Origin of the sequence: Escherichia sp. E4385, assembly GCF_963883145.1 — a bacterium.
GTDB lineage: Bacteria > Pseudomonadota > Gammaproteobacteria > Enterobacterales > Enterobacteriaceae > Escherichia.
Map to the genome: position 1 here is coordinate 1 of NZ_CAWOOJ010000015.1, position 54,871 is coordinate 54,871.

The 54,871-nt window shown below is 51.6% G+C and carries 63 protein-coding genes and 1 other RNA gene (2 of these 64 running past the window's edge); 13 read left to right on the plus strand and 51 right to left on the minus strand.

What is annotated here, in order from left to right; translation table 11 throughout:
- The 15 genes from AACS80_RS16145 to AACS80_RS16215 all read right to left on the minus strand — a co-directional run.
- Positions 1–1,403, minus strand: a 1,403-nt coding sequence (locus tag AACS80_RS16145; protein WP_138183873.1) for an autotransporter outer membrane beta-barrel domain-containing protein, incomplete at its 3' end; no start/stop codon positions are given.
- Between the two features lie 622 nt (positions 1,404–2,025).
- A complete protein-coding gene (emrB, locus tag AACS80_RS16150) occupies positions 2,026–3,564 on the minus strand; it encodes a multidrug efflux MFS transporter permease subunit EmrB (RefSeq protein ID WP_130210892.1) in 1,539 nt (512 codons plus the stop codon).
- A 16-nt stretch (positions 3,565–3,580) separates the two neighbouring features.
- The gene (emrA, locus tag AACS80_RS16155; RefSeq protein WP_135410309.1) at positions 3,581–4,753 is read right to left on the minus strand and encodes a multidrug efflux MFS transporter periplasmic adaptor subunit EmrA; all 1,173 of its coding nucleotides are present in this window, start codon (positions 4,751–4,753) and stop codon (positions 3,581–3,583) included.
- Positions 4,754–4,879: 126 nt separating this feature from the next.
- On the minus strand, positions 4,880–5,410 hold the full coding sequence (gene emrR, locus AACS80_RS16160; RefSeq protein WP_138183874.1) for a multidrug efflux transporter EmrAB transcriptional repressor EmrR: 531 nt from the start codon (positions 5,408–5,410) through the stop codon (positions 4,880–4,882).
- A 90-nt stretch (positions 5,411–5,500) separates the two neighbouring features.
- Positions 5,501–5,836, minus strand: a complete 336-nt coding sequence (gene ygaH / locus AACS80_RS16165; RefSeq protein WP_130210894.1) for an L-valine transporter subunit YgaH — start codon at positions 5,834–5,836, stop codon at positions 5,501–5,503.
- The gene (gene ygaZ, locus AACS80_RS16170) at positions 5,826–6,563 is read right to left on the minus strand and encodes an L-valine exporter subunit YgaZ (RefSeq protein WP_130210896.1); all 738 of its coding nucleotides are present in this window, start codon (positions 6,561–6,563) and stop codon (positions 5,826–5,828) included. The genes ygaH and ygaZ overlap by 11 nt, the downstream gene beginning before the upstream one ends.
- 123 nt (positions 6,564–6,686) lie before the next feature.
- Positions 6,687–7,871 (minus strand): MFS transporter, encoded by a 1,185-nt coding sequence (locus AACS80_RS16175; RefSeq protein ID WP_135410308.1) that lies wholly within the window; start codon positions 7,869–7,871, stop codon positions 6,687–6,689.
- Between the two features lie 452 nt (positions 7,872–8,323).
- Complete coding sequence (gene proX, locus AACS80_RS16180) at positions 8,324–9,316, minus strand: glycine betaine/L-proline ABC transporter substrate-binding protein ProX (RefSeq protein WP_001216525.1); 993 nt, start codon at positions 9,314–9,316, stop codon at positions 8,324–8,326.
- Between the two features lie 56 nt (positions 9,317–9,372).
- Entirely contained in the window at positions 9,373–10,437 is a 1,065-nt protein-coding gene (gene proW, locus AACS80_RS16185; RefSeq protein ID WP_130208067.1) for a glycine betaine/L-proline ABC transporter permease ProW, read from the minus strand.
- Positions 10,430–11,632: a glycine betaine/L-proline ABC transporter ATP-binding protein ProV gene (gene proV, locus AACS80_RS16190; protein ID WP_000985481.1), complete on the minus strand. Its 1,203-nt coding sequence runs from the start codon at positions 11,630–11,632 to the stop codon at positions 10,430–10,432. Before proV ends, proW begins: the two co-directional genes overlap by 8 nt.
- A 481-nt stretch (positions 11,633–12,113) precedes the next feature.
- A complete protein-coding gene (gene nrdF, locus AACS80_RS16195) occupies positions 12,114–13,073 on the minus strand; it encodes a class 1b ribonucleoside-diphosphate reductase subunit beta (RefSeq protein WP_135410307.1) in 960 nt (319 codons plus the stop codon).
- Between the two features lie 138 nt (positions 13,074–13,211).
- Positions 13,212–15,356, minus strand: a complete 2,145-nt coding sequence (nrdE, locus tag AACS80_RS16200) for a class 1b ribonucleoside-diphosphate reductase subunit alpha (protein ID WP_135410306.1) — start codon at positions 15,354–15,356, stop codon at positions 13,212–13,214.
- Positions 15,329–15,739, minus strand: a complete 411-nt coding sequence (nrdI, locus tag AACS80_RS16205) for a class Ib ribonucleoside-diphosphate reductase assembly flavoprotein NrdI (RefSeq protein WP_000080944.1) — start codon at positions 15,737–15,739, stop codon at positions 15,329–15,331. The genes nrdE and nrdI overlap by 28 nt, the downstream gene beginning before the upstream one ends.
- On the minus strand, positions 15,736–15,981 hold the full coding sequence (nrdH, locus tag AACS80_RS16210) for a glutaredoxin-like protein NrdH (RefSeq protein WP_001223233.1): 246 nt from the start codon (positions 15,979–15,981) through the stop codon (positions 15,736–15,738). The genes nrdI and nrdH overlap by 4 nt, the downstream gene beginning before the upstream one ends.
- Before the next feature lie 207 nt (positions 15,982–16,188).
- Positions 16,189–16,620: a carboxymuconolactone decarboxylase family protein gene (locus AACS80_RS16215; protein ID WP_130208077.1), complete on the minus strand. Its 432-nt coding sequence runs from the start codon at positions 16,618–16,620 to the stop codon at positions 16,189–16,191.
- An 87-nt stretch (positions 16,621–16,707) separates the two neighbouring features.
- Here AACS80_RS16215 and pdxR point away from each other — a divergent pair, with 87 nt between their 5' ends.
- Positions 16,708–18,042 carry a MocR-like pyridoxine biosynthesis transcription factor PdxR gene (gene pdxR, locus AACS80_RS16220; protein ID WP_135410305.1) on the plus strand — a complete coding sequence of 445 codons (1,335 nt, stop codon included), beginning with the start codon at positions 16,708–16,710 and terminating at the stop codon, positions 18,040–18,042.
- A 55-nt stretch (positions 18,043–18,097) separates the two neighbouring features.
- On the opposite strand, the gene AACS80_RS16225 is transcribed toward pdxR, so the two are convergent.
- Entirely contained in the window at positions 18,098–18,427 is a 330-nt protein-coding gene (locus AACS80_RS16225) for a DUF883 domain-containing protein (RefSeq protein ID WP_001295174.1), read from the minus strand.
- A 151-nt stretch (positions 18,428–18,578) separates the two neighbouring features.
- Between AACS80_RS16225 and AACS80_RS16230 the strand changes: the two genes are divergently transcribed.
- A complete protein-coding gene (locus AACS80_RS16230) occupies positions 18,579–18,923 on the plus strand; it encodes a DUF2002 family protein (protein WP_130208081.1) in 345 nt (114 codons plus the stop codon).
- A 37-nt stretch (positions 18,924–18,960) separates the two neighbouring features.
- Here AACS80_RS16230 and alaE read toward each other — a convergent pair whose 3' ends face one another.
- Positions 18,961–19,410, minus strand: a complete 450-nt coding sequence (alaE, locus tag AACS80_RS16235) for an L-alanine exporter AlaE (protein WP_130208083.1) — start codon at positions 19,408–19,410, stop codon at positions 18,961–18,963.
- A gap of 662 nt (positions 19,411–20,072) precedes the next feature.
- On the opposite strand from alaE, the gene stpA reads away from it, so the two are divergent.
- Positions 20,073–20,474 (plus strand): DNA-binding protein StpA, encoded by a 402-nt coding sequence (gene stpA, locus AACS80_RS16240; protein WP_064529914.1) that lies wholly within the window; start codon positions 20,073–20,075, stop codon positions 20,472–20,474.
- A gap of 46 nt (positions 20,475–20,520) precedes the next feature.
- Here the strand turns inward: stpA and AACS80_RS16245 are convergent, their stop codons facing one another.
- Entirely contained in the window at positions 20,521–21,045 is a 525-nt protein-coding gene (locus tag AACS80_RS16245) for a rhodanese family protein (RefSeq protein WP_130260073.1), read from the minus strand.
- Between the two features lie 9 nt (positions 21,046–21,054).
- A complete protein-coding gene (locus AACS80_RS16250) occupies positions 21,055–21,354 on the minus strand; it encodes an ArsR/SmtB family transcription factor (RefSeq protein ID WP_130208087.1) in 300 nt (99 codons plus the stop codon).
- A 173-nt stretch (positions 21,355–21,527) separates the two neighbouring features.
- Here AACS80_RS16250 and AACS80_RS16255 point away from each other — a divergent pair, with 173 nt between their 5' ends.
- Both AACS80_RS16255 and kbp read left to right on the plus strand, forming a co-directional pair.
- Entirely contained in the window at positions 21,528–21,686 is a 159-nt protein-coding gene (locus AACS80_RS16255; RefSeq protein ID WP_000508177.1) for a YqaE/Pmp3 family membrane protein, read from the plus strand.
- Between the two features lie 82 nt (positions 21,687–21,768).
- The gene (gene kbp / locus AACS80_RS16260) at positions 21,769–22,215 is read left to right on the plus strand and encodes a potassium binding protein Kbp (RefSeq protein ID WP_064529911.1); all 447 of its coding nucleotides are present in this window, start codon (positions 21,769–21,771) and stop codon (positions 22,213–22,215) included.
- Positions 22,216–22,221: 6 nt separating this feature from the next.
- Here the strand turns inward: kbp and csiR are convergent, their stop codons facing one another.
- The 8 genes from csiR to smpB form a co-directional block, all read right to left on the minus strand.
- On the minus strand, positions 22,222–22,881 hold the full coding sequence (csiR, locus tag AACS80_RS16265) for a DNA-binding transcriptional regulator CsiR (RefSeq protein WP_130260075.1): 660 nt from the start codon (positions 22,879–22,881) through the stop codon (positions 22,222–22,224).
- 20 nt (positions 22,882–22,901) lie between these two features.
- Positions 22,902–24,302 carry a GABA permease gene (gene gabP, locus AACS80_RS16270; protein WP_130260076.1) on the minus strand — a complete coding sequence of 467 codons (1,401 nt, stop codon included), beginning with the start codon at positions 24,300–24,302 and terminating at the stop codon, positions 22,902–22,904.
- A 326-nt stretch (positions 24,303–24,628) separates the two neighbouring features.
- Positions 24,629–25,909, minus strand: a complete 1,281-nt coding sequence (gene gabT, locus AACS80_RS16275; protein ID WP_138183875.1) for a 4-aminobutyrate--2-oxoglutarate transaminase — start codon at positions 25,907–25,909, stop codon at positions 24,629–24,631.
- Between the two features lie 13 nt (positions 25,910–25,922).
- Complete coding sequence (gabD, locus tag AACS80_RS16280) at positions 25,923–27,371, minus strand: NADP-dependent succinate-semialdehyde dehydrogenase (RefSeq protein WP_135410304.1); 1,449 nt, start codon at positions 27,369–27,371, stop codon at positions 25,923–25,925.
- Positions 27,372–27,393: 22 nt separating this feature from the next.
- Complete coding sequence (gene lhgO, locus AACS80_RS16285) at positions 27,394–28,662, minus strand: L-2-hydroxyglutarate oxidase (protein WP_135410321.1); 1,269 nt, start codon at positions 28,660–28,662, stop codon at positions 27,394–27,396.
- Between the two features lie 19 nt (positions 28,663–28,681).
- Positions 28,682–29,659 carry a glutarate dioxygenase GlaH gene (gene glaH / locus AACS80_RS16290; RefSeq protein ID WP_135410303.1) on the minus strand — a complete coding sequence of 326 codons (978 nt, stop codon included), beginning with the start codon at positions 29,657–29,659 and terminating at the stop codon, positions 28,682–28,684.
- A gap of 693 nt (positions 29,660–30,352) precedes the next feature.
- Positions 30,353–30,715, minus strand: a transfer-messenger RNA (tmRNA) gene (ssrA, locus tag AACS80_RS16295).
- Positions 30,716–30,929: 214 nt separating this feature from the next.
- On the minus strand, positions 30,930–31,412 hold the full coding sequence (gene smpB / locus AACS80_RS16300) for an SsrA-binding protein SmpB (protein WP_000162574.1): 483 nt from the start codon (positions 31,410–31,412) through the stop codon (positions 30,930–30,932).
- A 170-nt stretch (positions 31,413–31,582) separates the two neighbouring features.
- Between smpB and ratA the strand changes: the two genes are divergently transcribed.
- Together ratA and AACS80_RS16310 are read left to right on the plus strand one after the other, a co-directional pair.
- Positions 31,583–32,020, plus strand: coding sequence for a type II toxin-antitoxin system toxin RatA (gene ratA / locus AACS80_RS16305; protein ID WP_001339419.1), 438 nt, complete (start codon positions 31,583–31,585; stop codon positions 32,018–32,020).
- Positions 32,010–32,300, plus strand: coding sequence for an RnfH family protein (locus AACS80_RS16310; RefSeq protein WP_135410302.1), 291 nt, complete (start codon positions 32,010–32,012; stop codon positions 32,298–32,300). Before ratA ends, AACS80_RS16310 begins: the two co-directional genes overlap by 11 nt.
- A 61-nt stretch (positions 32,301–32,361) precedes the next feature.
- On the opposite strand, the gene bamE is transcribed toward AACS80_RS16310, so the two are convergent.
- From bamE to nadK, 3 genes are all read right to left on the minus strand, one after another.
- The gene (gene bamE / locus AACS80_RS16315; RefSeq protein WP_135410301.1) at positions 32,362–32,703 is read right to left on the minus strand and encodes an outer membrane protein assembly factor BamE; all 342 of its coding nucleotides are present in this window, start codon (positions 32,701–32,703) and stop codon (positions 32,362–32,364) included.
- Positions 32,704–32,851: 148 nt separating this feature from the next.
- Positions 32,852–34,513: a DNA repair protein RecN gene (gene recN / locus AACS80_RS16320; protein WP_135410300.1), complete on the minus strand. Its 1,662-nt coding sequence runs from the start codon at positions 34,511–34,513 to the stop codon at positions 32,852–32,854.
- Positions 34,514–34,598: 85 nt separating this feature from the next.
- Positions 34,599–35,477, minus strand: a complete 879-nt coding sequence (gene nadK / locus AACS80_RS16325; RefSeq protein WP_001059169.1) for an NAD(+) kinase — start codon at positions 35,475–35,477, stop codon at positions 34,599–34,601.
- A 122-nt stretch (positions 35,478–35,599) separates the two neighbouring features.
- Here nadK and grpE point away from each other — a divergent pair, with 122 nt between their 5' ends.
- The gene (gene grpE / locus AACS80_RS16330; protein ID WP_001300112.1) at positions 35,600–36,190 is read left to right on the plus strand and encodes a nucleotide exchange factor GrpE; all 591 of its coding nucleotides are present in this window, start codon (positions 35,600–35,602) and stop codon (positions 36,188–36,190) included.
- Between the two features lie 34 nt (positions 36,191–36,224).
- On the opposite strand, the gene AACS80_RS16335 is transcribed toward grpE, so the two are convergent.
- From AACS80_RS16335 to AACS80_RS16345, 3 genes are all read right to left on the minus strand, one after another.
- On the minus strand, positions 36,225–36,830 hold the full coding sequence (locus AACS80_RS16335) for a DUF6630 family protein (protein WP_138183877.1): 606 nt from the start codon (positions 36,828–36,830) through the stop codon (positions 36,225–36,227).
- 121 nt (positions 36,831–36,951) lie between these two features.
- Positions 36,952–38,238, minus strand: coding sequence for an HlyC/CorC family transporter (locus AACS80_RS16340; RefSeq protein ID WP_010723175.1), 1,287 nt, complete (start codon positions 38,236–38,238; stop codon positions 36,952–36,954).
- Positions 38,239–38,258: 20 nt separating this feature from the next.
- A complete protein-coding gene (locus tag AACS80_RS16345) occupies positions 38,259–39,050 on the minus strand; it encodes a cytochrome C assembly family protein (RefSeq protein ID WP_024165303.1) in 792 nt (263 codons plus the stop codon).
- A 166-nt stretch (positions 39,051–39,216) separates the two neighbouring features.
- Between AACS80_RS16345 and ffh the strand changes: the two genes are divergently transcribed.
- The 5 genes from ffh (at position 39,217) to rplS (ending at position 42,717) form a co-directional block, all read left to right on the plus strand.
- Positions 39,217–40,578 (plus strand): signal recognition particle protein, encoded by a 1,362-nt coding sequence (gene ffh / locus AACS80_RS16350; RefSeq protein ID WP_000460035.1) that lies wholly within the window; start codon positions 39,217–39,219, stop codon positions 40,576–40,578.
- A 136-nt stretch (positions 40,579–40,714) separates the two neighbouring features.
- Positions 40,715–40,963, plus strand: a complete 249-nt coding sequence (gene rpsP, locus AACS80_RS16355) for a 30S ribosomal protein S16 (protein WP_000256450.1) — start codon at positions 40,715–40,717, stop codon at positions 40,961–40,963.
- Positions 40,964–40,981: 18 nt separating this feature from the next.
- The gene (rimM, locus tag AACS80_RS16360; protein ID WP_000043330.1) at positions 40,982–41,530 is read left to right on the plus strand and encodes a ribosome maturation factor RimM; all 549 of its coding nucleotides are present in this window, start codon (positions 40,982–40,984) and stop codon (positions 41,528–41,530) included.
- Between the two features lie 30 nt (positions 41,531–41,560).
- Positions 41,561–42,328, plus strand: a complete 768-nt coding sequence (gene trmD / locus AACS80_RS16365; protein ID WP_000264781.1) for a tRNA (guanosine(37)-N1)-methyltransferase TrmD — start codon at positions 41,561–41,563, stop codon at positions 42,326–42,328.
- 41 nt (positions 42,329–42,369) lie between these two features.
- The gene (gene rplS / locus AACS80_RS16370; RefSeq protein ID WP_000065253.1) at positions 42,370–42,717 is read left to right on the plus strand and encodes a 50S ribosomal protein L19; all 348 of its coding nucleotides are present in this window, start codon (positions 42,370–42,372) and stop codon (positions 42,715–42,717) included.
- A gap of 144 nt (positions 42,718–42,861) precedes the next feature.
- Here the strand turns inward: rplS and AACS80_RS16375 are convergent, their stop codons facing one another.
- Positions 42,862–43,080: a DNA-binding transcriptional regulator gene (locus AACS80_RS16375; RefSeq protein WP_000972010.1), complete on the minus strand. Its 219-nt coding sequence runs from the start codon at positions 43,078–43,080 to the stop codon at positions 42,862–42,864.
- A 75-nt stretch (positions 43,081–43,155) separates the two neighbouring features.
- Positions 43,156–44,325 carry a phage late control D family protein gene (locus AACS80_RS16380; protein WP_135410299.1) on the minus strand — a complete coding sequence of 390 codons (1,170 nt, stop codon included), beginning with the start codon at positions 44,323–44,325 and terminating at the stop codon, positions 43,156–43,158.
- The gene (locus AACS80_RS16385; protein WP_135410298.1) at positions 44,322–44,807 is read right to left on the minus strand and encodes a phage tail protein; all 486 of its coding nucleotides are present in this window, start codon (positions 44,805–44,807) and stop codon (positions 44,322–44,324) included. The genes AACS80_RS16380 and AACS80_RS16385 overlap by 4 nt, the downstream gene beginning before the upstream one ends.
- Positions 44,808–44,820: 13 nt before the next feature.
- Positions 44,821–47,265 (minus strand): phage tail tape measure protein, encoded by a 2,445-nt coding sequence (locus AACS80_RS16390; protein WP_135410297.1) that lies wholly within the window; start codon positions 47,263–47,265, stop codon positions 44,821–44,823.
- Entirely contained in the window at positions 47,258–47,395 is a 138-nt protein-coding gene (locus tag AACS80_RS16395) for a GpE family phage tail protein (RefSeq protein ID WP_308303393.1), read from the minus strand. The genes AACS80_RS16390 and AACS80_RS16395 overlap by 8 nt, the downstream gene beginning before the upstream one ends.
- 14 nt (positions 47,396–47,409) lie before the next feature.
- Positions 47,410–47,745, minus strand: coding sequence for a phage tail assembly protein (locus AACS80_RS16400; RefSeq protein WP_097295596.1), 336 nt, complete (start codon positions 47,743–47,745; stop codon positions 47,410–47,412).
- 63 nt (positions 47,746–47,808) lie between these two features.
- Positions 47,809–48,327: a phage major tail tube protein gene (locus AACS80_RS16405; protein WP_001207675.1), complete on the minus strand. Its 519-nt coding sequence runs from the start codon at positions 48,325–48,327 to the stop codon at positions 47,809–47,811.
- 15 nt (positions 48,328–48,342) lie between these two features.
- Positions 48,343–49,521 carry a phage tail sheath protein gene (locus tag AACS80_RS16410; RefSeq protein ID WP_135410296.1) on the minus strand — a complete coding sequence of 393 codons (1,179 nt, stop codon included), beginning with the start codon at positions 49,519–49,521 and terminating at the stop codon, positions 48,343–48,345.
- Positions 49,522–49,661: 140 nt separating this feature from the next.
- Entirely contained in the window at positions 49,662–50,090 is a 429-nt protein-coding gene (locus AACS80_RS16415; RefSeq protein ID WP_135410320.1) for a tail fiber assembly protein, read from the minus strand.
- Positions 50,091–50,094: 4 nt separating this feature from the next.
- A complete protein-coding gene (locus AACS80_RS16420; RefSeq protein ID WP_135410295.1) occupies positions 50,095–51,285 on the minus strand; it encodes a phage tail protein in 1,191 nt (396 codons plus the stop codon).
- A complete protein-coding gene (locus AACS80_RS16425; protein WP_135410294.1) occupies positions 51,282–51,890 on the minus strand; it encodes a phage tail protein I in 609 nt (202 codons plus the stop codon). The genes AACS80_RS16420 and AACS80_RS16425 overlap by 4 nt, the downstream gene beginning before the upstream one ends.
- Positions 51,883–52,791 carry a baseplate assembly protein gene (locus AACS80_RS16430; protein WP_135410293.1) on the minus strand — a complete coding sequence of 303 codons (909 nt, stop codon included), beginning with the start codon at positions 52,789–52,791 and terminating at the stop codon, positions 51,883–51,885. Before AACS80_RS16430 ends, AACS80_RS16425 begins: the two co-directional genes overlap by 8 nt.
- A 6-nt stretch (positions 52,792–52,797) precedes the next feature.
- Entirely contained in the window at positions 52,798–53,145 is a 348-nt protein-coding gene (locus tag AACS80_RS16435) for a GPW/gp25 family protein (protein WP_021532443.1), read from the minus strand.
- Entirely contained in the window at positions 53,142–53,777 is a 636-nt protein-coding gene (locus tag AACS80_RS16440; RefSeq protein WP_021532442.1) for a phage baseplate assembly protein V, read from the minus strand. Before AACS80_RS16440 ends, AACS80_RS16435 begins: the two co-directional genes overlap by 4 nt.
- A 68-nt stretch (positions 53,778–53,845) precedes the next feature.
- Positions 53,846–54,295 (minus strand): phage virion morphogenesis protein, encoded by a 450-nt coding sequence (locus tag AACS80_RS16445; RefSeq protein WP_135410292.1) that lies wholly within the window; start codon positions 54,293–54,295, stop codon positions 53,846–53,848.
- Complete coding sequence (locus AACS80_RS16450; RefSeq protein WP_135410291.1) at positions 54,288–54,755, minus strand: phage tail protein; 468 nt, start codon at positions 54,753–54,755, stop codon at positions 54,288–54,290. Before AACS80_RS16450 ends, AACS80_RS16445 begins: the two co-directional genes overlap by 8 nt.
- Positions 54,718–54,871: the 3' portion of an Rz1-like lysis system protein LysC gene (lysC, locus tag AACS80_RS16455; protein ID WP_240727141.1), read on the minus strand. Its footprint extends 92 nt past the window's final position; the window shows 154 of its 246 coding nt (coding positions 93–246); the start codon falls outside the window, past its right edge — the gene reads right to left on this strand; the stop codon is at positions 54,718–54,720. The genes AACS80_RS16450 and lysC overlap by 38 nt, the downstream gene beginning before the upstream one ends.
- Positions 54,863–54,871 carry the 3' end of an Rz-like lysis system protein LysB gene (gene lysB, locus AACS80_RS16460; protein WP_135410289.1) on the minus strand. It continues 405 nt past the right edge of the window, so the window shows 9 of its 414 coding nt (coding positions 406–414); the start codon falls outside the window, past its right edge; its stop codon occupies positions 54,863–54,865. The genes lysC and lysB overlap by 101 nt, the downstream gene beginning before the upstream one ends.

The following is a 54,871-nucleotide window of genomic DNA, read 5'->3' on the forward strand; positions in this document are numbered from 1 at the left end:
TCAACCTCGACAATTTTTATCCCTTCCAGAGTATCCGCGCCCAGACCGCCCGCATTGTTGACCATGACGCGGGTACTACCGGAAGTATCCCCTTTTACGATGAGTTTATCAGTCGCGGAATTATCATCGCCGAGTTCGGTACGCATAACTAACAAACCATTATTAGCAGTGTAATTACCATTAATGGTGAGTGTGGCAGGCGTGAATTTGTCGCCATTTTTTGTGGAAGACAGTGTTGCTGTACCCGCCAAATCCAGTGTATTTAAGGTTTGTGAAAAACCGTCTAAATCGATATTCCCTTCACTGTCGACAACATAATCGGAGTTTGGGCTGAAGGTATCGTTGATACCGGCGCGCAAGGTGCCTTTATTAATATTTGTTTGGCCAGAGTAGGTATTTGCGCCAGTCAACGTCGTGACTCCGGAACCTTCCTGGTTAACTTCGCCTTTGCCAACTATATCTGCAGCCAGGATAAAATCTTCGCTGGAGTGGTTAAAATTAATTTGGGCAGTACTATCCCCTACATCGCTTCCCATATGGATAATCGGTGTCTTGATGATCCCCGCTTTCTGTTCTGCTTCTCCCTGCGCTCCACCAATGTTTAGAATACCGGTGCTGGTTTCTGCTATCCCAAGCCAGATAAATTGATTAGCACTGACCGTGGCATTATTACTAACGGTAAGTATCCCCTTGGCCTCGTTCTGCAATGAACTCAATCCCCCGAGGTTGATATATTCATTCACTGTTAATGAAGAATTGTCGCCATCAACCAGCGTTTCACCGTATCCAGTCCCGTGAAAATCACCTGAACTTCCAGTAAAACCAATGAGCACATCCTTTGATGCTGTAAGACGACCGCCATGCGTGATTTCGAGTTTACCTGTTCCCTGATCGCCGACCATCACATACGTTGCAGAAACGGAAGAACCCGCACCGTCAATAATGACTTGTCCTTGTGCCTGGTAATCATATTCACCGATTCTGAATTCATTTAAATCGGTGATAGTACTGCCGCTAAGCACCATTAAGGTTCCTGAACCACCATTCTTACCTAAATAAACATCGCGTTCATTAGGCGATGCATGACTAAGCGTTAGATGAGTATTATTTTCTAATTTCATTACCCCGGAGGTAGCATTGCCGATTACGATTTTAGCCGTAGACAGATCCCGCCCATCTATATTCAATGTTCCTTCACTTTTTGAACCAACATTAAGATAATGAAATTGATCCCAGGCGGATGAATTATTTTCGGATGAGGATAGCGTTACAACATCATTATTGTCGATGGTAACATCACTGTTGATGGTCGTGGGTGGTGTCCATGCCAGTGAAACGGGTATTGATAACACGGTTGAAATAGCTATTGCCAGCGTTGACAAGGGATGCTTTTTGATGTTCATAAAGTTCCTTCTCATCCTTATGATTTATTTTTAGATAAATAATGAGCTCACAGTAACTACATAAGAAAATTAGATTTTAATGTCTTGGGAACAGGTTACTGTTTCTTCAAATGAAGAGTAGTGCGTGAAACCAATGTTTATAAATCAGTTTAATTTATGGTTAATTTAATATTAATTTATTTTGATGGTTTAGGCGTTGTGCTAAAAAATAAGTTGCATAGTTTTCTGTGGCAAAAATCTTTAAATATCTTAAGCGGTAAAAAATGATAAAAAGAAAAATGAGGAAAATCATTAAGATGTATGATGTAGATATTATTTTGAATTTAATAAAAATGACGAATTAATTGCGTGTTTATTGTTTGCACATCTTCTTAGAAGGGGGTAAACACCAGGATTTTTATCAAAAAAATAATATAAATGTGATTTCTGTGTATCGATAAAACGCATAAAAATATGAGATAAAACACACGATTCTTAAGAAGAATATAAATACATTGTCTATTTTTTTGATTGCAGAACTGTTTATTAAGCAACTCTCAATAATGGCATCATTTGGCGTTGATTAAACAACCGTTTACAGAATGAGCAAGCAAAAAGGGAGCCGCAGCTCCCTTGAACAACCTTAGTGCGCACCGCCTCCGCCGCCGCCTGCGCCAAATGGCGGTTTAGCAAACCACACCAGCCCCAGCAGGATGAGGAATATCCCGGCTGACATCCAGAAGATCTCATTGGCGGAAATAATCAGCCCCTGATTGGTGATCTGCTGAGCAATCCAGCCCGATGCCTGCTGTTGCGTCATCCCCAGACCTTCCAGTTGACTGTACATCGCCTGGGCGTTCGGGTTATACGGGTTCACCGATTCGGTCAACTGAGCATGGTGCATCGACTCGCGGTTAGTCCACATCGTCGTCGTTATGGACGTACCGATAGACCCCGCCAGCGTTCGCGTAAAGTTGGAGAGGCTCGACGCCGCCGCCAGTCGTTCCGGTGGCAGACCAGACAGCGTAATGGTGGTCAGCGGCATAAAGAAGCAGGCCACTGCGAAGCCCTGGATAAACTGCGGCCAGGCCGACGCGCCAAAATCCATACCCGGTTCAAAGGTATAGGCACGCCAGTAGAAGCAGACGGCATACATAATAAAGCTGAACGTCACCAGCCGCCGCATATCCAGTTTATGCGCAAATCGACCGATAATCGGCGACAGGATCACCGGAATAATCCCTACCGGCGCAGAGGCCAGCCCTGCCCATGTTGCCGTGTAGCCGTAGACTTCCTGCAACAGCTGCGGCAGCAGAACAATAGCGCCGAAGTAGAGCATATACGCGAGGCTGATACATAAGCAGCCGATGGTGAAGTTGCGCGACTTAAACAACGACAGATCGACTATCGGGTTATCATCCGTTAGCTCCCAGACAATCAGGAAGCAGATAGCCACCACCGCTACCACGGTGAGGATGATAATTTCCTGTGATGAGAACCAGTCCAGCTCTTTACCCCGGTCGAGCATAATCTGCAGGCTGCCGATACCAATCACCAGCAGCGCCAGCCCCACGGCATCAATCCGCCGCCGTTCGGTGCGGGTTTCGCGTCCGCGCAGGGTTTGTAGTGTCATCAACACCACCGCCACGCCAATCGGCACGTTGATGAAGAATATCCAGCCCCAGTGGTAATTATCACTGATATAACCGCCGAGGATCGGGCCGCAAATTGGCGCGACAATCACCGTCATCGACCACAACGCCAGCGCGATAGAACGTTTGGCCGGTGGGTAGTTATTCAGTAACAGACTTTGCGAAAGCGGGATCAATGGCCCGGCGACAATCCCCTGAATCACGCGGAAGAAGATCAGCATATTCAGACTGCTGGAGACACCACATGCCCACGAAGCAATGGCGAAGGCGATGGTCGACCAGAGGAACAGTTTCACTTCCCCGAAGCGCTTTGCCAGCCAGCCGGTAAGAGGGATCGAGATGGCATTCGCCACCCCGAAGGAGGTGATTACCCACGTTCCCTGACTGAGTGATGAACCCAGGTTCCCGGCGATAGTGGGGATCGCCACGTTAGCAATGGTGGAGTCCAGCACCTGCATGAATGTCGCCAGCGACAGCGCAATCGTCATAATGACCAGTTGCGCGCCTTCCAGCGGTTTTTGCTGTTGCATCACACGCACCTCTGGATTAGCCAGCGTTAGCTTTTACGATGTCGTCGATCAGTTTATTGACAGGTGCCAGGCTGATTTCACGCGCGGTGCTTACCGCGACCGGTGTGGAGCGTACTTTGTTTGCCAGTACCTGGCCGTCACGGTTAGTGGTATTGACGCTCACCAGCGTGGATAAACCGATACGCAGCGGGTATTGCTCCAACTGTTTCTGGTCCAGTTCGATACGAACAGGCAGACGCTGAACGACTTTGATCCAGTTACCGGTGGCGTTTTGCGCCGGAAGCAGCGAGAACGCGCTACCCGTACCCATATCCAGACCAACCACTTTACCGGTGTATTTCACATCATCGCCGTAAATATCGGTGGTGATGGTAACCGGCTGACCGATGCGCATATTGGCAATCTGCGTCTCTTTAAAGTTAGCATCCACCCACATATTCGTGGCTGGAACGACCGCCATCAGCGGCGTCGTTGGGCTAATTTGTGCACCAGGCTGTACTGCGCGACGGGAGACATAACCAGTCATCGGGCTGACAATACGGGTACGCTCCAGCGCCAGCCAGGCATTACGCACTTCAGTGGCAGCCTGTTGCACGGCAGGCTGATCTTCAAGTTTAGTACCCAAAATCATCGCCTGATTGGCATTGTATTGTTGAATGGCGACATCCAGCTGCGCCTGGGCGCTGGTGACGGCGTCGCGGGCGTGTTGCAGCTCTTCTCGGCCAATCAGGTTGGCATTGCCCAGCGGCACGCGGCGGTTGTAGTCACTCTGAGCTTTGGCGAGGGCGATTTTCTGCACCTCAATATTTGCCTGCAACTGTTTGCTGTTAATCATCAGCTGGTGGGTTTGACGTACGCTGGAAGCCAGCGCAGTTTTGGCTTTTTCAAACGCCTGGCGAGCATCCGTCGGGTCGAGAGTGACCAGCACATCGCCTTCTTTTACAAAATCGGTGTTATCGGCCCAGACTTTCGTCACACTGCCTGACACCTGAGACATAATTTGAATCTGATTTCCTGCCACGTATGCGTCATCCGTTTCTTCGAAATGACGCAGTACCAAAAACCAATAAATCCCTATCGCTACGGTAATAATAATAAAGAGCAAGGTGAGAAGGAGGAGCAGACGCTTACGTTTGCCGCTCTTCTTTACCGGTTGCTGCGGGGTTTGTGTCTCCGCATTTGCGCTCATAGTATTCTCCACGATCTTCTTAACTCATCGGCTGAGCCGACCTGCTTGCCAAAAAGGCCAGCACGTTGCGATGCTGGCCGGTCAGTTTTTCTTTTATAAGTCTGGATTTTTGAGCGAGATGACGCGTTAGCTCATCGCTTCGAGAACAGCACCGTCTTGTTCCATCTGATCGAGACGGGAGAGCAATTTGCGGGTGATTTGCTCGAGCTGATCTTTTTCTGTTGTGCTGAGCGCGGACCAGAGTTGATGCAGGCAGTTATGCTGCGGCGGTAAAACCTCGCGCAAAAACTCGTGACCTTTTTCCGTTAATTGCAGATGCAGGCAGCGGCGATCGTTATTGCTTTCACGACGTTCGATCCAGCCACGTTTTTCCAGTTCATCGGCAATACGCGTCGCATTGGTACGGGATGATCCAAGAGCACAACTTAATTCAGAAGGCTGAATACTGTGGTTTTCCTGAGACTCCAGCGTAATCAACGCCATAAACAACGTCTCGTTAATCCCCTGAGCCTTCAGCATTTTATTGCGGTTCTCCAGCAGCTTGCTTTGCATATGCATACAAAGACGGGTCAGAAGGATCTCCTGATAAGGAAAATCTTCGTGGCGGCTGGCGCGAAATTTTAGCATTTGTTCAATGGGCGTAAACGAACTATCCATTTGGGTATGACCTCATTAATTTCAGCCGATATAGTAACGACAGTGACAAATAAAGTAAATGTATTGTTTTAGAAAAATGATTCTTGTGGTCTATAGAAACGTCATCACTTTCCACGTCAGCCCGTAGGCCAGCGCACTCAATAAAGTGGGAATAATGATGCTGCGTGTTTTATAGAAACTGGCTCCCAGTACCGCAAAACCGACCAGCGTGGGTACGAAACGGCGTGAATCGTGTATCACTTCTGGTGCGGTAGAGACAACCAGCAGAGCGCAAATCGAGGCGATGCCAATGGTGTCGAGCAAAATACCCACTGCGCCACGCTTGGTTGGGCGGGCATTGCCCACTCTCAGGCGTAGGGGTAAATAGCGGAAGCAGTAATTCGCCGCGCCAACCAGTAATCCAAGCAGCAGAACCTCATAGCTCATCAGGTGCTCCTTGCCAGAATGACTGGATTAACGCAGTGAGGCAGCCAAAGACAATGCCTGCCAGAATGGCGACGGGAATAGAAAATAGCGTTACGCCAGCAAGGGCACCAACTAACGCTGCGGTAACGCAAAGGGATTGTTTGCGCTGGAAAGAGGCGAGCAGAAAACTCATAAAGAGTGCCGGCAGCATAAAGCCTAATGCTGCTTCGACGGCTGGATAACCTTGCAGCAAACCGCTGCCCGAAAATGCCCCTATTACCGTACCAAATACCCACGATGACCATGAACTGAAGGCAATGCCGATCATCCAGTTTTCGCTCCAGCGGCGATTATTACGTACCAGTTTTGCCGTTGCTGCGGCAAAAACTTCGTCCGTCAGGCCAAATGCCCACAGTGCGGTTTTCGATTTTTGCAGGCGTTGAACAATGCGGCTACGCAACGATGGACCATACAGTACATGGCGAACATCCATTGCCATAACGGTCAATGCGGCTACCCACAAGCTACTACCAGCTGCCAGCATTGCGGTGATGACAAACTGGCTCGCTCCTGCATAAATAATGCAGGAGAAAAAAACGCTTTCCAGGGGAGAGAATCCCAGACGGGTCGCATTCAGACCAAATGCAAAGGCCACCGGAATATAACTAATAACAATCGGTAAACTGTCTTTGCAGCCTTCCATGAAGGTCGCCGAACCAGAAGCAGGCAGTGGAGTAGGGCTTACCATAGAGTGTACGCTTAACGATTGTAAATATTATTAATAGTCTGAATGAATATCTTAACCTTATCAGACTGATGGGCTTCTTAACACCCTTATAAGTGTAAAGCCACGAAAACGGTTGCTGATTGCTTAATTTGCGACTTCCTGACGATGAAAACCTCGCCACCAGACCAGTAAGTTAACCAGGGCAATCGTCGCGCCAGCCAGACAAACGCCAGCCCAACCGCCATGTTGCCAGGCGGATGCCGAGATCAGCGAACCAGCAGCACCGCCAATAAAGTAGCTGGTCATGTAACCTGCGGTCAGGCGATTACGCGCATCAGGGTGAATACGATAAATCACAGTTTGATTGGTGATATGCACGCCCTGCACGGTGAGATCCAGTATCAGAATGCCGATAATTAGCGCCAGTACGGAAGCGTGGCCAAACCAGATCGCCAACCATGAAAGTAACAACAGCAGCAGACCAAACGTTGTTGTGAGATGCGATTTGCCCTTATCGGCAAAACCGCCCGCCGGGCGAGCGCCCAACGCCCCGGCAGCTCCTGCAAGGCCAAACAGACCAATTACGCCATCGCTGTAATTAAAAGGCGGCGCGGCGAGCAAAAAAGCCATTGATGTCCAGAGAATGCTGAAGTTAGCAAAGGTCAGGCAGCCCAGCAACGCGCGGGTGCGCAGGATCTTATCGCTGATAAACATGCTGAAAACGGAACCAAGCAACTGTGGGTAGTTGAGGTGGGTTTCAGATTTCATTTGTGGCAGGCCGCGCCATAACGCCAGTGCCATCAGTGCCATTAACACCGATGCGACCCAAAAGACGGTGCGCCAGCCGCCGAGATTCGCCAGCAGCCCGGCAATGGTCCGTGCGAGTAAAATCCCCAGTAGCAGGCCACTCATAATGGTGCCAACCACCTTGCCGCGTTTGTCCGGTGAAGCCAGCGTCGCCGCCAGTGGAACCAGAATTTGTGCCACGACCGAGAATAAACCGGTTAATGCCGTACCGAGGATCATCATCGCCAGCGACTGACTGCTGGCAGTGATTAACATGCCACCGGCTGCCAGTAAGGTCATGGTGACAATCAGGCGGCGGCGTTCAAACATATCACCCAATGGAACAAGAAACAGCAGACCTGCGGCATAGCCCAACTGCGCGGCTGTAACAATAAAGCCTGCCGAACTGGCGGAAAGGGAAAAGTTACGCGCGATGGTGTCGAGTAATGGCTGTGCGTAATAATTGCTGGCGACCGCCAGACCGGTGGCGATCGACATTAGCACGATCAGCGCCGGGCTAAGCTCATGATTGGGTTTAGTCATTATTTTTGTTCATCAGGTGATGATTAAGCTGGAAATCAATAATAGCGGATGTTGATGAATATGGGATGAAAGATAGATTGTTGAAATGTGCGGGTAATGGGGAGAGGGTATTTGAAGGTGAAATATGTCACTAAGGCAAATGTTACGTTCACTTCCAGACTATAGCTACTTTGTCACTATTTTGCTGGTGAACGTGCCAGGGTGGCTCAGTCGCCACCACCCTGGCGACCCAGGCTTTTGGCACAAAATCGCCGCTACGCGGTACATTCGACTTATTTCTTACGGCTATCGGGTACGGGCGCGAGGTAACATCCCTGTAAGACGCGCCCTCGCCGCGCATCCCTGCGCGTCGCCCCGGCCTTCAGAAAACGTCTCATCGATTTTCAGCCGGATTAAAACCATCGCTGCAATTGTTTTACTCACATGAGCATTATCTGCGCGGTTATCAATATTTACTTCTGCGCTGCCAGCGCCTCATTCACCCAGCCATCGAACTGCTGCTGGTGGGCTTTGATCCAGCCATCAACGTGGCCCTGAATATCGCCTTCTGAGGCTTTGCCGTCATGCATAATGGCGTTCTGGGCGTTAATATCTGCCACTGGCAACTGCATAATGGCAAACAGTTTGGCTGCCGCCGGATTTTTCTCGGCCCAGGCTTTGTTGGCAACGATATGCATGGTGCTGACCGGGAAGCCGTAATTCGCGCCATTCGGCAACTTGGTGTCGGCATTTTTATCGCCCGGCAGTGCGGAGAACGGCACCTGCAACCAGACCACATCTTTCCCCGGCTTCAGTTCGTTACTCACCCAGTACGGCGTCCAGGTGTAGTAAAACACCGGCTTACCCTCTTTGTAACGACTGATGGTGTCGGCCATCATCGCCGCATAGTTCCCCTGATTATGCGTCACGGTGTTGGTCAGTTCATACGCAGCAAGCTGGTGGTTGATGGCTCCTTCGCAGCCCCAGCCAGGATTACAGCCGGTTAAATCCGCTTTGCCATCGCCGTTGGTATCGAACAGTTTAGCGATCTTCGGATCTTTCAGTTGCGCGATGTTGGTGATTTTGTACTGGTCGGCAGTTTTCTTATCGATCAGGTAACCCTGCGCCGCGCCGTTAACAAATACCCCTTCGCGATAAAATTTCTTATCGCCACCGGCCGCTTCGTACATGTTGTCATGCAGCGGCGTCCAGTTCACGGCGGTGAAGGTTGCATCGCCGGAAGCAAGCGAGGTGTAGCCAACGTTGTAATCCACTTCGCTGGGTTTATTGACGGTATAACCTAATTTCTCCAGCGCACGACTCACCAGCAGCGTCTGGAAGGTTTCTTCGGTGATGGTGCTCTGAACTGGATTAACAGTAATGCCTTTGCCCGGCAGATCGGCAGCAAAAGTTTGTGTAGAGATAAGCGTGGCAAACGCTGTCGCAAAAAGTACGCTATGTCGCATTGTTATTCCTTTTTTTGGCAGGGTGATATGCCCGGCGTCACCGGGCAAGTGCAGAGTTACTTAATGAATGGACGGGTCAGCAGACCGACAGGGCCAGTGGTGTACCAGCGACGGTTGCCGCGACTGCGTGAGTCACGCCCAACGGCCTGTGTCAGGCGATCGAGGATAATGGCTAGGATCACAATCCCGACGCCGCCAACGGTGGCAAGCCCCATATCCAGACGACCAATACCGCGAAGTACCATCTGACCCAGCCCGCCGACGGCAATCATCGAGGCGATGACCACCATAGAAAGAGCCAGCATCAGTGTCTGGTTAACGCCCGCCATAATGGTCGGCATCGCCAGCGGTAACTGAACTTTGAACAGCATCTGGCGCGGGCTGGCACCGAATGAGCGCGAGGCTTCAATCAGATCCGCCGGAACCTGGTTAATCCCCAGAATAGTCAGACGGATAATCGGCGGCAGCGCAAAGATGATCGTCACCACTACGCCCGGTACGTTGCCGATACCAAACAGCATGACGATTGGCACCAGATAAACAAACGCCGGCGTTGTCTGCATGGCATCAAGCAGTGGACGAATAATTTTCGCCGCTCGCGGACTTCTCGCCAGCCAGATCCCCAACGGCAAACCGATGACGATACAGAACAGCAGGGCGGTTAACACCAGCGCCAGGGTAACCATGGCCTGCGACCAGGCACCGATTGCGCCGATGGCAATCAGCGAAACCAGCGTCGCGACGCCCATTCCGACACCGGAAATTTGCCAGGCGATGAGAGCGAATACGATAATCGCCACCGGCGCGGGCATACCCAGCAGCAGTTGCTGGAAACCGTTGAGGATATAATCGACCGGAACGCGCACGCCCTGGAAGACGGGACGGAAATGGGTAACGACCCAGTCGATCCCTTCAGTGACCCAACTGTCGAGTGGGATCAGCGTCTTATGGAACGGATCGAGAATATTAAAATGCTCGGCGTTTGGCGCAGGCGTGCTGGTCAGCCAGTCGGCGCCACCACCGTCAGTCGGTGTAGCAGCCGGTGTACCCCAGGCATCTGCGGATTGTGCGGCACTGTCCGCCGCTGGTGTGGTATCCCACGGATTATTTTGATCAGCCATTATTTACCCCCTCACGATCTAAAGCGCGCAGCAGCATTCCTTTCGAAATGATGCCGACATACTGTTGGTCCTCGTCGACCACGGGCACCGCACAGGGCGCCTGTCCGACATGAGAGAGCAACTCGCTAAGAGGCGTTTGCGCATCGACCGCTAACGGCGCATCAATCAGTGCTGCATCAAGACCTTGCTGCTGCGTTAATGCGGCCTTAAGCGAATCGATAGACACTGCGCCGACAAACTTATTACCGCGTTCGATAACGTAGCCATATTCGCGATCTTCATCCTGCAATAATTTCAGTGCCGAACGTGGGCCGAAGCCAGGGGTTTTACGAATTAAGCCATTAGGGCTGCGGCGGGCAATATCTTTCGCACTGAATACTTGACTAATATCGACGCCACGGAAGAAGGTGCGGACATAATCATTCGCTGGATTATTGAGAATTTCATCCGGTGTGCCGACCTGTACCACTTCACCATTTTGCATAATGGCAATTCGGTCGCCAATACGCATGGCTTCATCGAGATCGTGGGAAATAAAGACAATGGTACGCTGATGTTTCGCCTGTAATTTTACCAGCTCATCCTGCATCTCGGTGCGAATTAATGGATCGAGCGCCGAGAAGGCTTCGTCCATTAATAATATATCCGGATTAATCGCTAACGCGCGGGCTAATCCCACACGTTGACGCATCCCGCCAGAGAGTTCGTCCGGGTAGCTGTGGGCATAATTTTCCAGCCCGACCTGACGCAGTGCATCAATGGCTTTTTCCCGGCGTTCTTCGGCATTAATTCCGGCCAATTCCATACCAAACGCAGTATTGTCCAGCACGGTCATATGCGGCATTAAGGCAAAGGACTGGAAGACCATCGCAATCTTTTTTCTGCGCACCTCACGGAGTTCGGCGTCGGATATTTTGGCAATATCCACACCATCAATCAGCACTTGCCCGCGGGTGGGTTCAATCAGGCGATTGAGAAGGCGTACCATTGTGGATTTACCCGAACCGGATAATCCCATGATGACAAATATCTCGCCTTCTTCAATGGCCAGACTGGCGTCTTTTACGCCAAGCGATAGCCCAGTTTTTTCCAGAATTTGTTCTTTTGAAAGTCCTTGTTCGATATATTTGAAAGCTCGCTGTGGATGCTCGCCAAATATTTTATAAAGATTTTTAATTTCTAATTTAATTGCCATGCAATAGAAAGATTCCTGTTATTTGTTTATGTCGATATATTACCCAATGGAAATAGTCACTTTTTTCTACCCTAACATACTGAGAATCTGAGGCAACCCCTGATGACAAATGTGGCATGAATATTGATACGAGCAAATTGCCGGAATTTCCCGTGATATAAGGGCTGAGAGCAAATCGAGAAAAATTGATATTTTTTGTTATAGATAGCGAAAAAATGCCTGAATATTGTAGTTTCAGGCGAATAATGCAACAGAGAGTCAGTGTAGATCACCACAAATTATTTGCGTGATATAAAGCTATACTCTAAATAATTCGAGTTGCAGGAAGGCGACAAGCGAGTGAATCCCCATGAGCTTACATAAGTAAGTGACTGGGGTGAGCGAACGCAGACGCAGCACATGCAACTTGAAGTATGACGAGTATATTTGGCGGGAATTATTTCCCTGCTGCGGGTAGTGATATTTTTGGAAAATAACCCCGTCAGAAATTCCAGTCTTCATCTTCTGTTTCAACCGCTTTCCCCATCACATAAGAGGAGCCTGAACCGGAAAAGAAATCGTGATTTTCATCGGCATTCGGCGAAAGTGCGGCGAGGATTGCCGGATTCACTTCCGCCATTTCTGCGGGAAATAACGGTTCGTAGCCCAGATTCATCAACGCCTTATTGGCGTTGTAGCAGAGAAACGCTTTCACATCGTCAGCCCATGTGGTTTCGGCGTACAGCTCATCGGTGTATTGCAACTCGTTGTCGTAGAGTTCCAGCAACAAATCGAAGGCGAAATTCTTCAACTCTTCACGTTGTGCCTGGGAGATCTTTTCCAGGCTTTTCTGATATTTATAGCCGATGTAGTAACCGTGGACCGCTTCATCACGGATAATCAGACGGATCAGGTCTGCGGTATTGGTCAGCTTTCCGCGACTGGAAAAATACATCGGCAGCCAGAAGCCAGAATAGAACAAAAATGATTCAAGAAAGACACTGGCGATTTTCTTTTTCAGCGGATTATCGCCGTGATAATGTTGCTGAATAATCTGCGCTTTTCGCTGCAACGGCGCGTTTTCTTCACTCCAGGCGTAGGCGACATCGACATCTTTTGTCTGGCACAGCGTCGAGAAAATCGAACTGTAAGAGCGGGCATGAACCGCTTCCATAAAGCTTATATTCGATAATACCGCCTCTTCATGAGGCGTGAGCGCATCGGGCATCAGCGAAGGCGCGCCGATAACATTTTGCAGCGTGTCGAGCAGCGTCAGGCCAGTAAAAACGCGCATCGTCAGTTGTTGTTCTACGACACTTAATGTCTGCCATGCAGGAATATCGTTCGATAGTGGCACCTTTTCCGGGAGCCAGAAATTGCTGGTCAGGCGATTCCACACCTCCAGATCTTTATCGTCTGCTATCTTGTTCCAGTTGATGGCGCTGATACGTGAGAGTTTCATAGATATTCCTTAAAGCCGGACTCATCAGACTCCGATTTTTGGCAATGTGCGCTTTGTTCCTGCCGGATGCGGCGTGAACGCCTTATCCGACCTACAAAATCATGCAAATTCAATATATTGCAATTATTTTTCAGTCTCTTAGAGCGAGCAGGAGACGCAGCCTTCAATTTCAGTGCCTTCCAGCGCCATCTGACGCAGGCGAATGTAATAGAGCGTTTTGATACCCTTGCGCCAGGCGTAAATCTGCGCTTTGTTGATATCGCGAGTGGTGGCGGTATCGGGGAAAAATAGCGTCAGCGACAGCCCCTGATCGACATGGCGGGTCGCTTCGGCGTAGGTGTCGATGATCTTTTCTGCGCCAATTTCGTAAGCATCCTGATATAGCGCCAGATTTTCGTTAGTCATAAACGGGGCAGGGTAGTAAACGCGTCCTGTTTTGCCCTCTTTGCGTATCTCTACTTTCGCCACAATCGGATGAATACTCGACGTGGCATGGTTGATGTAAGAGATGGAACCGGTTGGCGGCACCGCCTGGAGATTCTGGTTGTATATGCCATAGCGCATCACGTCGTCGCGCAGCTGCGCCCACATCTCACGGGTAGGTAACGTAATTCCGCTGCGGGCAAACAGTTCGCCAACTTTCGCCGTTTTCGGCTGCCAGGTACCTTGCAGATATTGGCTAAAATATTCACCACTGGCATAGCGTGAATGTTTGAACCCGGCGAAGGTTTCACCGCGTTCGCGCGCCAGCAACATCGAGGTACGCAGTACGTGCCAGGTGATGGTATAGAAATAGAGATTGGTGAAATCCAGTGCTTCCGGTGAACCATAAGCGATGCCTTCTCGCGCCAGATAACCGTGTAAATTCATCTGCCCCAGTCCGATGGCGTGTGAGGCGGCATTTCCGGCTTCGATGGACGGCACGCTGCGGATATGACTCATATCTGACACCGCTGTTAAACCGCGTACGGCAGTCTCTACCGTGCGGGCAAAGTCGGGGGAATCCATGGTGTGGGCAATATTCAACGAACCTAAATTGCAGGAAATATCATGGCCTGTGCGGGCATAGTCGAGATTCTCGTTATACTCTGAGGCGCTGTTAACCTGCAAAATCTCTGAGCAGAGATTACTCATATTTATGCGCCCGGCGATAGGGTTAGCACGGTTTACCGTGTCTTCATACATGATGTAGGGATAGCCGGACTCAAACTGAATTTCTGCCAGTCGCTGGAAGAAATCACGGGCGTTGATGTATTTTTTGCGGATGCGTTCATCGGCAACCAGTTCGTCATAGTGTTCGCTGATGGCGATATCGGCAAACGGCTTGCCATAAACTCGCTCAACTTCATAAGGCGAAAACAGTGCCATCTGCGCATTCTCTTTTGCCAGATGGAAAGTGATATCCGGGATCACCACGCCCAGGGACAGCGTTTTAATGCGGATTTTTTCGTCGGCATTTTCCCGTTTTGTATCGAGAAAACGCAGAATATCGGGATGATGAGCATGTAAATAGACTGCCCCAGCCCCCTGACGCGCGCCGAGCTGGTTGGCATAGGAAAATGCGTCTTCCAGCATTTTCATCACCGGAATTACGCCAGAAGATTGATTTTCAATACGTTTAATTGGCGCGCCCGCTTCCCGCAGATTCGACAGCAAAAATGCCACGCCGCCGCCGCGTTTCGACAGTTGCAGTGCGGAATTTACCGCCCGGCCAATCGACTCCATATTGTCTTCAATACGCAGCAGAAAACAGGAAACCAGTTCGCCGCGCTGCTGTTTACCGCAGTTGAGGAATGTTGGCGTGGCAGGCTGAAAGCGTCCTGACAGCATCTCATCAGTCAGTTGCGTCGCCAGTGTTTCATCGCCTTGTGCCAGCGTCAGCGCCACCATCGTGACTCGATCGGCAAAATCTTCCAGATAACGCTTACCGTCGAATGTCTTTAATGTATAGCTGGTGTAAAACTTCCATGCTCCGAGGAATGTCTGGAAACGAAAACCGCTGGCGTGCGCGTGGGCAAACAGCGTAATGACAAAGTCGCGAGAGTAGCGGTTAAGGACGCTTTCATCATAGTAACCTTCGTTAACCAGCCAGTTCAGGCGCTGCTGGTGGCTACTGAAGGTCACACTGTTCGGACGCACATGCGTCGCCATAAAGGCGTCAACGGCCTGGCGGTCTTTATCGAACTGAATGCGACCTGCGCTATCGTAAAGGTTAAGCATCGCATTCAGCGCGTGGTAATCCATCGTTTCCTGCGTCAGGCGTTCTGCGGTTGTCGTTGCCAAAATTCGGTTACTCCTTTACGAACGTTTTCGATATCGCTTTGCGTACCCATGAGTTCAAAGCGGTACAGCCACGGCACGCCGCATTTTTGAGCAATCACATCTCCGGCGCGGCCATACGCCTCACCAAAGTTGCGATTACCCGAAGCAATCACGCCGCGAAGCAACGCCCGGTTGTGTTCGTCGTTTAAAAAGCGAATTACCTGTCGTGGCACCGCGCCAGCCGTACCGCCGCCGCCGTAAGAGGGCACGATCAGGATATAAGGCTCGTCTACCTGAATCCGTTCCCGCTCATTGAGCGGGATGCGCACCGCGGGCAGCCCTAAACGTTCGATAAAACGCTGCGTATTTTCGGAGCTGCTGGAGAAGTAGACGAGCTGGCTCATGCACTGGCCGCGTGTGGCGCTGGATGCAGACGGTTGATCATGTCCGGGCGGAAGCCAGACCAGCTAAGATCGCCAGCAATTACCACCGGTAACTGGCGAAAGCCCTGAGCACGCAACGTTTCTGCCGCTTCAGGAACGCGATCGACATTAATCATTTCAAAATCAAAGCCCCGGTTTTCCATCGCCCGTTTGGTGGCGTGGCACTGAACGCAATCGTTACGAGTGTAAATAGTAATGCGCATGATTCGTATTTCCGTTTGAAATGAAGATACGGCGCGATGATACGCGTCGGGTTGTCTCTCTGTTGATACAGAGATACTAGATGTAGTTGAAAAAAGATTCAACCATACAAGATATGGGAATTTTAGATTGATTACGCCACCGCTGAATGGCTCAACGGGGTAGGGGATTTTGTGTTTTTTGGCCGGGCGAATACCCGGCATCAAAAGTTACATGCGCATGGAAACGGCCAGACGGTTAAAACAATTCATCAGCCCGATGGCAAACGTTAAGTCGCTGATCTCTGCTGCACTGAAATATTCAAGCAAAGGCTGATAAACCTCGTCTTCCGCATGGGTTCGGGCAATATCGGTCACCGATTCCGCCCATGCCAGCGCCGCCCGCTCGCGATCGTCAAAATGATGGCTTACGCGCCAGCCTGCCAGGGCGTCCAGTTTGTGCTGCGGCACACCGGATTTGCGTAATGCTTTGCTGTGCATCTCCAGACAAAATGCGCAGCCATTGATTTGCGAGACGCGCAAATAAATTAACTCCATCAGCGTGGTATCCAGCGCGCTATTTTCCAGTGCCGTTTTGGCCTGCACCAGTGCGTTATACACTGCCGGGCTAAGTTCGTAGTAAGGCTGACGTAATGTAGTCATACAGTTTCTCCTCTTATTAACGCCCGCAATGTAGCACTATAATGGACTGCTAAAGAGAGCCATAAATTACGTAAAAAAGCAGACCATATGCCACGTTATCAGGATATCGCCCGTCAGTTAAAAACGGCTATTGAGCAAGGGGAACTGAAACCTGGTGCAAGGCTACCTTCGAGTCGTACCTGGTCGCAGGAACTGGGTGTGTCTCGATCCACTGTCGAAAATGCGTATGCTGAGTTGGTGGCGCAAGGATGGCTGGTCAGGCGGGGGCAGGCGGGTACTTTTGTCAGCGAGCAGATACATCCGCAACAATCTGCTGTGGATGTCGTGGCTTTTGCTGGTGAAAGTCAGCAGCCACTGCCATTTCAATTGGGATTACCCGCACTCGATCTCTTTCCGCGAGAGCAGTGGGCGCGGGTGATGGGGCGTCGCCTTCGTACCCAGACGCGTTTTGATTTGGCATTAGGCGATGTCTGCGGTGAGGCGGCGTTGCGCGAGGCAATAGTTGATTACTTACGCGTTTCACGCGGGATTGATTGTCAGCCAGAGCAGGTCTTTATCACTCATGGTTATGCGGCCTCAATGGCTTTAATTCTGCACGCGCTGGCGAAACCGGGAAACGGGATGTGGATGGAAGATCCCGGCTTTCCACTGATTCGCCCGATTGTCACTCGCCACGGTGTGGAAATTTTACCGGTGCCGGTTGATGACAACGGGCTGGATGTCACAAGCGGAATACAAAATTATCCTGATGCGCGTTTTGCTCTGATTACTCCGGCACACCAGAGCCCGCTGGGCGTGGCGCTCTCTTTAGCGCGCAGGCACCAGATGCTGGAATGGGCAGAACGTAGTCAGGCATGGATTATTGAAGATGATTACGACAGTGAGTTTCGCTATCACGGTAAGCCGTTACCGGCACTAAAAAGTCTCGACGCACCGCAGCGGGTGATTTATGCCGGAACATTCAGCAAAGCGCTATTTCCTGCATTGCGCTGTGCGTGGCTGGTGGTGCCGGTGGAGCAGATTACGCAATTCCGGCAACAGGCGTCACTGGAGCCATGTGCGGTACCCGTACTGTGGCAGAACACACTGGCAGATTTCATTCGTGAGGGGCATTTCTGGCGGCATCTGAAGAAAATGCGTCAGCACTATGCTCAACGTCGGCAGTGGATTGAGCAGGCGTTGACGCAGCAGGGATTTCAGGTTGTGCCGCAAAAAGGTGGTATCCAGATGGTTATCAGCATGGTGGGCGACGATATTGTCCATGCTCGTAAAGCCAATGCTGCTGGCCTTGCGGTGCAGGCACTTAGCGACTGGCGTATCCGCTCAAATGGGGAAGGAGGATTGCTGCTCTCGTTTACCAATATCGTTAGCGAAAGTATGGCGCAGCAGGTGGCACAACAATTACGCAGTGCCTTAAGTTAAAAACCCCGAAGTCAGGCTTCGGGGCCAGGGACGTGTATTTATTATCATTGTTTCACTACGATTTACGCATGCTTAACAACGCGCCGATAAAAATACCTACCGCAGCAGCTGTTCCCACACTACACCAGGGTCTTTCACGAACAAAAGAGTCTGCGCAGCCAACAGCATCGCGCGCGGCTTGCTGGACGCGAGTTCGACCATGCATACGCGCCCTGGTTTCTTTCAGTAAAGCCTGAGCTTTACTGCGTGCGGCTTCGGCTTCCCCTTTGGCGTCGCTGCCCCAGGACTTCAATACAGATTCCAGGCTGTCAGCTAATTGATTGACATCATTCTGAATATCCTGCACGCCATCATCGACGTCGTTACGGTTCGGTCTGTTAAACATATGATCTCCCATCAGGATTCAATGTAATTTTCAGTGTAGACCATAATTTTCTTAACAGAGATTCATCGTGGCTTTATGGACTTTTCTGAAAGCGTTGTGAATGCTCAATCAGGTAAGGTAGGGCCGCGGTAGATAATAACGAGGATAGAATATGTATTTACGACCAGACGAGGTGGCGCGCGTACTTGAGAAAGTCGGTTTTACCGTCGATGTGGTAACCCAGAAAGCTTATGGTTATCGCCGCGGGGAAAATTATGTCTATGTTAATCGCGAAGCGCGAATGGGACGTACCGCACTGGTAATTCATCCCACGTTAAAAGAACGTAGTTCGACACTGGCAGAACCGGCTTCCGATATTAAAACTTGCGATCATTACCAGCGGTTCCCGCTCTATTTAGCGGGTGAGCGTCACGAGCATTACGGCATTCCACACGGTTTCAGCTCGCGTGTTGCGCTTGAACGTTATTTACATGGATTGTTTGGCGAAGCCAATTAAAGACGCGACTGGCATTGCCAGTCGCGACAAAGAAGGATCAGGCTTTTACCTGCTGGTAATTGCTGACTTTGAACAGGCGGCGGCAGTAATCAAGGAAGTAGCCATAGACCGCACCCATCAACATCGAAACGACGATGTTTGAACTGACCGCTGCCATAATCTGGTGCCAACCCGCGCCCACGACGAGTAAGATTGCCATATATACCGGTGACTGGAACGTCACATAAGCCAGAATATCCGCAAGATTTTTTACCCAGCCCGACGAGCCAACTTTGCGTGCCATTCGCATAAATAGATCGCGGTACATACCGTATGGCCATGCAATTAAGATGTTCACCGGAATCGCTACCAGTCTGGAATAAAGGGACTGTTCGAAGCTCATTCCGGAGAGAAATACTTCGATAAACATGTTCACGACAGAACAGTAAACAACCATCGCGAACGTATCTGCTACTGCATGACGCAAGCGTGACTGCGGTGAGAACATGCCCATGCTCCTTAATAAACGCGAAATCGGATGAATGTGAATGCAGTGGTTTAAATTACCGCTTGCACTTTCGCATAGCGTATATCGCTGGCTATGACTTATCAATTAGTGAAAAATTTTTATTTCCTTGGTTTTTGTAGATAAAATATTCCGTAGTGGCGCATTTTTTGTACATTCTGGGTTTTTTTATGTCTTAAAATATAATGTTATTTTAAATCATTATGTTATGACGTAGTTCAGATGTCTTTTGGCAGAGTGATCAAGGTGTGTTTACGCAGCAAAGCGTAGAGAATTCGGCTTAGGAGCGCGCCTGGCCTCATTCAGCATCTTTTATGTTGTAAAGCCTGTAATGGCAGCACAAAGTTTCAGGTTTGAATAACTAATATGTATTCTTTTTATATGCATATTTATGCTGGTTGCATGTTCCATTATCGGCCGGGAGGTTGTATCGTACGCCGGAACACTCGCCAGTCGCTGTAATAAGTAAGTTAAATGGCTGCTATATAATTTGCATATAAGCATTAATGTGTCAGCAAATAACGCACGAAATAATATCCCTTCGCGATTGTAAATATATTAAATTTTGTGGAAATATAATAAGTGATCGCTTACACTACGCGGCGAAATACTTTTTGTTTTGGCGTTAAAAGGTTTTCTTTATTATGTCTGTAATGTTACAAAGCTTAAATAACATCCGCACCCTTCGTGCAATGGCTCGCGAATTCTCCATTGACGTTCTTGAAGAAATGCTCGAAAAATTCAGGGTTGTCACTAAAGAAAGACGTGAAGAAGAAGAACAGCAGCAGCGTGAACTGGCAGAACGCCAGGAAAAAATTAGCACCTGGCTGGAGCTGATGAAAGCTGACGGTATTAACCCGGAAGAGTTATTAGCTAACGGCACAGCTGCACCGCGTGCAGGTAAAAAGCGTGAACCGCGTCCAGCAAAATATAAATTCACCGACTTCAATGGTGAAACCAAAACCTGGACCGGTCAGGGCCGTACGCCGAAGCCAATTGCTCAGGCGCTGGCAGAAGGTAAATCTCTCGACGATTTCCTGATCTAATCCCTGGCGCCGGATGCCGCCTCTATGGCGCATCCGGCGTTGCTTCTCAAGTTCGCTGATTCCACGGCATCTTATCTAATAGCCTTGCCATCCCGCAAAAACCACTGATTCCTGCAAACATTAATCCTGCGCCGACAAATCCACTTAATAAGAAGAAGCTGCTATTAATGGCATAACCCAGTACGACGCCGATTAATATTAAGCCGCCAGCGGCGATCTGTACCTGACGCATTAATGGCAACGGTTGAGATTTATTTTCTGCTACCGGCAATCCCGCTTTTTTCCAGCCATCGATCCCATCTTCCAGTAAAAAGACCTCTGCGGGGGCGGCAATCGCTGCTAATTTATCGGCGTTATTGCTGGTGCGTTTACCTGCCTGGCAGTGGAATATAATTTGTTCGCTACGCAATTTATCCGGAAGACCAGACTGTTCTATCACGGATAATGGTGCCAGACAGGCTGCTGGAATATGTTCACGAAGATATTCGTCGGCATCACGAATATCGATTAACTTTGCACCACGCGCGATTAATTCTTGCGCGTCATGCGGTGAAATTGTTATCAAAGCCATCGTCACTCCTTACGGACAATAGATATTTTTCAGGGTGGCGATAATGGCATTTACCGCCTCATTTTTAATGGAATAAAGAATGCGTTGGGCGTCCCGCTGGCTGTCAATAAGTCCCTCGTCACGCATGCGAGCCAGATGCTGTGACGTGGCGGAGGCGCTAAGTCCGGTAATGCGAGCCAGTTCTCCGGCGCTGGTCCCTGGTGACCCGCAAAGCATGCACAGAATCAACAACCGTTTGGGGTGACTCATTGCTTTCAGTAAGGCCGCAGCCTGTTCGGCGCTGGCCTGTAGTTGGGCGAGTTCAGTCATAGTTATTTAAGTGTTTTCTAAATTAAGTGAATTCTAAACTAAAAATGCAACGTATACCAGCGTAAATGAGGGTAAACGCGTAGGCTGAAACTGGCTGGTTCCGCTAAAATTATTACGCTTAAGAGATAAAATCTCTTTTTAAACAATGGTTAATTTTCTTATAGGGAGTAAATATGGGTTTCTGGAGAATTGTCATCACCATCATTTTGCCGCCGCTCGGCGTGCTGCTTGGCAAAGGATTTGGCTGGGCGTTCATCATTAATATCTTGTTGACGCTGCTTGGGTATATCCCTGGTTTAATTCACGCTTTCTGGGTGCAAACCCGCGATTAACTCTGTGCTTACTCCGCGGCGTTAGTGCGCCGCGTTCCTCTGCTACACTTTCTGAGTGTTTCCGTTAACGAACGAGGTAACTATGGGTCTGTTCAATTTTGTGAAAGATGCCGGAGAAAAGCTCTGGGATACAGTTACTGGTCAGCATGATAAAGACGATCAGGCGAAGAAGGTGCAGGAGCATCTGAACAAAACCGGCATTCCAGATGCCGATAAAGTAAATATCCAAATTACCGATGGCAAAGCGACGGTGACTGGTGATGGTTTGAGCCAGGAAGCGAAGGAAAAAATCCTTGTTGCGGTGGGGAATATTTCTGGTATCGCCAGCGTAGACGATCAGGTAAAAACTGCGACACCAGCCACTGCCAGCCAGTTTTATACCGTTAAGTCTGGCGACACTCTTAGCGCCATTTCCAAACAGGTCTACGGTAACGCCAATCTGTACAATAAAATCTTCGAAGCGAATAAACCGATGCTGAAAAGCCCGGATAAAATTTATCCGGGACAAGTGTTGCGTATTCCAGAGTAATGGCGGTTAGTCCGCCATCGCCTGCTGGATAATGGGAATCGGCGTCAGCAAATGCTGGCGCATTAACTCACTGGCGCGCGCGGTATCTCGCGCCAGGACGGCTTCGGTTAAAATTTGATGTTGATTGTGTTTATCTTCCAGCATTTCCACGGAAAGTACCGTTCGCCGCAGCCAGATGAAGCGATAGCGCGCCGCCAGATCAAACAACCGTTCACGCATTTGCAGCAAATAGTGAGAACCACAGCCTGTCACAATTGCAGTATGAAACGCCTGATGACGCAGATCCCACTCATCAAGCATTTTCTCACTGGCGTCACAGGCCTCCAGCTTACTGAGCAGATGCGCTTTTGCGAGAACGTCTGCCTCCCACTCATCGCCACCGCGGGCAATCGCCAGACTCACTAGCATTGCTTCCATGTTGGCGCGGGCATCGAAAATATCGAGCAACTCCTGCTCTGACATCGAGGCTACCCGATACCCTTTTTGATTCACCACCGTGACCAGTCGTTCTGCCACCAGTTGCGAAAGCGCTTCCCGCAACGGCCCAACGCCAAGTGCATAACGCGATGTCAGCAAACTCATCCGTAATTTTTCATCCGGCTGAAAATTGCCGCGAATAATATCGTTCTTCAGCCAGCGATAGCCATCCAGAGACGTAATGGTCATGGTGTGACTCCTGATCATTATCAGCGCGTATTATGAATGGGTGTTTTTTGCCACATTATCAGCTTTTTCCAGCGAGCCATAATTGGCACTGTACAGATAATCCCTATCGCTAATAAGCCGGTGGAGATCACTTCTAACTGTTGCGCCGGACGGAATAGCATCACCACCAACACAAAAGTAATAAAGCCAATCACCAGCCAGGTGAGCCACGGATAAAGCCACATTCGCAGGCGAATTTCACCGCCTTCTGCCAGCAGAATTTTGCGCATTCGTAATTGCGAAACGGCGATGACTAAATAAACCAGCAGGGCGATAGCGCCGGAGCTGTCGATCAGGAATTTAAACACTTTAGCAGGTGCGTAATAGTTCACTACCACCGTTAAAAATGCCGCACCGGTCGAGAGTAATACTGCCACGTACGGGGTTTTACTGCGGTTAATTTTACCCATTACCGCGGGCGCATCACCGCGACGGCTTAAGGAGTAGAGCATTCTTGACGCGGTATACAGCGCCGAGTTCAGGCAACTGGTTACCGACAGCAAAATAACGCAATCCATAATGAATTTGGCGTGCGGAATATTCAGCAGTTCCAGCACGGAACGGTAGGAGCCCACGGTTTTCAGTCCGGGCATATTCCACGGAATTAAGGCCACGACGACAAAAATAGAACACAAATAGAAAATAGAGATACGCCAGATAACCGAGTTGGTGGCGCGAACAATATGTTTATCCGGCGTGTCGGATTCTGCGGCGGCGATGGTGACAATTTCCGCGCCCATAAACGAGAACATGGTGATCAGCATCGCGCTTAATACCGCCCCGAAGCCGTTGGGCATAAAGCCGCCGCTATCCCATAATCTTGAAATACCGCTCACTTCTGCATATGGGTAAAAACCGCTAATCGCCACTGCGCCGAGGAAAATAAATGCCAGGATGGCAATCACTTTGCATATCGCCAACCAGAACTCAAATTCTCCGTAGTTTTTAACGCTTAATAAATTACTGCCGGTTAAGGCGAGGGTGATAACGAGGGAAAATAACCAGATGGGAATACCGGGAACCCACGAGTGCAGGATCATGGCGGCGATGTTGGCTTCCAGAGGTATAACCAGTACCCAAAACCACCAGTACAACCAGCCGATGGTATAGCCCGCCCAGCGGCCAATGGCTTTATCGGCATAGGTGGAAAACGAACCGGTATCGGGCGTGGCAACTGCCATTTCCGCCAGCATCCGCATAATCATAACCACCAGTAATCCGGCGAAAAGATAGGCCAGTAATACTGCCGGGCCCGCTTCGGCGATGGCGACGCTGGAACCGACAAACAGACTTGCGCCGATAACACCGGCAATAGACAACATGGTGACGTGGCGTGATTTCAGCCCGCCGCCTAACTCATGTGGTTGCGATGATTGCCCCATCCTGAATCCTCTCGAAAGTGTGTCACTTGGGAGAGCGCCCCGACATTTCCCGCGTCGGGTCACGCGTATAATTGTTATTGATTCTTTTTGCCGGAGAGCGGCTCCGCCTTATCCGGCCGACATAGATTTATTCCTGTTCACGTACAGATTGTCGGATGCGGCGTAAACGCCTTATCCGACCTGGATTCCCGTAGGCCGGACAAGACGCAAAGCGTCGCCTCCGGCATGGTGTGCCGAATGTCGGATGCGGCGTAAACGCTTTATCCGACCTGGATCCCCGTAGGCCGGACAAGACGCAAAGCGTCGCCTCCGGCATGGGTACGGACTTACTGTTTCGCCTCAGCAAAACACTGGCTGATGATATCCAGACCCTGACGGATCTGTGCGTCTTCAATGGTGAGCGGTACCAGGATGCGCAGCACGTTGTAATACGGGCCGCAGGAGAGAAGAATCAGGCCCTTATCGCGGGCGCGCGCCACGATCTCGGCGGTGAGTTTGGCGTCTGGTTTGCTGTGATCGCCATCTTCAAACAGCTCGATGGCGATCATCGCCCCCAGCCCACGTACGTCGCCGATCTCAGTGTGTTTTTCGGCGATCGCCAACAATCCGTCTTTTAGCTTCTGCCCCAGATCGTTGGCTTTTTGCAGCAGATTTTCCTGCTCGAACACCTTCAACACTTCCAGCGCCGCCACGCAGGCAATCGGGTTACCCGCATAGGTGCCGCCCAGCCCGCCCGGTGCGACAGCGTCCATCACTTCAGCGCGCCCGGTGACGCCCGCCAGCGGGAAGCCGCCTGCGATCGATTTCGCAAAGGTGGTGAGATCCGGTGCCACGCCCATTTGCTCCATCGCAAACAGCGTGCCGGTACGCCCCGCGCCGCTCTGTACTTCGTCGGCAATCAGCATGATCCCGTGCTCGTCACACAGCGCGCGTAAACGCTGCATAAAAGCAGGCGTCGCGGCGTAGAAACCACCTTCGCCCTGAACCGGCTCAATCACGATGGCGGCGATATCTTCCGGCGCTGCATCATTTTTGAAGATTCGGTGGATACTGGCGATCGCGTCATCCTCGCTGATGCCGTGCAGCGGGCAAGGATAAAGCGCGCGATAAACATGGCCCGGCATCAGGCCCATGCCCGCAGAGTACGGATTCACCTTGCCGGTCAGCGCCAGCGTGTAGTGCGTGCGCCCGTGATACGCGCCGCTAAAGGCGATAGTGCCGCTACGTTTGGTGGCGGCGCGGGCGATTTTCACCGCGTTTTCCACCGCTTCGGAACCTGTGGTGACCAGCAGCGTTTTTTTGGCGAAATCGCCCGGCACCTTCTGATTCATAATCTCGCACAGCTCCAGATACGGCTCGTAGGCCAGTACCTGGAAGCAGGTGTGCGACAGTTTTTTCAACTGCGCTTCCACCGCGGCAACCACCTTCGGATGCAGGTGTCCGGTGTTGAGCACCGCAATCCCGCCCGCGAAATCAAGATACTCACGGCCTTCAACGTCCCACACCCGGCAGTTTTCCGCGCGGTCAGCGAAAATGGGGTGAATTTGCCCAACGCCACGGGGGATCGCCTGGCTACGGCGCTGCATTAACTCTTTATTGCTGCTCATTCGCGTTCTCCAGTTAAAGACCGATGCACATATATTTGATTTCTAAGTAATCTTCGATGCCATACTTCGAACCTTCACGACCCAGGCCCGAGGCTTTAATGCCGCCGAACGGGGCGACTTCATTTGAAATAATGCCGGTATTGATGCCAACGATGCCGTACTCCAGCGCCTCGCCCACGCGGAAGACGCGGCCTAAATCACGGGCATAGAAATAGGCGGCAAGGCCGAATTCGGTGTCATTGGCTTGCGCAATCACATCAGCTTCATCTTTAAAGCGGAACAGCGGGGCGAGGGGGCCGAACGTCTCTTCTTTCGACACTTTGGCGTTAGCCGGAACGTCCACCAGAATGGTTGGCTGGAAGAAGTTGCCGCCGCGTTCGTGCGCTTTACCGCCGCAAACCACACGCGCGCCTTTCTCCAGCGCATCGGCAATATGCTCTTCCACTTTTGCTACCGCTTTTTCATCGATCAGCGGCCCGATGGTGACGCCTTTATCCAGCCCGTCGCCGATGTGCAGTTTGCTCACCGCCTGCTGCAATTTTTCGGCAAAACGGTCATACACGCCGTCCTGCACGTATAAACGGTTGGCGCAAACGCAGGTTTGCCCGGCGTTGCGGAATTTCGAGGCCAGCGCGCCTTCCACGGCTTTATCGAGATCGGCATCGTCAAAGACGATAAACGGCGCGTTGCCGCCGAGCTCCAGCGACACTTTTTTGATGTCTTTCGCGCACTGTTCCATTAACTGGCGGCCAATTTCGGTCGAGCCGGTAAACGACAGTTTGCGTACCAGCGGGTTGCTGGTCAGTTCATTACCGACCGCGCCTGCCGAACCGGTGACCACGTTAAACACGCCAGCCGGAATGCCCGCGCGAATCGCCAGTTCTGCCAGCGCGAGCGCAGAGAACGGCGTCTGACTGGCGGGCTTCAGCACCATGGTGCAGCCTGCCGCCAGCGCCGGACCGGCTTTGCGGGTAATCATCGCCGCTGGGAAGTTCCACGGCGTGATGGCAGCGGTAACGCCAATCGGCTGCTTGATCACAATCAGGCGTTTATCGGCCTGATGACCGGGAATGGTGTCGCCATAAATGCGTTTGCCTTCTTCGGCAAACCACTCAATAAAGGAGGCGGCGTAGCTGATTTCGCCTTTCGCTTCAGCCAGCGGTTTGCCCTGTTCGAGGGTCATCAGGCGTGCTAAATCGTCCTGATGCTCCATCATCAAATTGAACCAGTTACGCAGAATGTTGGCGCGTTCTTTGGCGGTGAGCGCACGCCAGGCGGGCAGGGCGCGGTTGGCGGCGTCGATAGCCGCGCGGGTTTCATCCGCGCCCATTTTCGGCACGCTACCCAGCTTGTCGCCGTTCGCCGGATTGGTGACGTCGATGACCTCGCCATTGTTGGCGTCCAGCCATTCCCCGTTAATCAACGCCTGCTGGCGGAATAAGTTACTGTCATTAAGTTTCATCGTTACGTCCTGTTTTCAAAGGTTATTGATTAAATGCGGCGTGTAAGGCATCCACACTACGTGCCGCTCGCAGCGTGCGTCCGGGGTTACTCTGGCTTGCCAACAGCGTTTGTACCTTGCTGACAATATGCGCACCAATAGGAATTGCTGATGTCGCTGCCGGGGAGGGCGCATTGCAGGTGTGGATCGTGCGCGGGGTGGTGACAAACAGAAAATCGTCAATCAGCTTGCCGTCCGGCGATACTGCCTGCGCCCGCACACCTGCGGGCCAGGGCTGGAGATCGCTTAACGAAAGCCGGGGACAATACTTTTGCACCAGCCGCAGATAGCCGCTTTTGCACAGCGAGTTTTTCATCTCGCCCAGTCCTGAGCGTAGATGGTTTTGCAGCACCCGGCGAATCCCCGACGAGCCCAAAATTTCCAGCGTGTCGCTAAATGAGAAGTCGCGCTTGCGATAGCCTTCGCGTTTGAACGCCAGCACCGCGTTTGGCCCGACGGTGACGCTGCCGTCGATCATGCGGGTGAGATGCACGCCCAAAAACGGCATTGCCGGATCGGGAATGGGGTAAATCAGGTGGTTAACAATGTGGTTATGCTCCGGCGCAAGGCGGAAATACTCGCCGCGGAACGGGCAGATAATAAAGCCAGGTTCGAGGCCGAGCATTTTCACCAACCGGTCAGCCATCAGCCCGGAACAGCTAATCAGCGTCGATGCTTCATATTCGCCGCCCTGGCGGGTACGTATCACCACGCCGTTTTTATGCTCATTAAGGCCGCTGACTTCGGCGTTATAAATAATCTCACCGCCTCTGGCCTGGAAGATTTTTGCCATCGCCGCCGTCACTTCGCGGTAGCTGACAATACCGCTGGACGGCACAAAAATACCGCCGAGCCCGGTGATATTCGGTTCGCGCTCGCGCAGTTCGTCGGCGTTTAGCCATTCGCGCTCGATACCGTTCGCCGCCGTGCGTTCCCATAAGGCGCGCATCCGTTCCATTTCGAGATCGGACGTGGCAACCAGCATCTTGCCGCAGTTGTCGTAGCGAATGCCGTTTTGATCGCAAAAGGCTTTGGTGGCGCGGTTTCCCGCCAGGCAAAACTGCGCCTTCAGGCTACCGGGCGTGTAATAGACCCCGGCATGGATCACGCCGCTGTTGTGGCCCGTCTGGTGACAGGCCGGGCCGGACTCTTTTTCCAGCAACGCAATGCGGGCGTCCGGATAGAAATCAATCAGTTGCATGGCGGTCGACATGCCGATGATGCCGCCGCCAATAATCACAAAATCATACATCCGCTCAATTCCTTTGCGCTTACTGATGCGTCTGGTAGTGGTTAGTGGCGTAAGCGAAATAGCCACGCTGGCGCATCAGTTCGCGACGCAGATCCGGATGCGCGGTAAAGCGGTCGCGACCGTGCAGCCAGAACAGATTGTTAATCAACAGGAATTTGCCAACGGGAACGGGCACAGAAAGAATGCCTTTGCTGGTTTCAATGGCATCGGAAAGCTCGCTCAACCACACGCCTTCTTCGAAGTCTTTCGGCTGGACGAACTGGTCGATATAACGCATCACCGGGCGACTCTGCTGATCGACGTCGAACACAGGATGGAATACATCTTTACTGACGTTTTTACTCGGCGGCGCGGCAAAGCGCATCGGGCGACGCGCCAGCGGATGGCGGAAATAATGGTCCAGATGTTCCCAGTCATCGAGATGCAGCAGCAGCGAGTTTCCGCCCTGCATGTTCTGCTCGTCGATTTTCATCATCAGCACGTAGTCGGTGATCTCTTCAACGTAGGTACCGTCGTTATGCAATTCCATCACACGGTGCGGCTGACGCAGGTAGCTGTCTGAGTTATCGACATTTTTCACTACAAAACGCGCGTAATACTGACCGCTCATGGCATCGAAATTGGAACGGCCAATCAGATGTGCCACCGCCGTTGCCAGTTTCACCATCTCATCTGCCTGCGCAACATCATCGACACCTAACGCGTTGATCAACAGCGCACCTTCAGCGCGGTTTAACAACGTTTTCAACAGCAACGGTTGCAGCTGATTCGCACACAGATCGTCGAGAATTTTGCCTACCCGAAAACGTAGAAACGATTTGTACTCCAGCGCCTGCACTGGCCATTCGGCAACCTGTTCGAGGAACTGTTTGGTCGTCTGTTCGGTGAAGGTGAGTTCCAGCAGACGCGGGGATTGCGCCGACGGGATGAGGGTGAATCCGCTATAGTCCTGGCCTGAATCGACAGCGTTATTTTGTACGGCGGTCAGTGCATTCATCAGAAGCGATCCTATTATGAGATGTAGGGTGACATGGCGATGCTCATTTCGTAGCCATAATCTAAAAATATCTACATTTCTGAAAAATGCGCACAAAAGTTACATATTGTTTTCTTATTGTGATCAAAAACAACAAATCAATAACAAAAATGTAAGGGATAAGAATTGGGATGAAAGGGAATGAATAATTAAAACAATATATTAAGTGTACTTATACTCATTTTCGAACTGGTGGCATTTGTTTAAATGCTATTTAAACTGCTTTTTCAGAGTTCGGAGTTACTTCAACTTACTGAGTTCCGTGTTGACTAATGTGAGTAAGATCAATCGCATCCAACCGATGTTACTTGATGGCATCGATAACAATCTTAATGAACAAACAGATTCCGGGAAGACTGGCTATGGAGGCTAATTTTTCTCTTTCTGGCAACGGGTTAATGACAGTTACCATTTTTCGAGAATCTGATACTGATCTGAGGGATGCTGTAGATGTCTGGACTGTAATTGAATGGGGTTTACACACGATGGAATCTGGACCAATAAAAAAGCCCGCATCAGCGGGCTTTAATGTCACAGGGAGTCGCGACTCCGTTGCGTATCCTTTTTTGTCTCCTCACCGTCTGGGCGGTGTACTGATGAGACTTCTAATTTCCTGTTTTTGTTGGTGTTGTGATAACACCATCCAATCATGATTGGTGGAGCTGGCGGGAGTTGAACCCGCGTCCGAAATTCCTACATCCTCGGTACTACATGCTTAGTCAGTCTTTACATTCGCTTGCCAGCTGCGGACGGACACGCCACTAACAAACTAGCCTGATTAAGTTTTAACGCTTCAACCCCAGGCAGGGCTTCCACGCGATCTCTTTTGGGTTTGACCTCTCTTGATCCCCGTCCTAAGAGCGGAGGCTAGGGAGAGAGGGCTCTAAGCAGGTTATTAAGCTGCTAAAGCGTAGTTTTCGTCGTTTGCGACTATTTTTTGCGGCTTTTTACGAGGCCAACCGCCCCTCGGCATGCACCTTGGGTTTCGCAAATCCCGTCGAATCCAGAATCAGCCCCAATGTGTAACATTAAGTATACCAGATTTTTGAGCGCCATGACTAGCCCCAAAGGCGTTATCATCGTGGAATTAGCGCCTGCATAGTATGATTTTTCTTCGATTAAGCAATGGGATGGCTACATCAGTGTAAGACTTGACAGTCGACAAGATGTTCATTCGCGCCACCGGATAGGGAGGCGCGGTGAAGCTTTGATTAGTATCGCTTATATAGGTTTAACGGTGCGCGTTTTTCATGATACGTGCTTTATCAACCTGCCATTCGCGTTCTTTGATATCAGAACGTTTATCGTGTTGTTTCTTACCTTTCGCGACGCCGATTTTTACTTTGCACCAGGCATTTTTCCAGTACAGGGAGAGCGCCACTACGGTATAACCTTCACGGTTCACTCGGCCATAGAGAGAGTCAAGTTCGCGCTGGTTGAGAAGCAGTTTGCGGGTGCGAGTAGGGTCGCACACCACGTGCGTGGAAGCCACTGCCATCGGCGTGATGTTTGCTCCAAACAGGAACGCTTCTCCGTCGCGCAGAAGGACATAGCTGTCGCTAATATTGGCTTTTCCTGCGCGCAGGGATTTAACTTCCCAGCCCTGCAGGGCAAGTCCCGCTTCGAACTCTTCTTCAATAAAGTATTCGTGACGGGCGCGCTTGTTAAGCGCGATGGTCGCTGAACCAGGTTTATGTGCTTTTTTCTTCGTCATAAGCGTCGTGAATCATCGGTAATCTGAAATCGAAAATACCCCATATCAATCCTGCGGGGGACAAGGCTCTATCTTAGCATGAACCGGATGTTACCCAGCGCCGGGATAGCGTTTTTTTTACTGCAGGATAAATGATATTATTTGTTGGATTTTTGTTGATGGAAATTGTTATGCCTCAGATTAGCCGGACCGCACTGGTACCCTACAGCGCGGAGCAAATGTATCAGTTAGTGAATGACGTTCAGTCTTATCCTCAGTTTTTACCAGGGTGTACTGGAAGCCGGATTCTGGAGTCCACTCCTGGGCAGATGACCGCTGCGGTAGATGTGTCTAAGGCTGGGATCAGCAAAACGTTTACAACCCGCAACCAGTTGACCAGTAACCAAAGTATCCTCATGAGTCTGGTTGATGGACCGTTTAAGAAATTGATCGGCGGCTGGAAGTTTACGCCATTGAGCCAAGACGCGTGCCGTATTGAGTTTCATCTCGACTTTGAGTTTACCAATAAGTTGATTGAACTCGCCTTTGGCCGTGTGTTTAAAGAGCTGGCAGCTAATATGGTGCAGGCTTTTACTGTTCGTGCAAAAGAGGTCTACAGTGCCAGGTAAAATCGCCGTTGAGGTGGCTTACGCATTACCCGAGAAGCAATACCTGCAACGGGTAAGTTTGCAGGAGGGCGCGACGGTTGAAGAAGCAATTCGCGCCAGTGGCTTGCTGGAATTGCGTACCGATATCGATTTAACTAAAAACAAAGTCGGCATTTACAGCCGCCCAGCAAAACTGAGCGATACCGTGCATGATGGCGATCGTGTGGAGATTTATCGTCCTCTCATTGCCGATCCGAAAGAGCTTCGCAGGCAACGAGCAGAAAAATCGGCGAATAAATAACAACCAGAAAAAAGGTGCTCATTGAGCACCTTTTTTAACGTCTTTGAGAGCAACTTTATTACTAGTTACCAGTCAGCGCAGGTTTGTTATCAATGTTGGTCAACACTCCGCTACTGTTAAAGGTCAGCGTCAGCGTTTGCTGCGTTACACCTTCATGACCTGGTTGCTGACGGAACACATAGAACCAGGTATTCGTACCAAATGGATCGGACATCAGCGGTGTACCCAATGCGTACGCAACTTGTTGTTGCGTCATGCCAACACGTATTTTGGATACGTCGTTAGCGGTCAGATAGTTCCCCTGGTTGATGTCAGGACGGTAAACCACTCGCTCCAGAGTGGAACAGCCTGCGGTCAACATCAATAGTACTGCTGCTGCAGCAGTCAGCGTTTTACAGCGCATAGTGATTTGATTCCTTTTCGGGCCCGAGCAGTACGTGGCTCATCTGTAATATGCCGATGATAATAGACCTTTCATCACTTTAAAACCTTTTGCTTTCCGGTCTTACGGCGTTTTGCTGTTTACTCTGACCGTGAAGCAGGAAAAAAGTTTACGCCGCAAGCAGTTCTTTCGCATTCGCCAGTGTGTTACGTGTGACTTCACTGCCACCAAGCAGGCGCGCCAGTTCCTGTAACCGCGCTTTTTTGTCCAGCGACTCCATATGAGTTTCGGTCATCGCGCCATCGGTTTCTTTGCTGACAAAATAGTGTTGATGACCGCATCCTGCGACTTGCGGCAAATGGGTAACACACATCACCTGGGTTGATTCGCCAAGCTGACGTAGCAGTTTGCCGACAACTGCTGCTGTTGGACCGCTAATCCCTACATCCACTTCATCAAAAATCAGTGCTGGGGTTTCCATTTTACGCGCGGTAATGACCTGGATTGCCAATGCGATGCGGGACAATTCACCACCGGATGCGACTTTTGCAATAGGCTGCATTGGCTGACCTGGGTTGGTGGTTACCCGAAACTCAATACGATCGGCACCGTCAATGCCCAGGTGATGCTCGTCAAATTTAACATCAATCGTAAACTGCCCATGCGGCATAGAGAGTGCATGCATACTATCGGTGATCAGCTGTGCCAACTCATTTGCATAATGCTGGCGTTGCTGGTGTAACGCGCGTGCCGTTTCCAGTGCTTGCTGATGATGTTTCGTTACCGCCAGCGCGAGCGTTTCTTGTGAGTCGGCCTGATCATCCAGTTGCTGCTGTTCTTCCAGTAGCGACTGGTAATACTGTGGCAATGCCTCAGGGCTGACGTGATGTTTACGTGCCAGCGAAATCTGTTTTGAGATGCGCTGTTCAAGTTCAAACAAACGGTTGGGATCGAGATCCAGACGATCGCAGTAGTGGCGCAGTTCGTCGCTGGCTTCAGCAATCTGGATGGTAGCTTCTTCCAGCATATCCAGTACGCCGGACAGTTTGCTGTCCATGCCAATCAATTCGCTCACCAGTTGTTTAGCCGTGTAAAGCTGACTTTGCAGGTTTGCGTCTTCACTGTCGGCCATTAATGCCAATGCATTCTGGCTGGTAGTCAGTAATTGACCGCTGTTCGCCAGACGTTTGTACTCTTCGTCAATTTGCTCAAACTCTCCGGGCTGCGGATTAAATTCGTTAAGTTCTTTTAATTGGTATTGCAGCAGTTCCGCACGGGCGGCGCGTTCCTGACTTAGTTGTTGATGGTGCGCGAGGTCGCGGCAGCTTTGATGCCACAACTGATAACGTACGGTCATTTCCTGGAGCAGAGAGGTTTCATTGGCATAGCCATCAAGCAGGAATTTTTGGTGCTCGGATTTGGTGAGTAATTGATGAGCGTGCTGACCATGGATCTGAATCAGCAACTGACCCAGTTCGCGCAGTTGTGACAGAGGAACAGCTGTACCGTTGATGAAACCACGGGAGCGACCATCGCTACTGATTACGCGACGAAGCAGGCATTCACGGCCATCTTCCAGTTGGTTTTCTTCCAGCCAGCGCAGAGCCGCTGGCGTATCTTTCAGTGAAAAACGGGCGCACAGGTCAGCGCGAGCAGCGCCGGTACGCACCATGTCGGCTTCAGCGCGACCACCGAGACAAAGGCCGAGGGCATCTATCGCAATAGATTTACCCGCGCCGGTTTCACCGGTTATTACGGTCATGCCGCTGTGAAAATCAATCTCAAGCTCACGAACGATAGCAAAGTTGCTGATGGTCAGTTGTGCCAACATAGTCGTTTTCCTGTATGAAAAACCATTACTGTTATTGTGTACAGTATAAACTGGTTTTATATACAGTAAAGAGGCTGGCGTAAAATTAGAATAATTTTTTTGACCAGCCGAGTTTGGTGCTTAATGTATTGAAATAGCTGTAATCTTTCGGATGAATCAGATTCAGATGGTAATCACAGCGACGAATCAGGACATCTTCACCTTCCTGAATCGGCAGCGCTATCTGGCTATCGCAGCTGATTTCCAGGTCGTTACGGCGATGCGAAAAACGCAGACGGATAGTGCTGCTGCTGTTTATCACCAGCGGCCGCGCTGACAACGTATGCGGGAACATTGGCACCAGGGTTATTGCATCCAGAGAAGGCGTCAGTATTGGTCCCCCTGCCGAGAGGGAATAGGCAGTGGAGCCTGTAGGTGTCGAAATAATCAAACCATCGGAACGCTGAGAAAACGCAAAGATCTCGTCGATATATACTTCGAACTCAATCATATGCGCAACTTTGCCCGGGTGAAGTACCACTTCGTTAATCGCTGTGCTGATGCGTTTCTGGCAATCTTGCTGGCAGACTTGTGCTTCCAGCAAAAAACGTTTCTCGCTGATGTAGTGGCCTTCCAGCACATCGGCTAATTGTTGCTGGGCGTTATCGGGGTCAAGGTCAGTCAGGAAACCCAGGTTGCCACGGTTGATTCCAATAACTTTAATATCGTAACGGGCGAGCGTGCGCGCCGCGCCCAGCATATTACCGTCGCCTCCAACAACTACCGCGAGATCAGCCAGTTGCCCAATCTCCGCGAGCGTGCCAGTTTTCACATTCTTCAGTTGCAGTTCGTGAGCGATTTGTTGCTCAACGATGACCTCGTAACCTTTTGTGCACAGCCAGCGGTAGAGCATTTCATGTGTTGTCAGTGCAGTAGGGTGCCGTGGGTGTCCCACAATGCCAATACACTTGAAATGATTATTCATTTTTCCGAGGTCCTTGTTGCGAAGATTGATGACAATGTGAGTGCTTCCCTTGAAACCCTGAAACTGATCCCCATAATAAGCGAAGTTAGCGAGATGAATGCGAAAAAAACGCGGAGAAATTCATGAGTAGTAAAGAACAGAAAACGCCTGAGGGGCAAGCCCCGGAAGAAATTATCATGGATCAGCACGAAGAGATTGAGGCAGTTGAGCCAGAAGCTTCTGCTGAGCAGGTGGATCCGCGCGATGAAAAAATTGCGAATCTCGAAGCTCAGCTGGCTGAAGCCCAGACCCGTGAACGTGACGGCATTTTGCGCGTAAAAGCCGAAATGGAAAACCTGCGTCGTCGTACTGAACTGGATATCGAAAAAGCCCACAAATTTGCGCTGGAGAAATTCATCAACGAATTGCTGCCGGTGATTGATAGCCTGGATCGTGCGCTGGAAGTGGCTGATAAAGCTAACCCGGATATGTCCGCGATGGTTGAAGGCATTGAGCTGACGCTGAAGTCGATGCTGGATGTTGTGCGTAAGTTTGGCGTTGAAGTGATCGCCGAAACTAACGTGCCGCTGGACCCGAATGTGCATCAGGCTATCGCAATGGTGGAATCTGATGACGTTGCGCCAGGTAACGTACTGGGCATTATGCAGAAGGGTTATACGCTGAATGGTCGTACGATTCGTGCGGCGATGGTTACTGTAGCGAAGGCGAAGTAAATATCTGATGGCCGACGCGAAGTCGGCCATTTTTTTAGCTTAAAAAATCCTGTACTTCCAGCCACGGCGTGTTGAAATCATCTATTTTTTTATATTCGTTCATTGGCAGAACGACCACGTTATAGGTGTCAGATCCTTCATTCAGATCAAAAATCTGAAAGCCCCTTTTATTGAGTTCGGTTTGGATGCGTTCAAAGATTTCGTCAAGGTAGCGGTCTCCGGCTTCACAGACATCGGAGATTTCATCCTCTTGGGTTATTTCGACAAGAAGACTCCTTAATTCCTCAGAAGCTGTCAGGTTTTTTGTGAGCTCATAAAAGCGATCTGCAGCAAAATTAGCCAGCTCACCTTCTTCATCTTCACCTTTCCAGTCAACGAGTTGAATTAATCCTTCACCGCGTAGAACCTGTAAAAATGCCTGCGCCAGGTCACGATTCCCGAGATCGCCACCACTGCAATCGAGAACGTCCTGCAATCCATATTCGTCTTCATCTTCGTCTTCAAAGATTTCAGGTTGCGTCGAAAGTTGAGAGAAAATAGTGGGCCATAAGGTTGGGGTGTGCTGTAAAAAAACGCTGGCGACGACGTTGAGATCGTCTGCAAAATCCTTATCCCATTCAATTACATAATCTTCTGACATAACATCAATATCCTTTCCGAATGCTTGAAAGACATTATTACATTGCTAAGTAAATGACAGGAATTGATGGAATCCTAAAAGACGGCGATAAAAAAAAGGCGAACCGGAGTTCGCCATTGCGTTACTCCGCCACACTCTCGCGCAGCGGTTTCACAGGAAAAACTTTTACCTGCTTAATCATATTGTCCTGAACGTCGAGAATATCGATATCGTACTCGCCAATACGCACGCGGGTGCCTGCGACAGGGATCTCTTCCAGCGCTTCCAGAATGACGCCGTTAACAGTTCGGGCATCATCTTCCGGTAGATGCCAGTTAAAGGCTTTGTTAATTTCTCGCACGTTGGCGGTGCCATCGATAATCACCGAACCGTCGTTTTGCGGCGTGACCTCTTCGGCAAGTGTTGGCGACATGGATGTGGTGAAATCACCAACTATCTCTTCGAGAATATCTTCAACCGTCACCAGCCCCTGAATGTCTCCATACTCGTTGACGACCAGGCCGACTTTCTTTTTGTTGCGCTGAAACTTGACCAGCTGCGTGCTGAGTGGCGTGCCTTCCGGGACAAAATAGATCTCGTCCGCGGCGCGTAGCATGGTTTCTTTGGTGAACTCTTTTTTCTCCGACATCAACCGCCAGGCTTCACGCACACGCAGCATACTGATGGCGTCGTCCAGCGAATCACGGTAGAGCACGATGCGCCCGTGAGGTGAGTGGGAGAGTTGGCGCAGAATCGATTTCCAGTCATCGTTGATATCAATACCGATAATTTCACTGCGTGGCACCATGATGTCATCGACAGTCATTTTTTCCAGATCGAGTACCGAAAGCAGCATATCCTGATTGCGACGGGAAATTTGTGAGCGCGATTCGTGCACGATGGTGCGCAACTCTTCTTTGCTCAAAGAGCCGCTAACCACGATATCGGTTTTGATGCCCATCATGCGCATTAACATGCGGGTAATAGCGTTCAGCAACCAGACCAGCGGCATCATCAAAATTTGCAGCGGTGCTAACAGAAAACTACTCGGATAAGCGACTTTTTCCGGGTACAGCGCGGCAATGGTTTTCGGCAATACCTCAGCAAAAACCAGTACGACAAAAGTCAGCACACCAGTCGCAATTGCCACGCCCGCATCGCCGTACAAACGCATCCCAACAATAGTGCCGAGCGCGGAGGCAAGAATATTGACCAGGTTATTGCCGATTAACACCAGGCTTATCAGGCGGTCTGGCTTACGCAGCAATTTTTCGACGCGTTTGGCCGAGCGATTGCCCTGTTTTGCCATATGCCGCAGACGATAGCGGTTGAGTGTCATCATTCCGGTTTCGGACCCGGAAAAATAGGCTGAAATGACCACCATGATGATCAGAATAATGATCAACGTAGTAGTAGAAATGTGTTCCAGGGGAAACTCCTTTTCTGGGTTTAGCTGATTAACTGCTGAACAATTCGGCTGCCGAAGTAGGCCAGTGTCAGAATGACTGCACCCGCGACGTTAAACCAGACGACGCGGCGTCCACGCCATCCTTCATGATAATGTCCCCACAGCAGCACAATATAGACAAACCACGCCACGATAGAGAGCACAGCCTTGTCGATATTTTCCATGCTAAATAAGTTGTGCATGTAGAACAGGCCAGTGCAAAGAGTAAGCGTTAGCAGCACCACGCCAATCTGCGTAATGTGGAACATTTTACGCTCGATACTCATCAATGGCGGCATTTCCTGACTGAATGCCAATTTTTTGTTCTTCAGTTGGTAATCAATCCATGCCAGTTGCAACGCGTACAGGGCGGCAATTATCAGCGTGGCGTAGGAAAAGAGCGATAAGCCAATGTGCACCAGCATCCCAGGTGTGGCTTCCAGATGGGTGATGTATTCATTGGGCATGAAGGTCGCCAGCGCCAGGTTGATAAGCGCAAAGGCATAGACAATGGGTAGCAGCAACCAGCCACGATTGCGAGAAGCCACAATGGTCATTACCGTACAGATCATCAAACTGACCAATGAACCAACGTTCAGCAGGCTGAGGTTTTGTCCGCTATCACCGTCGGGCAGGATGCGGGCTTCCAGAGCGATTGCGTGGCAGACCAGCGCAATGACCGCAGAAATAATAGCCATGCGCCGCCAGCCGCCGTTTTTTTGCAGCAGACCGGGAACAATCAGCGCAAGACTGACGGAGTAGGCGACAAGCGCGAGCAGAGCAAAAACGGGCATAGTAATGTCGACAGTTTGAGCAATAAGAAAGAGAAGCAGTATAGCGTCAGGTGAACGCTGCTCCAACCGTTGCATAACAACAAAGACGCCTTCATGTTATACTGCGGCAAAATACTGATGATGTGTCGCGATTGCGGCCAACCGTTTCCACCCCAGGCGAGAGACAATGTTTGATAATTTAACCGATCGTTTGTCGCGCACGCTGCGCAATATCAGTGGCCGTGGACGCCTCACTGAAGACAACGTAAAAGATACGCTGCGCGAAGTGCGCATGGCGCTGCTGGAGGCGGACGTCGCTCTGCCGGTAGTGCGTGAGTTTATCAATCGCGTAAAAGAGAAAGCGGTTGGTCATGAAGTTAATAAAAGCCTGACGCCGGGGCAGGAGTTCGTCAAAATCGTCCGTAACGAACTGGTTGCGGCGATGGGCGAAGAGAACCAGACCCTGAATCTGGCTGCGCAACCGCCTGCGGTCGTGCTGATGGCGGGCCTGCAAGGTGCCGGTAAAACAACCAGCGTGGGCAAACTCGGTAAGTTCCTGCGCGAGAAGCACAAGAAGAAAGTGCTGGTGGTTTCTGCCGACGTTTATCGCCCGGCGGCAATCAAACAGCTTGAGACGCTGGCAGAGCAGGTGGGCGTTGATTTCTTCCCTTCTGATGTTGGTCAGAAGCCGGTAGATATCGTTAACGCGGCGCTGAAAGAAGCCAAACTGAAATTCTACGACGTGCTGCTGGTGGATACCGCTGGTCGTCTGCACGTTGACGAAGCGATGATGGACGAGATCAAACAAGTCCATGCGTCGATTAACCCGGTTGAAACCCTGTTTGTGGTTGACGCCATGACCGGTCAGGATGCGGCCAATACGGCAAAAGCATTCAATGAAGCGTTACCGCTTACCGGCGTAGTGTTGACCAAAGTGGACGGCGATGCCCGCGGCGGTGCGGCGCTCTCTATCCGTCACATCACTGGCAAGCCTATCAAGTTCCTCGGTGTTGGCGAGAAAACAGAGGCGCTGGAGCCGTTCCACCCGGACCGTATCGCTTCCCGTATTCTCGGCATGGGCGATGTTCTGTCGCTGATCGAAGATATCGAAAGCAAAGTTGACCGTGCGCAGGCAGAGAAATTAGCCAGCAAGCTGAAAAAAGGCGACGGCTTCGATCTCAACGACTTCCTTGAGCAGCTGCGCCAGATGAAAAATATGGGCGGCATGGCCAGCCTAATGGGCAAGCTGCCGGGCATGGGGCAGATCCCGGATAACGTCAAGTCGCAGATGGACGATAAAGTGCTGGTGCGTATGGAAGCCATCATCAACTCGATGACGATGAAAGAGCGCGCTAAGCCAGAAATCATCAAAGGTTCGCGTAAGCGTCGTATCGCTGCCGGTTGCGGTATGCAGGTGCAGGACGTTAACCGCCTTCTGAAGCAGTTCGACGACATGCAGCGCATGATGAAGAAAATGAAGAAGGGCGGAATGGCGAAGATGATGAGAAGCATGAAAGGGATGATGCCACCGGGATTTCCTGGTCGCTAAATGACCTTATGCGACAGAGTTATTAACTGCTGATTGCATTTTCTCCAGAAATCAGTAAAATTTTCGGGCTTTTAATATGACACCGGACTCCGTTCCTCGATGGGGTCCGGTTGTTTTATTCACACAAGAGGATGTTATGGTAACTATTCGTTTAGCACGTCACGGCGCTAAAAAGCGTCCGTTCTACCAGGTTGTTGTCGCTGACAGCCGTAATGCACGCAACGGTCGCTTCATCGAGCGCGTTGGTTTCTTCAACCCAATCGCTAGCGAAAAAGAAGAAGGCACTCGCCTGGATCTGGATCGCATCGCTCACTGGGTTGGCCAGGGCGCAACTATTTCTGATCGCGTTGCTGCGCTGATCAAAGAAGTAAACAAAGCAGCTTAATCTGTCACGGTGGTCATGATGAGCAAACAACTCACCGCGCAAGCACCTGTTGATCCCATCGTTTTGGGAAAAATGGGTTCGTCTTACGGTATTCGTGGGTGGCTCAGAGTGTTTTCTTCCACCGAAGACGCCGAAAGCATTTTTGACTATCAGCCCTGGTTTATCCAGAAGGCGGGTCAGTGGCAGCAAGTCCAGCTGGAAAGCTGGAAGCACCACAATCAGGACATGATCATCAAGCTGAAAGGCGTTGACGATCGTGATGCGGCGAACCTGCTGACGAATTGTGAAATTGTCGTGGATTCATCGCAACTGCCTCAGCTTGAAGAGGGCGACTACTACTGGAAAGACCTGATGGGCTGCCAGGTAGTAACCACTGAAGGCTACGATCTCGGTAAAGTCATTGACATGATGGAAACCGGATCCAATGACGTTCTCGTCATTAAGGCAAACCTGAAAGATGCGTTTGGTATCAAGGAACGTCTCGTACCGTTCCTCGATGGGCAGGTTATCAAGAAAGTCGATCTCACTACTCGTTCAATCGAAGTAGATTGGGATCCTGGTTTTTAAACCACCGGATAAACGGTAAAAGACGGCGCTATGTGGATTGGCATAATTAGCCTGTTTCCTGAAATGTTCCGCGCAATTACCGATTACGGGGTAACTGGCCGGGCAGTTAAAAATGGCCTGCTGAGCATCCAGAGCTGGAGTCCTCGCGACTTCACGCATGACCGGCACCGTACCGTGGACGATCGTCCTTACGGTGGCGGACCGGGGATGTTAATGATGGTGCAACCTTTGCGGGACGCCATTCATGCAGCAAAAGCCGCGGCGGGTGAAGGCGCAAAGGTGATTTATCTGTCACCACAGGGACGCAAGCTTGATCAAGCGGGCGTCAGCGAGCTGGCAACGAATCAAAAATTGATTCTGGTGTGCGGTCGCTACGAGGGTATAGATGAGCGCGTGATCCAAACCGAAATTGACGAAGAATGGTCAATCGGCGATTACGTTCTCAGTGGTGGTGAGTTACCAGCAATGACGCTGATTGACTCTGTTTCCCGGTTTATTCCGGGAGTACTGGGACATGAAGCCTCAGCAACGGAAGATTCCTTTGCTGAAGGATTGCTGGATTGCCCGCACTATACGCGGCCTGAGGTGTTAGAAGGGATGGAAGTTCCGTCAGTGTTACTGTCGGGCAACCATGCCGAGATACGTCGCTGGCGTTTGAAACAGTCGCTGGGCCGTACCTGGCTTAGAAGACCTGAACTTCTGGAAAACCTGGCTCTGACTGAAGAGCAAGCAAGGTTGCTGGCGGAGTTCAAAACGGAACACGCACAACAGCAACATAAACATGATGGGATGGCGTAAGCCCCCGAGATATCAGTTTACCCAGGATAAGAGATTAAATTATGAGCAACATTATTAAGCAACTTGAACAAGAGCAGATGAAGCAGGACGTACCTTCCTTCCGTCCGGGTGATACCGTGGAAGTGAAAGTATGGGTTGTTGAAGGTTCCAAAAAACGTCTGCAGGCATTCGAGGGCGTGGTTATCGCTATTCGTAACCGCGGTCTGCACTCTGCATTCACTGTTCGTAAAATTTCCAACGGCGAAGGCGTTGAGCGTGTCTTCCAGACTCACTCTCCGGTAGTTGACAGCATTTCTGTCAAACGTCGTGGTGCTGTTCGTAAAGCTAAACTGTACTACCTGCGTGAGCGTACTGGTAAGGCTGCTCGTATCAAAGAGCGTCTTAACTGATAACGTATTTGCGCTACATCCAAAGCGTGTTATGAAACAAGGGGTTAGCGAATTGCTAACCCCTTTTTTATTGGTGGTGGCGGCAAATTGGCGGCAGAGATTGGAGCGATGGCGACAGATATAAAAAAACCTGCCGAAGCAGGTTCAAAGCCAAAGTTGCTGTTGTTGGTTTCTGATGGGGTGTGGCGGAGCAGGATCAACAGTACCCGGTTTCACAATGAATCTTGATAGCGTCTCAAAAGTGATAAATGTACATCCGCAATTTATGTTCTGGCACTGGTGATAACGTTCTTTTGTTTCGGTGCTAAGGTACCGGCTAGTGCGAGCATGTGCAGCGTTTTGGCATAACGGGCAGTGCATCATAATTATTTCCCCTGCTGGCGTATCTGAGGGAATAATAAACTTCAAAATTGCATTTGCAAGTTTTGATTTGCTTTTTCATTCCTCATTTTCTTCTGAGCTGTACTCCACATCGGAGAGTTTAACCTCAAGCTCTAAGCCCGTCGTGAAGCCGTTATTATTGAGGTTGTGGGTCACCTTGCTGATTAACCATGCCTGCTCGTCTATGACGCGCTTAAAGCCTGACACGCGTACAGGCGTCTCAGGAAATAAATCCGCTCGCCCTAGCGCCAGTGTGATTGAAAACTCCGCAACGCCTCGCTGCAGTTTATCCCACTTAGCCTGAGCGGCGCGCATCGCCTGTGCCTTTGAGGCATAGACCGTCGTCAGCGCCAGCACGTTATCGGCTTCACCGGCCATGTACTCACCCTCACGTGCTTCCTGTTCTTTTTTGACCTTTGTCTTTTTGCTGACCGGCTTTGCTTTTGGGTGTTCCAGTGCGCGCAGGTGCTTCTCTTTTGGCTTGCGTTTCAGCGTTACTTTCTGCTTTTGTGGCTTCGGGTCTTTGGTGTGCAACCATTTAGCAGTGACGCCGGTATAAGCCCCACGGTCGGCAATGGCAAACTGATGACGGTCACCATCACTGCGGGTCAGCGTCATTTGCGGGACGGGTTTGCCGCTGGCCGTCATCGCACTACCGGCTTTCAGAAACAACAGTTTCCCTGCCTTCACTGATGCCGTTGCCCCGTTGCGGTCAGCCAGTCGACTCAAAAATACCGCGTCGGATTCCTGCGACTGGTCGATATGCGGTACCGGGATTTTTTTCAGCGATTCCGCAATGCTGGCCGTCAGTTTGTTGCGCTTTGCGATGGTACTGACCAGTTCGCCGATGGTGGTGTCGTGCCATGACTCTTCACGCCTGGAATTTAGCGTGCCGCGAAAGTCCGCGCTGCGCGCCCGGATGGTCAGGGTATCTGGAGCCCCCCGGTGCTCAATCTCATCGACCGTAAAATCCCCCTTATTCAGCAGCGCCGAACCCTGCCAGCCAAGCCACAACGTCAGCACTGCCCCGCGCAGGGGTAACTCGACTTTCCCATCGGTGTCATCGAGCTCAATGTCGAGCTGGTCAGCTTCAAAGCCCCTATTGTCCGTCATGGTGAGAGAAATCAGCCGGTCGCTGAAGTTGCTCGTAATGTCCTGACTGTTCAGCGTCAGCATAAAAGCCGGTGCAAGGCTGGCACCGGCGTCAATTGCCATCCCCGTTATCATGCAGTGAAACCTCCGGGCATACCCTGCAGTTTATCTGTCAAATTACCGGCAGAGCCGAGAAGCTCACTGGCCTGTTTATTCAGGTCACCAAACATCTTTGTCAGCGATTCATCAACCCGTTTTAGCGAAAGGGTGAAATCAATCTTTCTGGCCGCACCATCACTGAAAAACTCGGTGCGTGTAGTCGATACTTTATCGACGATATACATCCCGAGGATATTTCCGGTTCCCTCTATCAACGGCCACGCTCTGCCTTCATTGGCCATCACCTCTACAGCCTTTAGTGAGATCCAACCGCCAGTGATAGCGGGGTATAGCGTACCAGCAAGCTGTATCGAGGTTTCCCCCTCGCCAAGAAACTGATAGGCAGGTGGTTTACCCACCCGGTCATTGGACACCCAGCGATAATCTTTCGAATGCTGCATCGACTGGTAAGGCAGGGTGCGAAGTTCAAACACAAACATTCCGAGAGCAAGCATCATCGTTTAATCCCCCTCAATAGTCGTGGGTCATGTTGGCACGCTGGCGGGCGCGTTTATCGCGCTCAATCTGTTCGAGCGTGTCGCGTAGTTGTCTGTCAAGCTGATTCCCCGGCGCAACACCTCCCGGCAGATTGATGTTGTATTCGCTTTTGCTCTGGTCAATGTAAGAGCGCCCCGCCGGTGCGGTAACTGGCTGATAAGCCTGATAGCCGCCATATGTGCTGGTTGCCGGGATGTAGGAATTACCCTGTGTGGCGGCATTGGTTTTGGCGGCGGTCTGGTCGAGGCTGTCCGACTCTTTGTTGATGATGCCGAGCTTTTCGAGAAGCCAGTCGACACCGCTGCGCAGCTTGTTAAAAACATTGAGCGGAGCCATCAAGGCAGAGGCCAGTGTCTGACCAAATATGACGCCGACATTTTTGCAGCTATCAAGCGTTTCCTGCGTGGCCTTAACCGGTGCTATCAGGTCTTTAAACCACTGCCAGACGCCGCGCAGTTTCTCGCCGAGACCATCAAAAATGGGAGCCAGTGGAGCGAACATTTCCCCGACTGGGGCAAAGGCACTCATGATGCCCTCAATCACTCCCGAGAAAAATGCGCTGATGGGCTCCCAATATTTACGGATGAGTAGCGCCCCCGCCACAATCGCCGCACCGACGGCCACTATCGGCCAGGTAATCGCACCGAGCGCTGTCGCAATGGCACTACCGACGACAGTAAAGACCGTACCCAGCACGCCAGCCGCGGCGATAATGGCATTAATCCCCATGACAACCGGCCACGCAACGAGACCAATGCCGCCGATGATACCAATCAGCGCCAGCGCACCACCGGCGATGATGCTGATAGTTTCCGCTAACTCCTTGTTGTCTTTGATCCAGTCATCAAGCTTTAGCACATACCGTGTTGCTGTCTGAGTTAGCTGACGCAATGAGCTATCTTGCTGGTCGTAGAGGTCGGTACCGACGGCCTCAAAAGCGGATTGAAACTCTTTGAAGTCGCCACCTAAGTTATCCTGCATGACCTTAACCAATTCCTCGGTTTTACCGTCAGAATCCTTAATTATCTTGGTCAGTTCATCCAGTTTTCCACTGGCCGCTGCGGCCATTAACACACTTGCAGCGGAACTGGCTTCCTCGCCGAATATCGTTTTCATATACTCGGCTTTTTGACCTGTACCGAGGTTGTTGCGCTTAAAGCTGGCTTGTATTTCTTTCAGGATGGTAAAGATTGGCCGTGTATTGCCTTTTTTATCCATCGTCTTAACGCCAAGCTCTTTAATGGCATCATAGGCTTTGCCAGTTGGAGCCTGCAGTCGACTTAAAACAGCTCGGCTACCGGTTCCTGCCATCGAACCTATGATTTTTGCATCGTGTAACGCACCCAGCATCGCGGCGGTTTCTTCTAGGCTGACACCGGCATCTTTGGCAACAGGACCAACATATGTAAGTGAGTCGTTTAATCCCTCAAATGATGCCTGTGTTTTATTTATCGCCATCGATATGACATCTGCTATATGCGATGCCTTGTCATCTGCGAGCCCGAATGCCGATTTGGTGCCAATAAGCAAAGCGGCGTTTTCCTCCATAGTTTTTTTATTTGCCAGCGACATATTCAGAATGGCCGGTGTTTGCGCCACTATGCCGTCTTTATCTGCGCCAGATTTGGCTACGATAATCTGCGCGGCGGCGGCATCATCTGCTGAGGCCGCTGAGTTATCGCCGAGCTGACGCGCCTGTTTGCGTAGAGCCTGCATTTCTGGAGACTGCTTATCGACCCCAAGCACGGCCTGCAGCTCGGAATTCTTCTGCGCAAATTCATAACCGGGTATCAGTAATTTAACCCCGGCCATCGTTCCCGCTGTCGCGATACCGACCCCGGCAGCACCGGCTGCAGCCATGTTACCGGCAAGCTCTTTACCTGATTTATATCGCTCTTTCACCCGGCTTAATTTCGCCTGCTGTGCACTGACGCGCGCCAGTGCCTCGCGCTGTCGATTAAGCTGCGCCGTCGTTTCGCTGATGGATGTTTTGAGCCGACGCTCATCGGCAGACAGGGTGCGGGTATTAATACCGGCCTGCATCAGCTCGGAGCGCTGACGCTGTACCGACGTTCTCAGGCTGTTGTATTTCGTCTGCAGCTCAGAGGCGGCTCGCTTTGCCGCTTCGAGTGCCTGCGCCTGCGCGCGGGTCGGACTGGTGGTGTTTTTAAACTGCACGGCCAGCTCACCGGCCTCGCGTTTCGCTTTCTCAAGCGACTGACTGGTCACGGCCAGTTGCGCGCTTGCCTTACGAAAGCCGTCGATTTTTGACGCCTGACCATTCAGGTCACGCAGCCCTTTTTGTGTGTTGCGAATATCACCCGACAAGGATTTACTCGCGGTCTGGATGGATTTAAGCGGTCTGGTCGCCTGGTCGACCGCTTTCAGCAATACCTCAAGCCTCAGGTTATTACTCATTGTGGTTTCCGCTACGCTGCAGCGCCTTTTCGCGCCATGTGATGAGCTCGGTCAGGCTCAAGGAATAGAGCTCTGATGGCGACCAGTGAAATATCACTGCAATATCCGCCATCAGGTCATCGGTCGACAGGTCAGGCGGGAAATCTATTCCGCCGAAGCCGGTGACAAAAAACCAATCACCTTAGCGGCCAGCGACAGCATATCGGGCAGGTTCATTGCGGTAAGCTCCTGCGCCGTGAGCGCGGGATAGGTCATGCGGGGCAGTACTTTAATCAGCGCATCGACTTCGGACTGCGCCACCGCAGCCAGACTGACACCGCGCAGGGTACCGGCATTCGGCTCAATCAGGGTAACTTTATCAATCGTCTGACCGGCGCGCTTAATCGGCTTGTCGAGGGTCACAACGTTCGGGTTTACGGTGTCGATTTCATTACCAGCCGTATCAACAAATTCAGGGGTTTTGCGTGGTGCTTTTGCCATGATGTTTTTCTCTGCTCTGAAAGAGGGTTAATAACCGGCCAGCAGTGCTGACCGGTCAGGAAATTACAGCCCGATTGCGCGGCGGTGCTGTTCCAGACGGTCGACGCCGTTCACCTTCTCAACCATGTTGACGGTATCGATTTCGATGACGTCGCTACCATCAATCGTGAGGCGGTAATAGGTGCATACGGTCGACAGTTTGGTCGAGGTGTTTTCACCCTGCTTATTCTCGCCGCCGTCGATTTCTTTATGACGGCCACGCATGACCACCTCGACCGCCACGATTTCGCCAGTGTCGTCACGTTGGTAAGAGCCAGCAAAACGCAACGGCACAGCGTCAGCACCCGGCGCGGCGTACTGCGCCCACAGCGCCACATCAGGCAGGCCACCGACAGACCATTCGACGGTGAGCGCATCATCGTCGAGACCAAGGTCAATCGCGGCCGCGCCATTCATGCCGCCGCCGCGATAGTTTTCGAGCTTGCGGGTCAGCTTCGGCAGCGTCACGGATTCAACAACGCCCATGTAGCTAAGGCCGTCATTGAACATGTTCAGATATTTAAGTTTGCGGGGTAGTGCCATGTTGTTTCAGGCTCCTTAGCTGTTGACCGATTCGGCCAGATTCACCAGATATTTATCGGTGATACGCTGGCGCAGGGTTAGGCTTTCCAGTGGGGGAACCGGTGTATAGTCGTAGTCGATATACAGTTTCCCGGCCTTGAGGGTTTCCTTATCGTTCGATTCCTCGTCGAACCAGCATTCACCGTCCACGATGTAGCCGTTTGATTTCAGCTCGCGGAATTTGGCGTTAATGCCGTCGACAATGTCACGGATAAGCGATGCGGTGATGGGCTTATCGACCGCCCACATGTGCGCCTCGGCCATCGTGTCGGCCAGCACCTGCGCGGTGCGGGTGTAGTTCTCAAACAGGAAAAGCGGGTCATCAGAGCAGGTGCGGTTACCCCAAAAGCGGAAGCCATCCTTACGCACCAGTGTCGTGACCCCGGCCTCGTTGAGCAGATCAGCATCGGTGCCGGATGCCTGCAAATCCCAAAACACTGACGCACTGATGCCGGTAACACCCTGCACGCCGACGTTAGACAGGGTTTTGTGCCAGCCGACGGTCTGGTCGATATAGGCACGCAGGCCGAGTGCGCGCGCAGTTGCGTATGCCGGTGCGGTGGCGTTTGTGGTGGTATCCCATGCAAGGAAATCAGGCCAGATGACCATCAGCTCGCGCTGGCTGAAATTCTCGCGATAGGTCATCGCCTCGGAAATGGTTTTACAACCCCATGCGCTGATATAGCCAAAGGCGCGCAGGCTGATACAGACCGAAGCAAGTGCGACTGCGACCTCTTTGGTATCGAGACCCGGCACGCCGAGAATGCGCGGCTTAACGCCGGTGACCGCTTCGGCAGTCAACAGCGCCTTGATGCCGGTATATTTACCGTTCTCATCCGTGCCGCCGATGATATTGGAAATGGTCTGCGCTTCGGCGTCTTCTCCGGTACCTTCGGCAACACGCACGACAACTGTGACAGGTTTTGACTGGTCGGCGATAGCCTGCAGGGATGCAGCCAGCGTGCCTTTTTTACCGGCTTTCGCAATGGCGCTTTGCACATTGGTAATCAGTACCGGTTCGTTGAGGGGAAATGTCGTGGCATCTGCATCGCTGGCCGTGCAGACCATGCCGACGATTGCGGTTGCAACAGTGGATATGACGCGGGTGCCGTCGTTAATCTCAAGCACCTGCACGCCGTGGTGAAAATCACTCATCCGGTTAACTCCGTGGTTAGTGGGCGAGTGTATTTTCTGTTGTGCAGTAACGGCGGGCTATTTGTCGGCGTTGGTTAGCAGATGGCACATAAACAAATTAATAAAAGACGGGCATCAGCCCGCCATTCTTTCAAAGGTTCCTATTCTGGTTTGACGGGCCAGGTGATATCTGGAGCTGTAGATGTGTCTACTGCTTCCAGTGCTTCAAGATAATCTAGCCGCAAATTGTATTGAGCAAGATCATCACCATTCAAACGCCCAATGGCGGCTTTGCCAGGCCATTGCTTGCTTTGCATGTATTCATTTGCGGCATCAATTCGCCGTTGTTTTTCACGCTCGGCGGATGCAATTAACTGCTCCTTAGTTGGTTCCGGGGCATCAACCCACGTTGGCAGTCCTCCATCTCCTGGCACCCTGATTTTTCCTGGGTTAACTCTCACATACTCAAGGAAAACATCTTCGCCAACTTCTACGCCATTTTCAGGCCATGTGCCTGATCGCTCATAGTCTTCTTTCAGAATCAGGGGATAAAAAGCGTTTGTTTTTGCATCATAGATATATCTGTTCATTTTATTAATACCCAATCAAAATACATGAACCACCAGAAATGAAGTCACTGGCACGAGAAATAATAGTTGATGTTGGTCCTGCTCCAACATTTATTGCAAACGTGGTAATTCTCCCACTGGTTGGTTCATATCCGGCACCAACTGCAAAGCCTAAAATTCTACCGGGGAAAGGAATAGGCAAGGTAATAACCTGATCGCCATCATGAGGCGGAATTGCAACCCATTGAATCAACTTTCCAGGTAATTTCTGCCAGTATATTTCAGATTGAAAACTGCTCATATCGGGGATGTAATCAAGGTCAGCTGTACCAACCTGGCGCTTTGCGGCGTCCTTCAGTCCAAGATTCTGGAGAAACTTCGCCACATCTTGAATATCCTCGCCGTTTTGGCTTTTCTGCATCGCGCCGGTGATACGTGTATCATCACCCGCCGCAACAGTATTGGCAGTTGTACCGGTGTTTTTCGTCGAGCTGTCACCAAGTTGCAGATTCTGGCGCGCCAGTGCTGGATTAGGTAAATCGGAGAGATTGCGTTCTTTAGCCAGCCGTGCATTCGCGTTATCCATCGCAATTTTTACGGCTTTCGGGGTTGCCGATTGTGTCTCGCGGTCATCCGTCACACTGCTGTTAAGCTGCGTAAAACCTTTAGCGGTAGTGGTTGCATCTGGATGGTTGCGCGACTGTTCGTGGGCGCGCATGAGTCCGTCAGCGTAACTCTTCACCTCGATAACCTTATCGTCAACATACTGGCGCGTAGCAAGTACGACTGACGGGTCAATTTTCAGGGTGATAGCCGACGTGCTCGACACAATCAGAATCATGCGAATGGTCTGCGTGCGGCCGCTACCCTCCTGTAGTTGTGGCTTGTAGGTTTCCGGGCAGTTCGCCACAGCAATGAGCACACCTGCGTCGTCGTAGAGACCAATCTCGCGGATCCAGAAACCACCTTCATTCTCGGGAATAATCTGTTCCGCGATAATCTGACTGGTATTGGCCGGGTCAACGGTCAGCAGGTTCAGCGGCGCGATGCGTTTCTGGTTAATGAGCTTCGTCTGCGCCGGGTCAGGGGTCGGCAACGTACCATTCGCATCACCGACGGCCATCTGCGTCAGGTTGAGTTTGGTACCGAGTGCCGCCGCGTTCGCCAGCCGCGCCGCGCCCTGATTGGTCAGAATGGCAAAATATTTTGCGGTCATGCGTTCACTCTCAGGTTATCAATCAAATGGATGGCCGAGGCCGGGTAATATTCACCGCCGACGACAATCTCCTCGGGGGTGTAGGGGTAAACAGTCAGCGCGTCGCCGTGATAGCATCCCGCGCCGACATACAGTTCGCCGGTCGAGCTCAGACTGATAGCCAGCCCGGTCAGGTGGCGACTTGCCGGTTTGGCGTCTTCAATCAGGCGCTCAAGCTCCTGATACATTTCGTCAGTGATGCCGTTGTCGAGGACGCCAACAACGAGGCGGAATGTGCCTGGCTCCTCGTCGAGTTGCCACCACTCGCGCACCTCAATCAGAAAGCCGAGCGGCTCGACGACCCGACGCAATGCGCTGATGGTGCCTTTGTGCTGATGGACGAAAAACGAGGACGCGCAGACGCTGCGCTTTGTCGCCTCCGGCCATTTCTCATCCCACCTGTCGACCGACAGCGCCCACGCCAGATACGGCAGCAGCTTTACCGGGCAGGTGTGCCAGTTCCACAGGGTGCGCAGCGGTACCGGCACGCGCTGAATCTCAGAGAACGCAGCGGCGGCGGCGACTTCCAGCGGCGACGAGCCAACGGGTAATAGCCGGTCATTCATCCGAGCCCCCGATAGTTATCTGGTACTCGGTACAGTTCGACGCCTGCGACTTACTCAGCACTATGTCGGCCTGCGGTGATGTCAGCTCGACACGCTGCACCCCCTCAACATGCAGCGCCGCATAAATGGCTGACAGACGGATATCACGCCCGAGGCGGTGCTGCGCGCTGATGTAGCTCTGCAGCTTCTTCTCTGACGCCTGCCTGATGGGTTCAGATTCGGGGCCGGGGTAAACGTAGATCGTCGCGTCAATCTGGTACGGCACAATCTCGGCTGACTGGACGGTCACCCGGTCAGCCACCGGGCGCACATCTTCGGCGTTCAGCGCTTTATCAACAATCGCCAGTAGCTCAGGGCTGGCAGTGCCGTCACCCTCACGCGATAGCACGGTAATCGTCACGCAGGCTGGCGACGGGCTGGCGACCGAAACGTCAGCGACCCGCCCGTCGGCGCTGCGGCCGTGATACTCATATGCGCCGACCGGACCCGCCACGCTCAATCCCTCAAACGCCTGTTGCGTGCGCAGTCGCAGGTCGGTATCAGATTCCATAACGGCAGGTGTCGGCGGGATGGTGGTATCATCCGCCGGGGTGATGGTCAGGCGTTCGGTATTATTGTTCCCGGCTACGACGTCGAGGTCGTTACCGGCGGAGTAGGCCAGCGTCACCGCCTGCGCGGCTTCGTTCACCCGCTGACGCCAGATAACTTCACGGTAGGCGTTTTCCTGCAGCAGCTTAACAACCGGCTCTGACTCAAGTGTGAGCGTCCGGGCAATGGCCTCCTGCTGGTCTTCTGGATAGAGCGATATCAGCGTCGCTTTGCGTTCCGCAAGGATGGTTTCATAGTCCAGTTCCTCAACCACATCGGGAACGGGTAACTGACTCAGGTCAACGGTTGCCATAGTTATTTAACTCAGTGAAACAGTGGTTGAAACTGACGCACCGGTATCGGTGCGCATCCCGGTAATATCGACATATATTTCGCCAGCGTCGCCGGTCTCAAAGCTGATGGCGGTAAGCCTGATGCGCGGCTCCCACTTCTGGATAGCCGAATAGCACGCCACCATAATTTGCAGCCTGAGCGCCGGGTTTTGCGGCATATCAATTAGCGCCGACAGAAGCGAGCCATATTCACGACGCATCACCCGCGAGCCGACCGGCGTCAGCAGAATGTCGCGCATGCTCTGGCTGATATGCTCGGTATCGCTGATGCCGAGGCCAGTATTTCGGTTCATACCCTGATAACGCGCTGTCATATCGGCGCACCCGTTGTCCCGCCGCTGTCGCCGGGGTGTTTATGGGTGTGGAGCACCTTGCCATTAGATGACAGTGACCCGCCTGTATGCTCGATGTTGCCTTTCATCGTTCCGCCCTTTTGCACCTCAAGCGTCGCTGTCGTCAGCTTGTTGGTGCAAATCACCTCGGGGGTGTCGAGGGTGATACTGGTTGAGGCTTTCACCAGTACCAGCGGCACGGTTGCGGTGATGGATCCCGATGCCGTCACGTCGGCCGTTTTGATGCCGCTGACCGTCAGCGCACTGGTCTCGGGCTCGTACTCAATGACCGCACCATCAGGGAAAACCACATGCCACGCATCCGCCGAGGCAGAGGGGGCGGGGTTATCGTCGGAGAAAATTCCAGGCAGCACGAAAGCGGTATCAAGCTCGCCACCGATTGCCAGCAGCAGAACCTGCTCACCGACCGAGGGAGCCCACCACGTCCGCGAACGACCGGCGCGGGTGGTCAGCCAGTTCAGCCATGTAGTCTGGATCCCGCCGCTTTGTACGCGGCACAGCCCCTGCACGGTATCAACCTCAGTCACCACACCTGAGCGGATGAGGTTGCGAATCGCGCGCGCGAGCTCCTGTATCGTGGATAACGTATTCATAGTGCAAGGATGCCTCTGGTCTGGAGTCGCGCCAATTCGCGCGGCTCCGGTGGTGGTTCACACAATATTTATTTGCCGAGATGCCTGATAATGACGTCTTCAATCATCTGCTCATCGTCGCGGGTGAAACCGAGTAACGGGCGCGCCTCGTACTGCACATCCCGGCTGTTGCGGTTTGGTCTGTCTTTGAGCCCGTACTGATGCACCCGCGCCATGCGCTGCACCTTGCCGGTAAACTCCACCACCGCCGCACTGTCGCTGCCTTTGGCTTTCATAAAGCGACTGGTGCGCAGTTTGGCGAACATTTCACGTTTAATCCGACCTTTCTTGCTCCTCACCGGCTGGCGCTTTCGTGCCGCATACAGGGTGCCGTCTGGTGCCTGCTGGCGCTTGATACGCTGTTGCTGACTGGTACGCAGCTTTTTCGCAATCTCAGCCGCCATTTGCCGACGCGCCGCCGGTGACAGGCTGGCAATCAGACCGGCAAGGCGTTCCTGCAGTGCGGTTAACTCACTCATCCCACTTACTCACCAGTTCGCCGTTAACGTACAGCTCGACCGGGCGCGTCACCGGCTCAGGCAGCGTCGGCTCAGGGGCATAGCTGACATGCAGCGCGCCGTCGACCTCTTTGACGAGCGTGCGCTCGGTGAGCCTCAGGCTGATACTGATATCGAGCGAATCGTCGTTATTGATATCAATAATCCAGGTGAATCCTTTTTCCCGCCCGTCGTCGGTGGTCATAATGTCCGGCTGATGTTCACGCAGCCACGCCTGCACCGGCACGAATATCAAATCAAGGTCACCGGTGAAGTCGGTCACCACCACGTTAAGCACGTACACCTTTTCAAACGACAGCGAGCTCGCCAGTCTGGAATCGGTATGGCCGTTGTCGGCAAAAAGGCGCAGCATATCGGGGTTGTTTCGGAGCTGCGGCACGGCGTTAATCAGCGCTTTGCGCAGGCTTTTGTGCTTCTGCATCGAGTTCATCCTGACAGTGTTTGACGGTTTTGACTTGTAGCGCGCAGGCGATCAGCGCGCCCTCAAGGCGGCGGATATCTGCGCTCAGGTCACCATTGGTTTTCGGGTCACTTCCC

Bases quoted from the DNA above. Each gene is read 5' to 3' on its own strand.
- emrB (WP_130210892.1), bottom strand. From the start codon at position 3,564: ATGCAACAGCAAAAACCGCTGGAAGGCGCGCAACTGGTCATTATGACG.
- emrA (WP_135410309.1), bottom strand. From the start codon at position 4,753: ATGAGCGCAAATGCGGAGACACAAACCCCGCAGCAACCGGTAAAGAAG.
- emrR (WP_138183874.1), bottom strand. From the start codon at position 5,410: ATGGATAGTTCGTTTACGCCCATTGAACAAATGCTAAAATTTCGCGCC.
- ygaH (WP_130210894.1), bottom strand. From the start codon at position 5,836: ATGAGCTATGAGGTTCTGCTGCTTGGATTACTGGTTGGCGCGGCGAAT.
- ygaZ (WP_130210896.1), bottom strand. From the start codon at position 6,563: ATGGTAAGCCCTACTCCACTGCCTGCTTCTGGTTCGGCGACCTTCATG.
- AACS80_RS16175 (WP_135410308.1), bottom strand. From the start codon at position 7,871: ATGACTAAACCCAATCATGAGCTTAGCCCGGCGCTGATCGTGCTAATG.
- proX (WP_001216525.1), bottom strand. From the start codon at position 9,316: ATGCGACATAGCGTACTTTTTGCGACAGCGTTTGCCACGCTTATCTCT.
- proW (WP_130208067.1), bottom strand. From the start codon at position 10,437: ATGGCTGATCAAAATAATCCGTGGGATACCACACCAGCGGCGGACAGT.
- proV (WP_000985481.1), bottom strand. From the start codon at position 11,632: ATGGCAATTAAATTAGAAATTAAAAATCTTTATAAAATATTTGGCGAG.
- nrdF (WP_135410307.1), bottom strand. From the start codon at position 13,073: ATGAAACTCTCACGTATCAGCGCCATCAACTGGAACAAGATAGCAGAC.
- nrdI (WP_000080944.1), bottom strand. From the start codon at position 15,739: ATGAGCCAGCTCGTCTACTTCTCCAGCAGCTCCGAAAATACGCAGCGT.
- nrdH (WP_001223233.1), bottom strand. From the start codon at position 15,981: ATGCGCATTACTATTTACACTCGTAACGATTGCGTTCAGTGCCACGCC.
- AACS80_RS16215 (WP_130208077.1), bottom strand. From the start codon at position 16,620: ATGACTACATTACGTCAGCCTTACTACGAACTTAGCCCGGCAGTGTAT.
- pdxR (WP_135410305.1), top strand. From the start codon at position 16,708: ATGCCACGTTATCAGGATATCGCCCGTCAGTTAAAAACGGCTATTGAG.
- AACS80_RS16225 (WP_001295174.1), bottom strand. From the start codon at position 18,427: ATGTTTAACAGACCGAACCGTAACGACGTCGATGATGGCGTGCAGGAT.
- AACS80_RS16230 (WP_130208081.1), top strand. From the start codon at position 18,579: ATGTATTTACGACCAGACGAGGTGGCGCGCGTACTTGAGAAAGTCGGT.
- alaE (WP_130208083.1), bottom strand. From the start codon at position 19,410: ATGTTCTCACCGCAGTCACGCTTGCGTCATGCAGTAGCAGATACGTTC.
- stpA (WP_064529914.1), top strand. From the start codon at position 20,073: ATGTCTGTAATGTTACAAAGCTTAAATAACATCCGCACCCTTCGTGCA.
- AACS80_RS16245 (WP_130260073.1), bottom strand. From the start codon at position 21,045: ATGGCTTTGATAACAATTTCACCGCATGACGCGCAAGAATTAATCGCG.
- AACS80_RS16250 (WP_130208087.1), bottom strand. From the start codon at position 21,354: ATGACTGAACTCGCCCAACTACAGGCCAGCGCCGAACAGGCTGCGGCC.
- AACS80_RS16255 (WP_000508177.1), top strand. From the start codon at position 21,528: ATGGGTTTCTGGAGAATTGTCATCACCATCATTTTGCCGCCGCTCGGC.
- kbp (WP_064529911.1), top strand. From the start codon at position 21,769: ATGGGTCTGTTCAATTTTGTGAAAGATGCCGGAGAAAAGCTCTGGGAT.
- csiR (WP_130260075.1), bottom strand. From the start codon at position 22,881: ATGACCATTACGTCTCTGGATGGCTATCGCTGGCTGAAGAACGATATT.
- gabP (WP_130260076.1), bottom strand. From the start codon at position 24,302: ATGGGGCAATCATCGCAACCACATGAGTTAGGCGGCGGGCTGAAATCA.
- gabT (WP_138183875.1), bottom strand. From the start codon at position 25,909: ATGAGCAGCAATAAAGAGTTAATGCAGCGCCGTAGCCAGGCGATCCCC.
- gabD (WP_135410304.1), bottom strand. From the start codon at position 27,371: ATGAAACTTAATGACAGTAACTTATTCCGCCAGCAGGCGTTGATTAAC.
- lhgO (WP_135410321.1), bottom strand. From the start codon at position 28,662: ATGTATGATTTTGTGATTATTGGCGGCGGCATCATCGGCATGTCGACC.
- glaH (WP_135410303.1), bottom strand. From the start codon at position 29,659: ATGAATGCACTGACCGCCGTACAAAATAACGCTGTCGATTCAGGCCAG.
- smpB (WP_000162574.1), bottom strand. From the start codon at position 31,412: ATGACGAAGAAAAAAGCACATAAACCTGGTTCAGCGACCATCGCGCTT.
- ratA (WP_001339419.1), top strand. From the start codon at position 31,583: ATGCCTCAGATTAGCCGGACCGCACTGGTACCCTACAGCGCGGAGCAA.
- bamE (WP_135410301.1), bottom strand. From the start codon at position 32,703: ATGCGCTGTAAAACGCTGACTGCTGCAGCAGCAGTACTATTGATGTTG.
- recN (WP_135410300.1), bottom strand. From the start codon at position 34,513: ATGTTGGCACAACTGACCATCAGCAACTTTGCTATCGTTCGTGAGCTT.
- nadK (WP_001059169.1), bottom strand. From the start codon at position 35,477: ATGAATAATCATTTCAAGTGTATTGGCATTGTGGGACACCCACGGCAC.
- grpE (WP_001300112.1), top strand. From the start codon at position 35,600: ATGAGTAGTAAAGAACAGAAAACGCCTGAGGGGCAAGCCCCGGAAGAA.
- AACS80_RS16335 (WP_138183877.1), bottom strand. From the start codon at position 36,830: ATGTCAGAAGATTATGTAATTGAATGGGATAAGGATTTTGCAGACGAT.
- AACS80_RS16345 (WP_024165303.1), bottom strand. From the start codon at position 39,050: ATGCCCGTTTTTGCTCTGCTCGCGCTTGTCGCCTACTCCGTCAGTCTT.
- ffh (WP_000460035.1), top strand. From the start codon at position 39,217: ATGTTTGATAATTTAACCGATCGTTTGTCGCGCACGCTGCGCAATATC.
- rpsP (WP_000256450.1), top strand. From the start codon at position 40,715: ATGGTAACTATTCGTTTAGCACGTCACGGCGCTAAAAAGCGTCCGTTC.
- rimM (WP_000043330.1), top strand. From the start codon at position 40,982: ATGAGCAAACAACTCACCGCGCAAGCACCTGTTGATCCCATCGTTTTG.
- trmD (WP_000264781.1), top strand. From the start codon at position 41,561: ATGTGGATTGGCATAATTAGCCTGTTTCCTGAAATGTTCCGCGCAATT.
- rplS (WP_000065253.1), top strand. From the start codon at position 42,370: ATGAGCAACATTATTAAGCAACTTGAACAAGAGCAGATGAAGCAGGAC.
- AACS80_RS16375 (WP_000972010.1), bottom strand. From the start codon at position 43,080: ATGATGCACTGCCCGTTATGCCAAAACGCTGCACATGCTCGCACTAGC.
- AACS80_RS16380 (WP_135410299.1), bottom strand. From the start codon at position 44,325: ATGATAACGGGGATGGCAATTGACGCCGGTGCCAGCCTTGCACCGGCT.
- AACS80_RS16385 (WP_135410298.1), bottom strand. From the start codon at position 44,807: ATGATGCTTGCTCTCGGAATGTTTGTGTTTGAACTTCGCACCCTGCCT.
- AACS80_RS16390 (WP_135410297.1), bottom strand. From the start codon at position 47,265: ATGAGTAATAACCTGAGGCTTGAGGTATTGCTGAAAGCGGTCGACCAG.
- AACS80_RS16400 (WP_097295596.1), bottom strand. From the start codon at position 47,745: ATGGCAAAAGCACCACGCAAAACCCCTGAATTTGTTGATACGGCTGGT.
- AACS80_RS16405 (WP_001207675.1), bottom strand. From the start codon at position 48,327: ATGGCACTACCCCGCAAACTTAAATATCTGAACATGTTCAATGACGGC.
- AACS80_RS16410 (WP_135410296.1), bottom strand. From the start codon at position 49,521: ATGAGTGATTTTCACCACGGCGTGCAGGTGCTTGAGATTAACGACGGC.
- AACS80_RS16415 (WP_135410320.1), bottom strand. From the start codon at position 50,090: ATGAACAGATATATCTATGATGCAAAAACAAACGCTTTTTATCCCCTG.
- AACS80_RS16420 (WP_135410295.1), bottom strand. From the start codon at position 51,285: ATGACCGCAAAATATTTTGCCATTCTGACCAATCAGGGCGCGGCGCGG.
- AACS80_RS16425 (WP_135410294.1), bottom strand. From the start codon at position 51,890: ATGAATGACCGGCTATTACCCGTTGGCTCGTCGCCGCTGGAAGTCGCC.
- AACS80_RS16430 (WP_135410293.1), bottom strand. From the start codon at position 52,791: ATGGCAACCGTTGACCTGAGTCAGTTACCCGTTCCCGATGTGGTTGAG.
- AACS80_RS16435 (WP_021532443.1), bottom strand. From the start codon at position 53,145: ATGACAGCGCGTTATCAGGGTATGAACCGAAATACTGGCCTCGGCATC.
- AACS80_RS16440 (WP_021532442.1), bottom strand. From the start codon at position 53,777: ATGAATACGTTATCCACGATACAGGAGCTCGCGCGCGCGATTCGCAAC.
- AACS80_RS16445 (WP_135410292.1), bottom strand. From the start codon at position 54,295: ATGAGTGAGTTAACCGCACTGCAGGAACGCCTTGCCGGTCTGATTGCC.
- AACS80_RS16450 (WP_135410291.1), bottom strand. From the start codon at position 54,755: ATGCAGAAGCACAAAAGCCTGCGCAAAGCGCTGATTAACGCCGTGCCG.